Annotated in this window: 51 protein-coding genes (1 of these 51 running past the window's edge); 27 read left to right on the top strand and 24 right to left on the bottom strand. The window is 65.2% G+C overall.

Features of this window, described 5'->3' with window-relative positions; translation table 11 throughout:
* On the top strand, positions 1-817 hold an 817-nt coding region (locus FNJ47_RS01775), incomplete at its 5' end, for a diguanylate cyclase (RefSeq protein WP_163149888.1).
* Positions 818-954: 137 nt separating this feature from the next.
* Here FNJ47_RS01775 and FNJ47_RS01770 read toward each other — a convergent pair.
* Together FNJ47_RS01770 and FNJ47_RS01765 are read right to left on the bottom strand one after the other, a co-directional pair.
* The gene (locus tag FNJ47_RS01770; protein ID WP_235999289.1) at positions 955-2,160 is read right to left on the bottom strand and encodes a serine hydrolase domain-containing protein; all 1,206 of its coding nucleotides are present in this window, start codon (positions 2,158-2,160) and stop codon (positions 955-957) included.
* Between the two features lie 135 nt (positions 2,161-2,295).
* A complete protein-coding gene (locus tag FNJ47_RS01765) occupies positions 2,296-2,892 on the bottom strand; it encodes a TetR/AcrR family transcriptional regulator (RefSeq protein WP_163149886.1) in 597 nt (198 codons plus the stop codon).
* A gap of 133 nt (positions 2,893-3,025) precedes the next feature.
* Here FNJ47_RS01765 and FNJ47_RS01760 point away from each other — a divergent pair, with 133 nt between their 5' ends.
* The 3 genes from FNJ47_RS01760 to FNJ47_RS52755 all read left to right on the top strand — a co-directional run bounded on the left by FNJ47_RS01760 (position 3,026) and on the right by FNJ47_RS52755 (position 6,311).
* The gene (locus tag FNJ47_RS01760) at positions 3,026-4,258 is read left to right on the top strand and encodes an MFS transporter (protein WP_163149884.1); all 1,233 of its coding nucleotides are present in this window, start codon (positions 3,026-3,028) and stop codon (positions 4,256-4,258) included.
* Between the two features lie 452 nt (positions 4,259-4,710).
* Positions 4,711-6,108 carry an ammonium transporter gene (locus FNJ47_RS01755; protein WP_163149882.1) on the top strand — a complete coding sequence of 466 codons (1,398 nt, stop codon included), beginning with the start codon at positions 4,711-4,713 and terminating at the stop codon, positions 6,106-6,108.
* Positions 6,109-6,179: 71 nt separating this feature from the next.
* A complete protein-coding gene (locus FNJ47_RS52755) occupies positions 6,180-6,311 on the top strand; it encodes an inositol phosphorylceramide synthase regulatory subunit KEI1 (RefSeq protein WP_244485707.1) in 132 nt (43 codons plus the stop codon).
* Here FNJ47_RS52755 and FNJ47_RS01745 read toward each other — a convergent pair.
* The 7 genes from FNJ47_RS01745 to topA all read right to left on the bottom strand — a co-directional run bounded on the left by FNJ47_RS01745 (position 6,308) and on the right by topA (position 15,184).
* Positions 6,308-6,838 (bottom strand): hypothetical protein, encoded by a 531-nt coding sequence (locus FNJ47_RS01745; protein ID WP_163149876.1) that lies wholly within the window; start codon positions 6,836-6,838, stop codon positions 6,308-6,310. The genes FNJ47_RS52755 and FNJ47_RS01745 overlap by 4 nt on opposite strands.
* 108 nt (positions 6,839-6,946) lie before the next feature.
* Positions 6,947-7,114, bottom strand: a complete 168-nt coding sequence (gene rpmG, locus FNJ47_RS01740; RefSeq protein WP_027537094.1) for a 50S ribosomal protein L33 — start codon at positions 7,112-7,114, stop codon at positions 6,947-6,949.
* A 128-nt stretch (positions 7,115-7,242) separates the two neighbouring features.
* Positions 7,243-8,568 carry an LLM class flavin-dependent oxidoreductase gene (locus FNJ47_RS01735; protein ID WP_163149873.1) on the bottom strand — a complete coding sequence of 442 codons (1,326 nt, stop codon included), beginning with the start codon at positions 8,566-8,568 and terminating at the stop codon, positions 7,243-7,245.
* A 258-nt stretch (positions 8,569-8,826) separates the two neighbouring features.
* Entirely contained in the window at positions 8,827-9,576 is a 750-nt protein-coding gene (locus tag FNJ47_RS01730) for an NUDIX hydrolase (protein ID WP_163149870.1), read from the bottom strand.
* A 36-nt stretch (positions 9,577-9,612) separates the two neighbouring features.
* Positions 9,613-10,050 (bottom strand): DUF983 domain-containing protein, encoded by a 438-nt coding sequence (locus tag FNJ47_RS01725; RefSeq protein ID WP_163149867.1) that lies wholly within the window; start codon positions 10,048-10,050, stop codon positions 9,613-9,615.
* 4 nt (positions 10,051-10,054) lie between these two features.
* Positions 10,055-12,418 carry a ribonuclease R gene (gene rnr, locus FNJ47_RS01720; protein WP_163149864.1) on the bottom strand — a complete coding sequence of 788 codons (2,364 nt, stop codon included), beginning with the start codon at positions 12,416-12,418 and terminating at the stop codon, positions 10,055-10,057.
* A complete protein-coding gene (gene topA / locus FNJ47_RS01715) occupies positions 12,419-15,184 on the bottom strand; it encodes a type I DNA topoisomerase (RefSeq protein WP_163149861.1) in 2,766 nt (921 codons plus the stop codon).
* A gap of 283 nt (positions 15,185-15,467) precedes the next feature.
* Here topA and FNJ47_RS01710 point away from each other — a divergent pair, with 283 nt between their 5' ends.
* Positions 15,468-15,653 carry a hypothetical protein gene (locus tag FNJ47_RS01710; RefSeq protein ID WP_163149660.1) on the top strand — a complete coding sequence of 62 codons (186 nt, stop codon included), beginning with the start codon at positions 15,468-15,470 and terminating at the stop codon, positions 15,651-15,653.
* A gap of 207 nt (positions 15,654-15,860) precedes the next feature.
* Here the strand turns inward: FNJ47_RS01710 and FNJ47_RS01705 are convergent, their stop codons facing one another.
* Positions 15,861-16,340: a winged helix-turn-helix transcriptional regulator gene (locus FNJ47_RS01705; RefSeq protein WP_163149859.1), complete on the bottom strand. Its 480-nt coding sequence runs from the start codon at positions 16,338-16,340 to the stop codon at positions 15,861-15,863.
* 106 nt (positions 16,341-16,446) lie between these two features.
* On the opposite strand from FNJ47_RS01705, the gene FNJ47_RS01700 reads away from it, so the two are divergent.
* Entirely contained in the window at positions 16,447-17,220 is a 774-nt protein-coding gene (locus tag FNJ47_RS01700; protein WP_163149855.1) for a glucose 1-dehydrogenase, read from the top strand.
* A gap of 212 nt (positions 17,221-17,432) precedes the next feature.
* Complete coding sequence (locus tag FNJ47_RS49750; protein ID WP_165445481.1) at positions 17,433-17,591, top strand: hypothetical protein; 159 nt, start codon at positions 17,433-17,435, stop codon at positions 17,589-17,591.
* 204 nt (positions 17,592-17,795) lie between these two features.
* On the opposite strand, the gene FNJ47_RS01695 is transcribed toward FNJ47_RS49750, so the two are convergent.
* Complete coding sequence (locus FNJ47_RS01695) at positions 17,796-18,404, bottom strand: FMN-dependent NADH-azoreductase (protein ID WP_163149852.1); 609 nt, start codon at positions 18,402-18,404, stop codon at positions 17,796-17,798.
* A 99-nt stretch (positions 18,405-18,503) separates the two neighbouring features.
* Between FNJ47_RS01695 and FNJ47_RS01690 the strand changes: the two genes are divergently transcribed.
* Positions 18,504-18,905, top strand: coding sequence for a winged helix-turn-helix transcriptional regulator (locus FNJ47_RS01690; RefSeq protein WP_163149849.1), 402 nt, complete (start codon positions 18,504-18,506; stop codon positions 18,903-18,905).
* A gap of 216 nt (positions 18,906-19,121) precedes the next feature.
* Here the strand turns inward: FNJ47_RS01690 and dprA are convergent, their stop codons facing one another.
* Entirely contained in the window at positions 19,122-20,237 is a 1,116-nt protein-coding gene (gene dprA, locus FNJ47_RS01685) for a DNA-processing protein DprA (protein ID WP_163149846.1), read from the bottom strand.
* A gap of 127 nt (positions 20,238-20,364) precedes the next feature.
* Between dprA and FNJ47_RS01680 the strand changes: the two genes are divergently transcribed.
* Complete coding sequence (locus FNJ47_RS01680) at positions 20,365-21,603, top strand: amidase (RefSeq protein WP_163149844.1); 1,239 nt, start codon at positions 20,365-20,367, stop codon at positions 21,601-21,603.
* 159 nt (positions 21,604-21,762) lie between these two features.
* Here FNJ47_RS01680 and plsY read toward each other — a convergent pair whose 3' ends face one another.
* The 3 genes from plsY to FNJ47_RS01665 all read right to left on the bottom strand — a co-directional run bounded on the left by plsY (position 21,763) and on the right by FNJ47_RS01665 (position 24,844).
* Positions 21,763-22,359: a glycerol-3-phosphate 1-O-acyltransferase PlsY gene (gene plsY / locus FNJ47_RS01675; RefSeq protein WP_163149841.1), complete on the bottom strand. Its 597-nt coding sequence runs from the start codon at positions 22,357-22,359 to the stop codon at positions 21,763-21,765.
* Positions 22,360-22,584: 225 nt separating this feature from the next.
* Positions 22,585-23,886 (bottom strand): dihydroorotase, encoded by a 1,302-nt coding sequence (locus tag FNJ47_RS01670; protein ID WP_163149838.1) that lies wholly within the window; start codon positions 23,884-23,886, stop codon positions 22,585-22,587.
* A 4-nt stretch (positions 23,887-23,890) separates the two neighbouring features.
* A complete protein-coding gene (locus FNJ47_RS01665; protein ID WP_163149835.1) occupies positions 23,891-24,844 on the bottom strand; it encodes an aspartate carbamoyltransferase catalytic subunit in 954 nt (317 codons plus the stop codon).
* 195 nt (positions 24,845-25,039) lie between these two features.
* On the opposite strand from FNJ47_RS01665, the gene FNJ47_RS01660 reads away from it, so the two are divergent.
* The 5 genes from FNJ47_RS01660 (at position 25,040) to FNJ47_RS01640 (ending at position 30,430) form a co-directional block, all read left to right on the top strand.
* The gene (locus FNJ47_RS01660; protein WP_163149832.1) at positions 25,040-25,789 is read left to right on the top strand and encodes a M15 family metallopeptidase; all 750 of its coding nucleotides are present in this window, start codon (positions 25,040-25,042) and stop codon (positions 25,787-25,789) included.
* A gap of 36 nt (positions 25,790-25,825) precedes the next feature.
* Positions 25,826-27,469: an acyl-CoA dehydrogenase family protein gene (locus FNJ47_RS01655; RefSeq protein WP_163149829.1), complete on the top strand. Its 1,644-nt coding sequence runs from the start codon at positions 25,826-25,828 to the stop codon at positions 27,467-27,469.
* Between the two features lie 10 nt (positions 27,470-27,479).
* On the top strand, positions 27,480-28,253 hold the full coding sequence (locus FNJ47_RS01650) for a CPBP family intramembrane glutamic endopeptidase (RefSeq protein WP_163149826.1): 774 nt from the start codon (positions 27,480-27,482) through the stop codon (positions 28,251-28,253).
* Between the two features lie 62 nt (positions 28,254-28,315).
* On the top strand, positions 28,316-29,059 hold the full coding sequence (locus FNJ47_RS01645; RefSeq protein ID WP_163149823.1) for a CPBP family intramembrane glutamic endopeptidase: 744 nt from the start codon (positions 28,316-28,318) through the stop codon (positions 29,057-29,059).
* A gap of 159 nt (positions 29,060-29,218) precedes the next feature.
* Positions 29,219-30,430, top strand: a complete 1,212-nt coding sequence (locus FNJ47_RS01640) for an ABC transporter substrate-binding protein (RefSeq protein ID WP_163149820.1) — start codon at positions 29,219-29,221, stop codon at positions 30,428-30,430.
* Positions 30,431-30,456: 26 nt separating this feature from the next.
* Here the strand turns inward: FNJ47_RS01640 and FNJ47_RS01635 are convergent, their stop codons facing one another.
* The 3 genes from FNJ47_RS01635 to FNJ47_RS01625 form a co-directional block, all read right to left on the bottom strand.
* Positions 30,457-31,392, bottom strand: a complete 936-nt coding sequence (locus FNJ47_RS01635; protein WP_163149817.1) for an AEC family transporter — start codon at positions 31,390-31,392, stop codon at positions 30,457-30,459.
* Between the two features lie 2 nt (positions 31,393-31,394).
* Positions 31,395-31,877 (bottom strand): Holliday junction resolvase RuvX, encoded by a 483-nt coding sequence (ruvX, locus tag FNJ47_RS01630; RefSeq protein ID WP_163149815.1) that lies wholly within the window; start codon positions 31,875-31,877, stop codon positions 31,395-31,397.
* A gap of 75 nt (positions 31,878-31,952) precedes the next feature.
* Positions 31,953-32,843 carry a LysR family transcriptional regulator gene (locus FNJ47_RS01625; RefSeq protein ID WP_163149813.1) on the bottom strand — a complete coding sequence of 297 codons (891 nt, stop codon included), beginning with the start codon at positions 32,841-32,843 and terminating at the stop codon, positions 31,953-31,955.
* Positions 32,844-32,960: 117 nt separating this feature from the next.
* Between FNJ47_RS01625 and FNJ47_RS01620 the strand changes: the two genes are divergently transcribed.
* The 10 genes from FNJ47_RS01620 to FNJ47_RS01575 all read left to right on the top strand — a co-directional run bounded on the left by FNJ47_RS01620 (position 32,961) and on the right by FNJ47_RS01575 (position 43,011).
* On the top strand, positions 32,961-33,941 hold the full coding sequence (locus FNJ47_RS01620) for an NAD(P)H-dependent flavin oxidoreductase (protein ID WP_163149810.1): 981 nt from the start codon (positions 32,961-32,963) through the stop codon (positions 33,939-33,941).
* A gap of 19 nt (positions 33,942-33,960) precedes the next feature.
* Entirely contained in the window at positions 33,961-35,037 is a 1,077-nt protein-coding gene (locus FNJ47_RS01615; protein ID WP_163149807.1) for an NAD(P)H-dependent flavin oxidoreductase, read from the top strand.
* Between the two features lie 99 nt (positions 35,038-35,136).
* Complete coding sequence (locus tag FNJ47_RS01610) at positions 35,137-35,451, top strand: NIPSNAP family protein (RefSeq protein ID WP_163149804.1); 315 nt, start codon at positions 35,137-35,139, stop codon at positions 35,449-35,451.
* 354 nt (positions 35,452-35,805) lie between these two features.
* Positions 35,806-36,093 carry an Asp-tRNA(Asn)/Glu-tRNA(Gln) amidotransferase subunit GatC gene (gene gatC / locus FNJ47_RS01605; protein WP_163149801.1) on the top strand — a complete coding sequence of 96 codons (288 nt, stop codon included), beginning with the start codon at positions 35,806-35,808 and terminating at the stop codon, positions 36,091-36,093.
* 20 nt (positions 36,094-36,113) lie between these two features.
* Positions 36,114-36,341 carry a hypothetical protein gene (locus FNJ47_RS01600; RefSeq protein WP_163149798.1) on the top strand — a complete coding sequence of 76 codons (228 nt, stop codon included), beginning with the start codon at positions 36,114-36,116 and terminating at the stop codon, positions 36,339-36,341.
* Positions 36,338-37,813, top strand: a complete 1,476-nt coding sequence (gene gatA / locus FNJ47_RS01595; protein ID WP_163149795.1) for an Asp-tRNA(Asn)/Glu-tRNA(Gln) amidotransferase subunit GatA — start codon at positions 36,338-36,340, stop codon at positions 37,811-37,813. The genes FNJ47_RS01600 and gatA overlap by 4 nt, the downstream gene beginning before the upstream one ends.
* Before the next feature lie 3 nt (positions 37,814-37,816).
* On the top strand, positions 37,817-38,107 hold the full coding sequence (locus FNJ47_RS01590; protein WP_163149792.1) for a hypothetical protein: 291 nt from the start codon (positions 37,817-37,819) through the stop codon (positions 38,105-38,107).
* Positions 38,108-38,261: 154 nt separating this feature from the next.
* Positions 38,262-39,623 carry a patatin-like phospholipase family protein gene (locus FNJ47_RS01585; protein WP_163149907.1) on the top strand — a complete coding sequence of 454 codons (1,362 nt, stop codon included), beginning with the start codon at positions 38,262-38,264 and terminating at the stop codon, positions 39,621-39,623.
* 118 nt (positions 39,624-39,741) lie between these two features.
* Positions 39,742-41,229 (top strand): Asp-tRNA(Asn)/Glu-tRNA(Gln) amidotransferase subunit GatB, encoded by a 1,488-nt coding sequence (gatB, locus tag FNJ47_RS01580; RefSeq protein ID WP_163149789.1) that lies wholly within the window; start codon positions 39,742-39,744, stop codon positions 41,227-41,229.
* A 1,515-nt stretch (positions 41,230-42,744) separates the two neighbouring features.
* Entirely contained in the window at positions 42,745-43,011 is a 267-nt protein-coding gene (locus FNJ47_RS01575; RefSeq protein WP_163149904.1) for a hypothetical protein, read from the top strand.
* A 99-nt stretch (positions 43,012-43,110) separates the two neighbouring features.
* Here FNJ47_RS01575 and FNJ47_RS01570 read toward each other — a convergent pair whose 3' ends face one another.
* The 4 genes from FNJ47_RS01570 to FNJ47_RS01555 all read right to left on the bottom strand — a co-directional run bounded on the left by FNJ47_RS01570 (position 43,111) and on the right by FNJ47_RS01555 (position 46,521).
* On the bottom strand, positions 43,111-43,875 hold the full coding sequence (locus FNJ47_RS01570) for a sulfite exporter TauE/SafE family protein (protein ID WP_163149786.1): 765 nt from the start codon (positions 43,873-43,875) through the stop codon (positions 43,111-43,113).
* 73 nt (positions 43,876-43,948) lie between these two features.
* Complete coding sequence (locus FNJ47_RS01565) at positions 43,949-44,716, bottom strand: helix-turn-helix domain-containing protein (protein ID WP_163149783.1); 768 nt, start codon at positions 44,714-44,716, stop codon at positions 43,949-43,951.
* A gap of 27 nt (positions 44,717-44,743) precedes the next feature.
* Positions 44,744-45,991, bottom strand: a complete 1,248-nt coding sequence (locus FNJ47_RS01560) for an MFS transporter (protein WP_163149901.1) — start codon at positions 45,989-45,991, stop codon at positions 44,744-44,746.
* Between the two features lie 11 nt (positions 45,992-46,002).
* Positions 46,003-46,521, bottom strand: coding sequence for a PaaI family thioesterase (locus tag FNJ47_RS01555; RefSeq protein ID WP_163149780.1), 519 nt, complete (start codon positions 46,519-46,521; stop codon positions 46,003-46,005).
* Between the two features lie 192 nt (positions 46,522-46,713).
* Between FNJ47_RS01555 and gcvA the strand changes: the two genes are divergently transcribed.
* Positions 46,714-47,616 carry a transcriptional regulator GcvA gene (gcvA, locus tag FNJ47_RS01550; protein WP_165445480.1) on the top strand — a complete coding sequence of 301 codons (903 nt, stop codon included), beginning with the start codon at positions 46,714-46,716 and terminating at the stop codon, positions 47,614-47,616.
* A gap of 15 nt (positions 47,617-47,631) precedes the next feature.
* Here the strand turns inward: gcvA and FNJ47_RS01545 are convergent, their stop codons facing one another.
* Positions 47,632-48,420 (bottom strand): AraC family transcriptional regulator, encoded by a 789-nt coding sequence (locus tag FNJ47_RS01545; RefSeq protein ID WP_163149778.1) that lies wholly within the window; start codon positions 48,418-48,420, stop codon positions 47,632-47,634.
* 96 nt (positions 48,421-48,516) lie between these two features.
* Here FNJ47_RS01545 and FNJ47_RS01540 point away from each other — a divergent pair, with 96 nt between their 5' ends.
* Together FNJ47_RS01540 and FNJ47_RS01535 are read left to right on the top strand one after the other, a co-directional pair.
* Positions 48,517-49,425, top strand: a complete 909-nt coding sequence (locus tag FNJ47_RS01540; RefSeq protein ID WP_163149776.1) for a DMT family transporter — start codon at positions 48,517-48,519, stop codon at positions 49,423-49,425.
* A gap of 505 nt (positions 49,426-49,930) precedes the next feature.
* Positions 49,931-50,155 carry a hypothetical protein gene (locus FNJ47_RS01535; protein ID WP_163149774.1) on the top strand — a complete coding sequence of 75 codons (225 nt, stop codon included), beginning with the start codon at positions 49,931-49,933 and terminating at the stop codon, positions 50,153-50,155.
* Between the two features lie 57 nt (positions 50,156-50,212).
* On the opposite strand, the gene FNJ47_RS01530 is transcribed toward FNJ47_RS01535, so the two are convergent.
* Positions 50,213-50,265: the 3' end of a hypothetical protein gene (locus FNJ47_RS01530; RefSeq protein WP_163149772.1), read on the bottom strand. 229 nt of this gene lie beyond the right edge of the window; 53 of the gene's 282 nt are visible here — the last part of the coding sequence; its start codon lies beyond the right edge, outside the window — the gene reads right to left on this strand; it ends in the stop codon at positions 50,213-50,215.

Here is a 50,265-nt window from a genome sequence, read left to right as displayed (position 1 = left end):
TCCGTCGGAAGCCCTGTTCCACGCCGCCGAGGGCAATTACGACCTGCTGATCGTGTCGCTCAGCCTCGACAATTTCGACGGCCTGCGCCTGTGCAGCCAGGCCCGCTCGCTCGAGCGCACGCGCCAGGTGCCGATCCTCGCGATTTCGGATGCCGACAACAACGCGCGGCTGATGCGCGGGCTCGAGATCGGCGTCAACGACTACCTGCTGCGTCCGGTCGACAAGAACGAATTGCTGGCGCGTGCGCGCACCCAGATCCGCCGTCGCCGCTACACCGATCATCTGCGTGACAATGTGCAGAACTCGATCGAGATGGCGATCACGGATGCGCTGACCGGCCTCAACAACCGGCGCTACATGGAGAGCCACCTCGCGACGCTGGCGGAGCAGGCCTCGATCCGCGGCAAGCCGCTGGCGCTGATGATCCTCGACATCGACTACTTCAAGGCGATCAACGACACCTACGGCCACGATGCCGGCGACGATGTGCTGCGCGAATTCGCCGTCCGCATCCGCAAGTCGATCCGCGGCATCGATCTCGCCTGCCGCTATGGCGGCGAGGAGTTCGTGATCGTGATGCCGGAGACCGATCTGCATGTCGCCGGCATGGTCGCCGAACGGCTGCGCCGCTCGATCGCGGGCGAGCCGTTCACCGTCGACAAGGGCGGCAAACGGATCACGGTCACGATCTCGATCGGGCTCACCACGCTGGAACGCAAGGGCGAGCAGGTCTCCGACGTGCTCAAGCGCGCCGACACCGCGCTCTATCGCGCCAAGCACGACGGCCGCAACCGCGTGGTTTCGGCGGCGGCGTAGCACGCGTCACACTCTCCGTACCAACAGTCGTCATACCCCGCGAAAGCGGGTTATCCAGTACGCTGCGGCCTCTCGCTTCAAGCGTCACCGCCTCTGGAATACTGGGTCGCCCGCCTCCGCGGGCGACGACAGGAACGCTAACGTCCGCGTTTCACTGCGTCATACGCCATCCGCTTGAACTCGAACGAGAACGGATGGACGAACGCCATCTGGCGCTGCGCCATCATCACGCCGGCGATGCCCTTTTTGGGAGAAATCCACCACTGCGTGCCTGCGACGCCGCCCCAGTAGAATTCGCCGGCCGCATCGGGATGATCGATCGGCGAGGGGTTGAGGATCAGACCACCGGCAAGTCCGTGCGCCTTGCCGGGCTGTTCGCCCATCATCGCGAAGCGGATCCACTGTCCTTCGGGCAACTGGTTGGACGTCATCGCGGCGATCGTGTCCGGCTTCAGCAGCGTCGGTCCTCCCGGCAGCAGGCTGCGGATCAGTGCAACCATGTCGGGCAGCGTCGAGACCAGGCCACCGCCGCCATTGAGCCTCGCGATCGGGCGCAGATAGGCGCCGGGGAAGGGCGCATTGTCGGTGCGGGTGAGGCCGGGTTTCATCGGCTCCATGAGGTCCGCCCCTGCGTAGTACGCGACGAGGCGACCCTGGTCCTGTTCGGGGACGACGAAGCCGGTATCGACCATGCCGAGCGGATCGAGAATGCGCGCCTTGATGAAATTGTCGAAGCGCTGGCCGCTGACGACTTCCACGAGGCGTGCGATTACGTCGATCGCGAGCGAGTATTCCCACGACGTGCCCGGCTGATAGATCAGCGGCAGATCGGCCAGTACATCCACCATCTGAGCCAAGGTCGTATTGGGATTGTGCACGCCGCGCTCGTTGAGCGCCTTGAAGATGACGGTGCCGGGATCGAAGAAGCCGTAGCTCAAGCCGGCGCCGTGGCTCAGCAACTGGCGGATGGTGATCGAACTTTGCGCCGGCTCGGTGTCATCGATCGACGTCGCCCCCGGGCGCAACACCCTGCGGTTTCCGAGTTGCGGAATGAAGGTCTCGATCGGGTCGTCGAGCCGGAAGCGGCCGTCCTCAAACAGCAACAGCGCCGCGCAGGAGGTGATCAGTTTGGTGTTCGAGAAGACCCGGAAGATGTGGTCGGTGCGCAGCGGCGTTTGCGCTTCCTTGTCGGCCCATCCGACGCAGCCCGTGTCGGCGACGTCGCGCCCGACCAGAACTGTCCAGGAGATGCCGGACAGAAGATCGCTGTCGATATAGCGCTGCATCGCGGCGCGCGCCGGCGCGAAATCGTAGCCGGTGGCCGTCACCTTCAGATCTTCCATGATCGTTCCCCAGTTGTGCCGCAGTTTGTCGTGCGGTCGCTGTCAATCTCGCCGGACGGAATATGCAGATGGGAATGCCGTCGCATGCCGCCGCCAACGCTAACAACCAAACCGGACTTGCGTACGCAACCGGATTTATCCGCTGCGCTTCTTGTCCGCGGAGCCGGCAACCTTGACCCCCGCGTTCGCCAGCAGCACGCGTGCAGCTTCTCTGGCTGCGCGCGCCATTGCCGGATCGTCGCGCACCAGGTCCTGCGCGATCGAGCCGTCGACCAGCAGCGTGAGCTGGGTCGCAAGTCCCTCGGCATCGGCGACGCCGAGCTGCTGCAGCAGATCGCGAAACCAGACCCGGCGGCTTTCCTTGAAGGCAATTGCGATATTCCGGAACGTGCGGTCCTCGTCCTCCGGCCCGAGTTCGGCCACCGCGTTGACGAACGGGCAGCCGCGAAAGTCCTTTGCCGAGAAGCGCCGCTCCAGCGAATCGAAGGTCGCGAGAATCTGCTCGGCCGGCGGCTTGTCCGAGGGACGGGGCTGCACGAAGCGGTGCTGCAGATAGGCCTCGATCAGCGCGTCCTTCGACGGGAAGTGATTGTAGAGCGTGCGCTTGCTGATACCGATCTCGGCCGCGATGGTGTCGACGCCGATGGCGCGAATGCCCTGCAGGTAGAACAGTTTGTCGGCGGTCTCGAGGATCCGCTCTTTCATGGTCTGTTTGGGAGGCGGGGAAGCCATGCGCCGGCCGTGATCCTCTTCGCTTGACAGTTGGTCCCCTGTATAGCCTAAGTACACAGGTCTGTGTAACCAAAACATGCGTGAATCGCAGGCCGTGGCACTCGTGCCGCGCCGTCATGGGAGAACAAGAACAATGCCCCTGCTGCAGGTCCTGCGTCCCACGCTTCCCATTCTGATCGGTGCCTCCATCATGCTCACGCTGAGCATGGGGCTGCGGCAGAGCCTCGGCATCTTCATGCAGCCGCTGACGCACGACATCGGTATTTCGGTGTCGCATTTCACGCTGGCGCTCGCGGTGCAGAACCTCGCCTGGGGCTTCCTGCAGCCGCTGGCAGGCGCGATGACGGTGCGCTACGGCTTCCGCCCGATCATGGTGGTCGGTGCGCTGGCCTATATCGCTGGCCTCGTGCTGATGACGACGGCGCATAGCCTCGTCGCCATCATGATCGGCGCCGGTGTGCTGATCGGCCTTTCGCTCGCCTGCACCGCGAATGCGATCGCCATGTCGGTCGCGGCGCGCGCGGTGTCGGAGACGATACGCTCGACCGTGCTCGGCATGGTCTCCGCCGCGGGCTCGCTCGGCGCGCTGCTGTCGGCGCCGATCGGCCAGATGCTCAATGAAGGTTTCGGCTGGCGCGTCGGGCTTGCCGGGTTCGTGATCCTGTCGATCGGGATGATTCCCGCCGCGTTGTATGCCGGTCGCGTCGACAAGATTCCGCTGCCGAAGCCGGCGGCCGATGATATCGGCAACGCCACCGCGGCGACCGCGGCCAAGACCGCGTTCGGCAACGCATCCTTCGTGGTCATGACCTGCGCCTACATGGTTTGCGGAATGCAGCTCGTCTTCCTCACCACGCATTTGCCGTCGTATCTGGCGATCTGCGGGCTCGACCCGATGCTGAGCGCGCAGACGCTCGGCATGATCGGCGGCTTCAACGTGCTGGGCTCGCTGTTCTTCGGCTGGGCCGGCCAGCGCTGGAACAAGCTGGCGCTGCTGGGTGGGATCTACATCCTGCGTTCGCTCGCGCTCGCCTGGTACTTCATGCTGCCGGCGACGCCGGGCTCGACGCTGCTGTTCGGCGCCATCATGGGCTTCCTCTGGATGGGCGTCGGTCCGCTGGTCGCGGGCGCGGTGGCCGAGATGTTCGGGCTGCGTTGGCAGGCGATGATCCAGGGCCTTGCCTTCATGAGCCACCAGGTCGGCAGCTTCCTCGGCGCTTACGGAGGAGGGGTGATCTACGACTCGCTCGGCTCCTACACGATGGCCTGGCGGATCGGCGTCGCGCTCGGCCTCGCCGGCGGCATCATTCAGCTTGCCTTCGCACTGATCCGGCCGGCGCAACCGCCGGTCCTCAAGGCCGCATAGCTTCCGATCCCGGCAAACCGGCAACTGCCCAACTCGTGGGCAGTCGCCGGCTGCTGCCTATTTTTTCATCGAAGACTTGCTGCGAGAACGTACAGTGGAGCGTGAAGCCGTTCTGCGCCCGGATCGAATTTGTAGTGTGTTCAACGTGTTGATCGGCATGCACCGGTGGCACGAATCTTGATTGAATTGGCTACAAATCGTGCCGGAAGCCGTCGCTGCGGGTTCCGGCGTGGGGACCTATGGGAAGGGCTGGCCACGATGAGGCTAGTCGCCGTCATTCTCCCGCCATCCGCGCACCACGGCCTTCGCCGCGCCGCCGAGCAGTGGCCCGTTGTGCCTCGCATCCGGCCTGATGCCGCAGCGACTTCGCTGCTTCGCGCTTTCAGCGTCGCCGGCGCCGGAACGCGCTGCGCCCATTTCCGAACACCAGCATTTCTTGTGATGGGAGGACGATGATGGAGTCTGCGACATACACGCGCCCGAAGCTCGTGAGAATCGTGGTTGCGCTGCTGGGAGTGGCGTTTCTTTGCCTGTTGTTCAGCAACCTTGCGCTGGCTGAGGATGCGGCGGCGCCGCCGGCCTGCGGCGGCAAGATTCTCGAGAAATGCACGCCGAATTCCGGCGACACCGCCTGGATGCTTACGTCAGTCGCGCTCGTCCTGATGATGACGATCCCGGGCCTCGGCCTGTTCTACGGCGGCATGGTGCGCAAGAAGAATGTCGGCGATACCGTGATGACCAGCTTCGCCGTCACCTGCCTGGTCACAATCCTGTTTGCGGTCCTGACCTACAGTCTGGCGTTCCGCGCCGGCACGCCGTTTATCGGCGGCCTGGATCGCATGTTCCTCAAGGACATCCTGAGCGACATCGGCAAGGGTGGCATCGGCAATCCCAATCCACTTGCCGCGACCATCCCCGAGTCCGTCTACATCTGCTTCCAGATGACGTTCGCCATCATCACGCCGGCGCTGATCGCCGGCGCGTTCGCCGAGCGAATGAAGTTCTCCGCGATGCTCTGGTTCATCGGGCTGTGGGCGATCTTCGTCTACGCGCCGATCGCGCATTGGGTCTGGGGGCCCGACGGCATCTTCTCCGCGGGTAACGACGCTGCGTATGTCAAAGTTCTCGATTTCGCCGGCGGCACCGTCGTCCACATTAATGCCGGCGTCGCCGGCCTGATGTGCGCCATCATGCTCGGCAAGCGCGTCGAGACGGGGCCGGCGCACAACATGGTGCTGACCTTCATCGGCGCGTCGCTGCTGTGGGTCGGCTGGTTCGGCTTCAATGCCGGCTCCGCTGTCACGGCTGGAATGCAGGCGGGCATGGCCATGCTGGTGACCCAGATCGCCACGGCGGTGGCGGGCTTCACCTGGATGCTGGTGGAATGGGCATTGAAGGGCAAGCCGACCGTCGTCGGCATCTGCTCGGGGGCCGTTGCGGGCCTCGTCGCGATCACGCCGGCCTCCGGATTCGTCGGGCCGGTCGGCGCCTTCGCCATCGGCATCGCCGCCGGCGTCTGCTGCTACTGGGGATGCACCGGCCTGAAGCGCATGTTCAGCTACGATGATGCGCTGGACTGCTTCGGCGTCCATGCCCTCGGCGGCATCGTCGGGGCGCTGCTGACCGGGGTTTTCGCGGTCGAGCAGTATGGCGGTACGGCCGGGGTTCTGGAGGGAAATGCCGGACAGTTTCTCAATCAGTGCATCGGCGTCGCGACGGTTTTCGTGTATGATGCCGTCGTGAGCCTGATCATCCTGTTCGTGATCAATCTCTTCGTCGGGCTTCGCGTCACACGGGATATCGAGCGCGAAGGGTTGGATCTGGCACTGCACGGCGAGGTCGTGCAGTAGACTTGGCGGCATTCCGCACGGTCGGCGATCTTCGCCGGCCGGCGCGGATCAAAGCTGTTCGAGGTGATCCGATGAACTGGTTCTATTGGAACACAGCGTGGTCGCTGTTCTTCAGCCTCGTTTGGTTCATGACCATCACGCACAATCCAGATGCACGCATCGCGGACGCGCATCTGCCCGATGAGGCGTTCGGCGGCCGCTAGCTGCGGTAGTAGCGCCACATTCTGAGGAACGTCCGGTGGATCTCGTCGGGCGTCCGGTCGAATGGCTCGAGATCGACGCGGACCACGCCACGATGGTCCATGCGCCACGGCAGGCGCATCAGGAGCCGATAGGCCGGCCGCTTGCGCCAATCGGCCACCAGCGCGCTGCCGAGCGGCCCGCTGAGTGCGATCTGCAACTCGTGAACGGTCATCGCGCGCTCGGCGATCTCGACGAGGTCGATGCGCGTGATGGCGCGCCAGCGGATCAGCCCGAAGGCCTGGATGAAGATGCCGTACTGGTTGGCCCCGATGGTCGGACGACCGGCCTCCAGCAGAGGAATGTTGTAATAGGTGAAGCCGCCAGCTGCCGCTGCCGGCGCCAGCCAATAGATCGCGCCGGTGATCCAGGTCGCGGTCAGAAAGATGGCGGCCAGGGCGGCCGTGGCATAGACCGGAAAGTAGATGTCCTCGCGGCCGTACGCGACCGAGTAGCCGCCGACGTTTCCCTCGTCCAAGCTTGCGATCATGTGAGCCCTGCGCCCGAGGCTTGCCCGGGAAGCATGCGGGATGACGCTTGGCTACAAAGCAAAAACGGGGCCGCGAGGGCCCCGTTCGAACACCGAAAGCAAGCGATCTTACTTGATCTTGGATTCCTTGAACTCGACGTGCTTGCGCGCGACCGGGTCGTACTTCTTCTTGACCAGCTTGTCGGTCATGGTGCGCGAGTTCTTCTTGGCAACGTAATAGAAGCCGGTGTCGGCCGTCGATACGAGCTTGACCTTGATGGTGACCGCCTTGGCCATGTGCAAAACCTCGAAAATCGGGGGATATCGGGAGCCGGCCAAATCGGCCCGCGTTTGGGCGGGAAACTAGCTGCAAACCGCTCAAAGTCAAGGATTTCCGAGCCAAAACCACCCCGATTCCGGGCTAATTACCCCTCGAAGAACCGATTTTTCGGCCTTGGCAGGCCCAAATTCTCCCGCAGCGTCCGTCCTTCGTATTCCTTACGGAAAATCCCGCGCTTCTGCAGTTCCGGGACCACCTTGTCGACGAACTCGAACAGCCCCTGCGGCAGATAGGGGAACATGATGTTGAAGCCGTCACTGCCGCGCCCCTCCAGCCATTCCTCCATCTGGTCGGCGATGGTCTGCGGCGTGCCGACGAAGGCAAGCCCGCCATAGCCGCCGACGCGCTGGGCGAGCTGGCGCACGGTGAGCTTGTCGCGCGCCGCGACATCGACGAGGCGCTGCCGGCCGCTCTTGCTGGCATTGGTTTCCGGGATCGGCGGCAATTGCCCGTCGGGATCGAAGCCGGACGCGTCGGTGCCGAGGATCACCGAAAGCGAGGCGATCGCGCTGTCGTAGTGCACGCGGCTGTCGAGCAGTGCGCGCTTCTCCCTGGCTTCCTCGACGCTGTCGCCGACCACCACGAAGGCGCCGGGCAGGATCTTCAGATGCTCGGGATCGCGGCCGATCGTCTCCATGCGGCCCTTGATGTCGGCATAGAGCTTCTGTCCGTCCGCCAGGCTGCCGCCGCCGGTGAACACGGCTTCCGCCGTCTCGGCCGCAAGCTGCCTGCCGTCGTCGGAGGCGCCGGCCTGCACGATCACGGGCCAGCCCTGCACCGGGCGGGCGATGTTCAGCGGGCCGCGGACCGAGAGATATTTGCCCTTGTGATTGAGCACATGCATCTTGTCGGGATCGACGAACAGCCCGGACTCGACATCGCGCACGAAGGCATCGTCGGCGAAGGAATCCCACAGGCCGGTGACGACGTCGTAGAACTCGCGGGCGCGCTTGTAGCGCTCGGCATGCTCCATGTGATCGTCGAGGCCGAAATTCAGCGCCGCGTCCGGATTGGACGTGGTGACGATATTCCAGCCGGCGCGGCCGCCGGAGATGTGGTCGAGCGAGGCGAAGCGCCGGGCGACGTGATAGGGCTCGTCGAAGGTGGTCGAGCCGGTTGCGATCAGGCCGATATTTTCGGTGACGGCGGCCAGCGCCGAGAGCAGCGTGAACGGCTCGAACGAGGTCACGGTGTGGCTGCGCTTCAGCGCATTGATCGGCATGTTCAGCACGGCCAGATGGTCGGCCATGAAGAAGGCGTCGAACTTGCCGGCCTCGAGCTTCCGGATCAGCTGCTTGATATGGTCGAAGTTGAAATTGGCGTCGGGCCAGGCCCCGGGATAGCGCCAGGCGCCGGTGTGAATGCTGATCGGCCGCATGAATGCGCCGAGCTTGAGTTGACGCTTCGCCATTGCCCCGTTCCGTTCTTGATGTCGTTAGCCGAACAGATAGGGAGGCGTTTCGCGGCGCGCCATGCCAACGGCGCCAGAAGATTTTTGCAATTTGTGGCGCTCACGGAGGATAAGTCCGCGGCCTCTCCACGGTCGTCATTGCGAGGAGCTCGCGACAAAATTGCAAAGCAATTTTGCGCTGAAGCGACGAAGCAATCCATGGTTCGGCAAGCGGTGAGATGGATTGCTTCGCTTCGCTCGCAATGACGCCGGGCAGGCCTACGCCCCCAACACGTCCTTGTGCATCTTGCCGCCGTAGAAATGGAAGAACGGCACGGCTGCGTCGTGGCGGAGCGGGCCGGTGGCGAGGCGGCGGTCGAGCTCGGCGAGCACGTTTTTGGTCATGGCATGCGCGTCGGCGAGCGGCTCGGAGCCGATCTCGACCCAGACCAGCTCGACCAGTTCGGCATCGGCATGCACCACGCCTTCAACGCGATGCGCGATGGTCGAGGCATCTGCAGTGAAGAAGCGGGTGTCGAAGCGGCGGACGCGGCCGGGCGGGGTGATCGCACGCGCGATCAGGAACAGGCCGGACGGATCGGGCAACAGACCGGCGTCGGCGAACGGCGCCCAGGGACCATCGAGCTTCTGCGACTTCTCGACCTTGCGGCCGAGGCAGAGCCCGGTCTCTTCGCAGGCTTCGCGGATCGCCGCATTGGCGAGCGCGCGTGCGCGGCCGGGCGTGATCTTCGGGCTGCCCTTCAGGAGATTGGCTTCGAGCTCCGGCGTGATTGGGGCTGCGACCGGCACGCGGTTGTCGGCCTTGTCGACGCGGCCGCCGGGAAAGACGAATTTGCCGGGCATGAACACCACCTTGTCGTGGCGCTTGCCGACCAGCACCTTCGGCTTGGCGCCGGAGCGATCGATCAGGATCAGCGTCGCGGCATCCTTCGGCCGGAAATACGCGTGATGATCGGCTTCTTTTTCGCCCTGGTGGACGACGGCGGCGGGTGCGGCGGCTTCAGTCATTTCATCCTTTTCATTTCTTCTTGTGGTCCGGTTTAGCTAGACCGGCGGGATGTCGCTAGGGGGATTCTCGTCAAAGCCATGCATGCGCAGGGCCCATTGCAAGCCGATCACGGCTCCCTTCACCGGCTGCAACAATGCGAGCGATGCGAACAGCGTGAACGGCAGATAGATCGCCAATTGCAGCCACACCGGCGGCGAATAGTTGGTCTCGATCCACAGCGCGGTCGGTACCACGATATGGCCGACGATGACGATGACGAGATAGGCGGGCAGATCGTCGGCGCGATGCGGCGTGAAATCAAGATCGCAGACAGGACAGTGGCCGTCGCATTTGAGAAACTTGCGGAACAGTCTGCCTTTTCCGCAACGCGGACAACGGCCGCGGAACCCGCGCCTCATCGCGCTCCACACGTCGCGCTTCTCGGGCTCGGCCGCGTCGCGAGTCCAGACCACCGTCGGCGGTGTCACGTCCATGACTTCACATCCATGACTTGCCTCGCTTCGATTTGCCGGATTTCTGCTTCGCCGGCTTGCGGTCCTTCTTGTTGCGCACCTTCCGTTCCTTGTGCGCCTTCTTGCCGGATCCCTTGCTGTGTCCCTTGCCAAATCCCGCGGCGCGACGCTCGTCCCGTCCGCCGTCGCGTTTTCTGCCGCGCGGAATTGTCTGACCATCGGATAATAGCTCAAAACGCAGGGCGCCCGCCACAGGAGCTGCCTCGACCAGCCGCACGTCGACGACGTCGCCGAGCCGATACATGGTGCCGCTGCGCGTCCCGATCAGCGCGTGGCGGGTTTCGTCGTAGTTGAAATATTCGCTGCCGATGGTGCGGATCGGGATCAGGCCGTCGGCGCCGGTGTCGTCGAGCTTCACGAACAGGCCGGCGCGCGTCACGCCGGAAATGCGGCCCTGGAACGAGGCGCCGACCTTGTCGGCGAGGAAATGCGCGATCAGCCGGTCGGTGGTCTCGCGCTCCGCCTTCATCGCGCGGCGTTCGGTGACGGATATCTGCGCGGCGACCTCGGCCAGCGTCTCCACACTCTCATCCGTCGGCAAGGCGCCTTCGCCGAGGCCGAGCGCGCGGATCAGCGCGCGATGCACGATCAGATCGGCGTAGCGGCGGATCGGCGAGGTGAAGTGCGCGTAGCGGCGCAGGTTGAGGCCGAAATGGCCGTAGTTCTCGGCGGAGTATTCGGCCTGCGCCTGCGAACGCAGCACCACCTCGTTGACCAGCGGCTCGTAATCCTCGCCCGAGACTTGCGCCAGCACGCGGTTGAATTGCGCAGGCCGCAGCGCGCCCTGCTTGGTGAAGGGCAGGTCGAGCGTCTTCAAAAATTCCTGGAGGTTGTGGACCTTCTCCTGGCTCGGCTCGTCGTGTACGCGGTAGATCAGCGGGAGGTTCTTCTTCTCCAGCATCTCGGCCGCGGCGACGTTGGCGAGGATCATGAATTCCTCGATCAGCCGGTGCGCATCGAGCCGCTGCGGCACGATTACCCGATCGACAGTGCCGTCGCCCTTCAATAGGATCTTGCGCTCCGGCAGATCGAGATCAAGCGGGTCGCGCTCGTTGCGTGCGAGCTTGACCAGCTCATAGGCCGACCACAGCGGCTTCAGAATCGGATCGAGCAGGGGGCCGGTGATGTCGTCGGGCCTGCCGTCGATCGCGGCCTGCGCCTGCGCGTAAGCGAGTTTTGCAGCCGAGCGCATCAGCATGCGGTGGAACGTGTGCGAGCGCTTGCGGCCGTCGGCGCCGATCACCATGCGCACCGCGAGCGCGCCGCGCGGCTCGCCCGGCACCAGCGAGCAGAGATTGTTGGAGATGCGCTCGGGCAGCATCGGCACAACGCGATCGGGGAAATACACCGAGTTGCCGCGCTGGAGCGCGTCGCGGTCGAGCGCCGAGCCGGGCCGCACATAGAAGGCGACGTCGGCGATCGCGACATGGACGATGAAGCCGCCCTTGTTGTTCGGATCAGGATCGACTTCCGCATGCACGGCGTCGTCGTGGTCCTTGGCGTCAGGCGGATCGATGGTGACGAGCGGCACGTCGCGCCAGTCCTCGCGGCCCTGCAAGGTCGCAGGCTTGGCGTCTTCGGCTTCGCGCAGCGCGGAGGACGAGAACACCTGCGGAATGTCGTGGGTGTTGATCGCGATCAGGCTGATCGCCTTTTCGCTCGCGATCGAGCCGAGCCGCTCCTTGACGCGGGCGGAGGCGAGGCCAAAGCTGCGGGTGCGGATCAGGTCGACGCTGATCAGATCGCCGTCCTCGGCGCCGCCGGTATCTGGCTTGGCGATATTGAGCTCGCGGCCGGCCTGCTTCTTGTCGACCGGGATCAGGCGCCCGCCGCCGTCAGGATTGCGGCGAAAGATGCCGAGGATGCGCGTGCGCCCGTGATCGATCACCTTGATGACGCGGCCGCGATAGGGCGTGCCGGCGTGCTCGTCGGTTACTTCCACGCCCCGCAGCGCGCGGTCGCCGACGCCCGCCGTGGTGCCGGGCTTCGGCCGCCGCGGCGTCTCGATGCGGATTTTGGGAGCGGTGCCGTTCTCTTCGGTGTCCCACTCGGCGGGCGTTGCGATCAACTCGCCGTCGCTATCGCGGCCGGTGATGTCGGCGAGCACGGTCGGCGGCAGCGCCGCCGGCTCGTGGATCTTGCGGCCGCGTTTTGCAACTGTGCCGTCGTCGGCGAGCTCGCGGAGGATCCGCTTCAGCTCGATGCGGTCGTCGTTCTTCAGGCCGAACTGGCGCGCGATCTCGCGGGTGCCGACCTTGCCTGGATTGGCGCGGATGAAGGCGACGATGGCGTCCCGGCCCGGAAAGCCATGGTCGGGTTTTCGTTTCACTTATCCTCGTGCCTTGCCGGCGCTTTTCTTCGCGGGCGCTTTCCCTGGTGCCGGCGACTTTGCCGCAGTGGTCTTGGCGCCAGAGGCGACCGGCGCGCGCGCCTTGCTGGTCGCATCCGATTTCGGCTTCGCCGCGGCCTTCTTGGACGCAGCCTTCTTGGCCGGCTTGGCCTCGGCGTCAGCCTCGGTCTTCTCGGCCTTGGCTTTCGCGGCCTTGGCGGGCTTCTCCGCCTTCGCCTTCTTGGCCTTCTTGCCGCCGCCCTTGGCCGCGCGCTCGTCGATCAGCGCGATCGCTTCCGCGAGCGTGACCTCGTCGGGCGTGCGGTCGCTCGGGATCGTCGCGTTGACGCCACCCGCCGCGACATAGGCACCGTAGCGGCCGTTCTTCAGCGCGACCGCGCCGAGCGTCGGGTGATCGCCGAGCGGCTTGCCGGGATCGGCGCCGAAGCGGCGGCCACTCGGACCCTTCGCGATCTTCTCCGCGATCAGCGTGACGGCGCGGTTCAGCCCGATGTCGAAGACCTCGTCGCCGGCCTCGAGGCTGGCATAGGTCTTCTCGTGCTTCACGAACGGCCCGAACCGGCCGAGACCGGCGACGATCGGTTCTCCCGTCTCCGGGTGCTTGCCGATCTCGCGCGGCAGCGACAACAGCTTCAGCGCCAATTCGAGGTCGACAGTGGCGGGCGAGGTGCCCTTCGGAATGCCCGCACGCTTCGGCTTTTCGCCTTCGGCGTAGTTCTTCTGCTCGCCGAGCTGGATATAGGGGCCGAAGCGGCCGGCCTTCACCGCGACCTCGAACCCGGTGTCGGGATCGGTGCCGAGGATGCGGTCGGCGCTCTCGGCGCTGTCGGCCGCCAGCGGCCTGGTGTAGCGGCATTCCGGATAGTTCGAGCAGCCGACGAAGGCGCCGTGCTTGCCGGCCTTCAGATTGAGCCGGCCGGTGCCGCAGGTCGGGCACTGCCTGACGTCGCCGCCATCGGCGCGCGGCGGATAGATGTGCGGACCGAGCATCGCGTCGAGCGCATCGAGCACCTCGGCGACGCGCACGTCCTTGATGTCGTTCACCGCGCCGATGAAGCCGCGCCAGAAATCCTTCAACACCTGTTGCCAGGAGATCTCGTTGTTGGAGACGCGATCGAGCTGTTCCTCGAGATCGGCCGTGAAGTCGTATTCGACGTACCGCGAGAAGTAATTTTCGAGGAACGCGACCACGACGCGGCCCTTGTCCTCGCCGTGCAGCCGCTTCTTCTCCAGCTTGACGTAGCCGCGGTCCTTCAAGACCTGCAGGATCGAGGCGTAGGTCGAGGGACGGCCGATGCCGAGCTCTTCCATCCGCTTCACCAATGATGCTTCCGAGAAGCGCGGCGGCGGCTCGGTGAAATGCTGGTTGACGGCAAGGCTCTGGCGCTTCACGGCCTCGCCTTCGCTCATCGCGGGCAGGCGGCGCGAATCCTCGTCCTCCTCGTCGTCACGGCTTTCCTGGTAGAGCGCGAGGAAGCCGTCGAACTTGACGACCTGTCCGGAGGCGCGCAGCTCCAGCACGCGGGTGCCGGCCTTGGCCTCGATGTCGACGGTGGTGCGTTCGAGTTCAGCGGATTCCATCTGGCTCGCAATGGTGCGCTTCCAGATCAGCTCGTAGAGCCGCGCCTGATCGGCATCGAGCCGGCGGCCGATGGTGGCCGGACGGCGCGACAGATCGGTCGGGCGGATCGCTTCGTGGGCTTCCTGCGCGTTCTTGGCCTTGGCCTGGTACTGGCGCGGCGCATCCGGCACATAGGCGTTGCCGTAATCCTCGCCGATCACCTTGCGCGCCTGCGTGATCGCCGACGGATCGATCTGCACGCCGTCGGTTCGCATATAGGTGATCAGACCGGTGGTCTCGCCGCCGATGTCGATGCCCTCGTAGAGCCGCTGCGCGATGCGCATGGTATGCGCCGGCGCAAAGCCCAGCTTGCGGCTCGCTTCCTGCTGCAAGGTCGAGGTGGTGAAGGGCGCCTGCGGATTGCGCCGCGCCGGCTTGGCCTCGACGGTCGCAACCTTGAAGAGGGCGGCCTCGATCGCCTTCTTGAAATCCTCGGCTTCCGCACCGGAGCCGATGTCGAGCCGCGCGATCTTCTTGCCGTCGGCGCCGACCAGCCGCGCTTCGAAGGCCTCGCCGCGCGGCGTCAGCAGCGTCGCAACCAGCGACCAGTACTCCCGCGGCACGAACTTCTCGATCTCGAGCTCGCGGTCGCAGACCAGCCGCAGCGCGACCGACTGCACGCGGCCGGCGGAGCGGGCGCCGGGCAGCTTGCGCCACAGCACCGGCGAGAGGGTGAAGCCGACCAGATAATCCAGCGCGCGGCGCGCCATATAGGCGTCGACCAGCGCGCCGTCGATCTGGCGCGGCGCCCTCATGGCGTCGGTGACGGCCTGCTTGGTGATGGCGTTGAACACCACGCGCTCGACCTTCTGGTCCTTCAGCGCGCGCTTTTCCTTCATCACCTCCAGCACGTGCCAGGAGATCGCTTCGCCCTCGCGATCAGGGTCGGTTGCGAGAATCAGGCGGTCGGCACCCTTGAGCGCCTTGGCGATGTCGTTCAGCCGGCTCGCCGCCTTGGCATCGACCTCCCAGATCATCTGGAAATTGGCGTCCGGATCGACGGAACCGTTCTTGGCCGGGAGATCGCGAACATGGCCGAACGACGCCAGGACCTCGTACGAGGACCCCAGATATTTGTTGATCGTCTTGGCCTTGGCCGGCGACTCCACAATGACGATATTCATGTCATTCCAATAGCTTACGGGAAAACCTGAAGGCGGGTTCCGCTAGACTCGCGACCTGCCGTGTCGGGGCGAACATGGGTGCTGGGGCGGTCGGTGTCAAATCGCCAGATATTGAAGGGAGGGCCCAAGCTGTGGAGTTCCTATCCCAAGGGTTGAAAAATACGTCCTAGAGTTGCGGCCGGAAACGGCGTATCTCTTTATGTATAGCGTGGGAATCGGATTAGGCCTTTTGAGCAGTACAGGGGGCGGCCGGAAGCGTAAGCCGTCCGACCGGCGGCGGCCGGTGGGCGATGAGGCAGGTGGGGAGGGCGGCCCGGATGACGCCCTGGTCCTGATCGCAGCGGCCGCGACCGAACTCGCCAAACTCGCCCAGCGCCACAAATTCGAGGTACTCGACCATCTGCTCGCGATGGCCACCCTGGAGGCCGACGAACAGTTGCGCGCGCGCAACCGGCGGAAGCTGTCGTGAACGAACCAAGCTCACGGTGTCATCACCCGCGCATGCGGGTGATCCAGTATTCCAGAGGCGGCGGTGCTTGAGCCGAAAGGCCGCGGCGTACTGGATCGCCCGGTCGAGCCGGGCGATGACAGCTTGGGTGGGGCGCAGCTTCGCGTTCTCGCGGCATGATGTGCCTGTGCTTTGCTGGGACGGCCGACGACGCTTTGCTGATCCGCCCTAGGCAGTCACGCGATGCCGCGCCGTCTTCCGCCCAGGCCGCGGCTTCAATGTCGTGTCGGCTGCGTCAAGCACGCGTCCGTCCTGCGACAACAGCGCGAGCTTCTTCACCGGCTTGCCCTTGTCGCGGTCGACCATGATGGTCGCGATCTCGTCCGGGTGCTCGTCGAACTCCTCGGTCCATTGCCGCAGCGCGACCAGGATCGGAAAGATGCCGTGGCCCTTCGGCGTCAGCACATATTCCTGATAGGCGCTGCCGTCGGAGGCGGGGACCGTCTTCAGAATGCCGCGCTCGACCAGCGCGCGCAGCCGCGTGGTCAGGATGTTCTTGGCAAGCCCGAGGCTTGTCTGGAATTCGCCGAAGCGGCGCCGGCCGAGGCTGGCGTCGCGGATGATCAGGAGCGACCACCAGTCGCCGAACACGTCGAGCGCGCGCGCCACCGGGCAGCTGTCGCCTGCAAGGCTGGTTCTCTTCACCACGCATCTCCAGGAATTTGGACCATCACGGCCTTGTGTGGTTGCAATATTAAACCTCATGCCCTAGGTAGGCAACGAAGTTTAATAATGCAACCAATTGGAGGCGGACATGAGACTGGCAAACAAGACAGCGTTGATCACCGGCGGCAACAGCGGCATCGGCCTTGCGACAGCAAAGCTGTTCGTGGCCGAGGGCGCCAAGGTCGTCATCACCGGACGCAACAAGGAGACGCTTGCGGCGGCGGCCAAGGAGCTCGGGCCGAACGCACTCGCCGTGGTGGCCGACGCCACCGACGTCGCGGCGCTGGAAGCCGCGGTGAAGCAGGGCGCGGAGAAGTTCGGCAAATACGACGTGCTGTTCGCCAATGCCGGCATTCCCGGCCAGACGCCGGTCGGCGGCACCACGCTCGCCGCATTCGAAAACGTGATCCGCACCAATCTCACCGGCGTATTCTTCACCGTGCAGGCGGTCGCGCCCTATCTCAACGACGGCGCTTCGATCATTCTCAATGGCTCGGTGATTTCGGTGCTCGGCAATCCCGGTTACTCGGCCTACGCCGCGAGCAAGGCCGGCGTGCGTGCGATGGCGCGCGTGATGGCATCAGAACTGTCGCCGCGCGGGATCCGCGTCAACGTGGTAGCGCCGGGCGCTGTGCGTACGCCGATCTGGGGCGCCGCGATCGCAACGCCCGAGGCCGAGAAAGCATTCGAGCAGCGGATCGGCAAGACCACGCCCCTCGGCCGCATCGGTGAACCCGATCATATCTCGAAGACCGTGTTGTTCCTGGCGTCCGATGATGCTGCGCATGTGCAGGGGCAGGAACTGTTCATCGACGGCGGTGCGACGGCGTCGCCCGCCGGCGCGCCGATCTATCGCGGCTAGAGCCTTTCTGCTCCAGATGAGCCGGAACGAGCTCTTCGCTCGAAGACGCGCTACGTTGTTTCTCATTGTAACGAACGGCCGGTGTGAAGCGGTTCACACCGGCCGATTTTGTCCGCGACTATCATCACGCGTATTGAACCTTTGGCGTACTCCCCGGACTCCCGAATGGGCGGGGAATGTTTTTCACCACGGAATCATTTTGGAGTTTCTTCATGCCGAAAGCAGCCCGCATTTCGACGCCGGTCCCGGTTTCGTCGTCATCCGAGAATTCAGACTCGGAACAATTTGTAGTAGTCGCGCTGTTTTCCGGAATCGGTTTGTTGATTTCGCTGGTTGCCGTCATCTGCGGCATTCAAGGCGCGTGGTTCTGAGTTCCATCGATGGATGATGCGCGGGGTAAGCCCGTGCATGATGCGCCCCGCCTGGTTCCAGAGATTGCTCCGCCTAACAACTGTCATACCCCGCGTATGTATGCGGGGTATGCGGTACGCCGCGGCGGGCGGGTCACTAACGCCGCGTTTGAAATACCGGGTCACCCGCTTTCGCTTTCGCGGGCGACGACAGCGGTTCTGGAACTAGGCCGCGTTCAGGCTGCCGGCGACCTGCAGCGCGCCCGCGACCGCTTTCTCGCGATGCTCAGGGCCGACCTGGACGCCGTCGGCCGGGATGAACTCGACATTCCTGACGCCGATGAAGCCGAACACCCCGCGCAGATAGGTCTCAAGATGCTCGAGCGCCGCCATCGGCGTGTCGGCGCCGTAATAGCCGCCGCGCGAGATCGCGATGATGACGCGCTTGTTGCCGGCCAGTCCTTCGACGCCGCCGGCGCCGTATTTGAAGGTCTTGCCTGCGACCATGATGCGATCGATCCAGGCCTTGAGCTGGGACGGGATGGTGAAATTGTACATGGGAGCGCCGATCACGACGATGTCGGCGGCGAGGAACTCGTCCAGCACGGCCTGGCCGGTCGCGATGTCATCACGCACCGACGGGTCCGGGGCCGCGCCCTGGCTGGCAGCAAGGTGCAGGCCGGAGAGGTGGGCAAGCGGGGTCTGGGTGAGGTCGCGGTAGCTCACGACGAGGCCGGGATTGGCCTCGCGCAGCCGCTCGACGGCGGCGGCCGAGACCTGGCGGCTGACGGAGTGGGGGCCGAGGACCGAGGAATCGATGTGCAGAAGTTTCATGGCTGGGGTCACCTTTGGTATAGGTTTGTAACTGGCGCTATATGAGTGACCGCCCTAAATCTCCGCAAGAACGCACATTTTTGAAACCCGAGCACACCAATGAGACCTGAGAACATTGATGTAACCGGCCCGCCGCCGCGGCCCAGTCCCGACCACAGCGATTGCCGCGCGGTCGCCTCCGTGCTGGCGCGGGTCGGCGACAAATGGAGCGTGTTCGTGATCATGATGCTGATCGATGGGCCGAAGCGCTTCAACGAATTGAAGCGAATGATCAACGGCATCTCGCAGCGGATGCTGACGCTCACGTTGCGCGGCCTGGAGCGTGACGGGCTGGTGACCCGCACGGTGTTCCCGACTATCCCGCCGCGGGTCGACTATGAGCTGACCGAACTTGGCCGCGGGCTGGCGGAGCCGGTGAAGGCGCTCGGCCAGTGGGCGTTCACGCATCTGCCGGAGATTGAGGGTGCGCGACAGGATTTTGATACGCGGAATGCGGAGTGATTGTCATCCGTCACCCGCGCTTTGTTGAACCGTCATCCTGAGGAGCCTGCGTAGCAGGCGTCTCGAAGGGTGCACGGCCACCAGCCGGGCCGTGCATCCTTCGAGGCTCGCCCAGCGGCGCAATTGCGCCGCAAGGCTCGCACCCCCAGCGACAAAGGCAAAGCCTTTGCGCGGGGATGACGGTGACAGAGCGGCGTGAGCCTTTTATTCGCGACGCTAAATCATCGACACCAGCCCGCCGCCGTGACGCTCGAGCTTGCCGGCGAGCTCGAGCTCCAGCAGCACGGCGCGGACAATCGCGGGCGAGACGTCGGCCATCCGGATCAGATCGTCGAGGCTGATCGGGCTCGGCCCAAGCAGATTGATGATGCGGGCGCGATCGCCGCCATCGGTGGCAAAATCCAGCGGCTCGTCGTCTTCGCGCGCGCCGAGCATGACCGGCCGCTCCATGATCGGCGTCACCGCGTTGATGACGTCGGCGGCTTCGGTGACCAGCGTAGCGCCTTGCTTGATCAAATCGTTGGCGCCGGCGGCGCGCGGATCGATCGGCGAGCCCGGCACCGCGAACACCTCGCGGCCCTGTTCGGCCGCCATCCGCGCCGTGATCAGCGAGCCGGAACGATGCGCCGCTTCGACGACCACGACGCCGAGCGATGCGCCCGAGATCAGCCGGTTGCGGCGGGGAAAGTCGCGCGCCCGCGGCACGTGGCCGAGCGGCATCTCCGAGATCGCCGCGCCATGCTCGAGCAAGGCGGCGAGCAGATCCTCGTGCTCCGGCGGGTAGATCCTGTCGTGGCCGCCGGCCAGTACGGCGACCGTGCCGTTGGCAAGGGTGGCGCGATGCGCGGCCTGATCGATGCCGCGGGCGAGGCCGGAGATCACGATGAAGCCGGCGTCGCCGAGATCGCGTGCCAGCTGTCCGGCAAATTTCAGTCCCGCGCCGGAAGCATTGCGGGAGCCGACGATCGCGATCATCGGCCGCATCAGGGCATCGCGCGCGCCGCGCACGCCGAGCAGCGGTGGCGCGTCGTCGATGGTGCCAAGCCGCGCCGGATAATGCGCTTCCTCCGGCGCGACGAGATCGATGCCGAACCTGCCACAGGTCGCGAGCTCCGCAGCTGCGTCGGCCTCGCTGCAGATGCGCCCAGGTCCCGATGCGCCGCCGCGGCGCGCGAGATCGGGCAAGCGCTCCAGCGCGTGCGCCGCATCGCCAAAATGGCGGAGCAGCGATGCAAAGGTGCGCGGACCGACATTGTCGGACCGGATCAGCCGCAGGCGATTGAGCCGTTCGGTGTCGGTGAGTTTTGTCGGGCTGGGCGAGCGGTCATGCATGGGGGGTACAGCTTCGCCCAACCTGAGATTGCGATCAACTGCGACATTGGCGCAGCCGTGCGCGACGCGCTACAAGCGCTTGGCTAGGAAGCCGCCAAGAAGCCTCGAAGAAACAGGAAGTCCGCCGATGATCTCACTTGCCGATCTGCAACGCCGCATCGAGTCCGGCGAATTGTCCGCCGACGCCGCCATCACGCAGACGCGGGACGCCATCGCGGCGCAGGAAAAAACCATCGGCGCCTTTGTCCGCCTCGACGAGAAGGCGCGTGCGCAGCAGGCCGGGCCGCTGCGCGGTATTGCGGTCGGGATCAAGGACATCATCGATACCGCCGATTTCCCGACCGAGATGGGGGCTGCGATCTATCGCGGGCATCAGCCGCGCGCCGATGCGCCTGTCGTGATGGCGCTGAAGCAGGCCGGCGCGACCATCATCGGCAAGACCACGACGACGGCGTTCGCGGCGAACGATCCGACGCCGACGCTCAATCCGCGCAATCACGCTCACACGCCGGGCGGATCGTCGTCCGGCTCGGCCGCCGCGGTCGCCGCCGGGCTGATCCCGTTGGCACTCGGCACGCAGACCGGCGGCTCGGTGATCCGGCCGGCCTCGTTCTGCGGCGTCGCCGCGATCAAGCCGAGCTACCGGCTGCTGCCGACCGTCGGCGTGAAGTGCTTCTCCTGGACGCTCGATACCGTGGGGTTGTTTGGCGCCGGCGTGCGCGATGTCGCGCTGGGGCTCGCTGCGATGACCAGGCGGCCCGAGCTGGTCGTGCCGTCGAAGACCGCTGCGCCGCGCATCGGCGTGGTGACGCAGGCCTTCGCCGGCGCGCCCGAGCCATCCGGCGCGGCGGCGTTGCAGGCAGCCGCGCGTGCGGCGGAGCGGGCGGGCGCAACCGTGCGCGAGATCGCGGTGCCCGAGATCGTCGCCGAAGCCTGGCGGATCCATCCGGTGGTGCAGGAGTTTGAGGCGCACCAGTCGTTCGCCTGGGAACTTGCCGAGCACTACGATGCGATGCCGCCGCTGCTGCGCGGTCGGCTCGACGAGAGCAAGGGCGGCACACCGGCCGAATATGATGCGGCGATGGATGTCACGCTGCGCGCGCGGCAGGCGCTCGCCGCTGTTCTCACCGAGGTCGATGTGCTGCTGACGCTGTCGGCGCCGGGTGCTGCGCCTGAAGGCTTGGCGTCGACCGGCGATCCCCGTTACAACCGGCTCTGGACCCTGATGGGCGTGCCCTGCGTCAATGTGCCGACGCTGGTTGCCGAGGGCGGTTTGCCGGTCGGCGTGACCGTGATCGCGGGCTTTGGCGATGATGCAAAGGCGCTTGCGGCGGCGAGTTTTGTCGAGGATGCATTGAAGGGCTAAGCCTCGTTATTCCCCGGTGCGCAATTGCGCACCTAAGGGCTCGCGAAGCGAGAACCCGGAATCCATTCTTCCACAAGTCGTGTGGCTCGACGGATTCCGGGCCCGCGCCAAGGCGCGTCCTCAGGTGCGCAATTGCGCACCGGGGAATGACCGAAAGACTTACTTCCTCTCGCCGATCTTGCCTTCGGTGCCGTCCTGCAGGCGCTTGATGTTCTCGCGATGCATGTAGAACAGCAGCAGCGTCAGCACGGCGAACAGCGAGGCGAGCGCGTTGTGGCCGAACCACCACAGGAACAGCGGCGTCACGAACGCGGCGATCAGCGCCGACAGCGACGAGTAGCGCGTCGTGTATGCGGTGCCGAGCCAGATCACGGCAAAGATCAGCGCCGCCGGCCAGAACAGGCCGAGCAGCACGCCGATATAGGTCGCGACGCCCTTGCCGCCGCGAAACTTGAGCCAGACCGGGAAGAGGTGGCCGAGGAACGCACCCAGCGCCGCCAGCATCGCGGCATTCGGGCCGTCGATGGTGCCTGCGATGATCACGGCGACCGTGCCCTTGAGCATGTCGCCGAGCAGCGTCGCCGCGGCGAGGCCCTTGTGGCCGGTGCGCAGGACGTTGGTGGCGCCGATATTGCCCGAGCCGACCGTGCGCAGATCCTGGGTGCCGGCGAGCCTCGTGAGGATCATGCCGAACGGGATCGAGCCCAGGAGATAGCCGACCAGGAAGGCGAGCAGCAGCAACGCGTCAGCGGACATCGCGGTGGCTCCCTGGATGGTCGGTTCGGTCCATTTTGGACAATTCCGTCAATGAAATATTAACCATCGATCCGCACCATGCGCTTGAAATGAGGGAGCTTATCATGGCTTCTGTTCGCAGGCGGCTGGAGCAGCTTTTCTTTGTGGTTTACGTCGCAGCCATCGTCGTCGGGACGACGATGGAAGCGATGTCGCAACTCGCGTCGCGCTAGGTTCCACCCCGATTTAGACGTGCTCGTACACGGTGCGTCCGCCGACGATGGTCCGCGTCACGCGACCCGAGAAGCGGGCGTCGTCGAACGGCGTATTCTTGCACAGTGATTTGAGCTCGTCGCGGTCGAGCACCCAGGGCGTGTCGGCGTCGATCACGATCACGTCGGCCGGCGCACCCGCACGCAGCGTGCCGCCGGGCAAGCCGAGCAGTTCCGCCGGCCGGGTCGACATCGCCCGGATCAGCGTCTTGAACTCCATCTCGCCATTATGGATCAGCCGGAGCGCCGCCGGCAGCATGGTCTGCAGGCCGACCGCGCCGCTCGCCGCTTCCGCGAACGGCAGCCGCTTGACCTCGACGTCCTGCGGATTGTGATCGCTCATCACGACGTCGATCAGCCCGGAGGCCAGCGCCGCGACCAGCGCCTTGCGGTCCTCCTCGGTGCGCAGCGGCGGCGCCAGCTTGAGGAAGGTGCGGTAGGGGCCGATGTCGTTCTCGTTCAGCGTCACGTGGTTGATCGAAACCGAGGCCGAGACATTGTAGCCGCTATCGCGGGCGCGCTTGAGGATCTCAAGCGACTCGGTCGAGGTCAGCGACGCCGCGTGATAGCGCCCGCCGGTCAGCCCCGCGAGCCGCATGTCGCGCTCGAGCATGATCGACTCCGCGGCGGTCGGAATGCCGGCAAGGCCGAGCCGGGTCGCGAACTCGCCTTCGTTCATGACGCCTTCACCCACAAGGTTCGGGTCCTCGGTGTGATGCACGATCAGCGCATCGAAATCGCGGGCGTAGGTCAGCGCGCGCCGCATCACCTGGGCGTTGGTGACGCTGCGGTCCCCGTCAGTGAATGCGACGGCGCCGGCGGCCTTCAACAGGCCGATCTCGGTCATCTCCTGGCCCTGCATGCCCTTGGTCAACGCCGCCATCGGATGGATGTTGACGATCGCGGTGTCGCGGGCGCGACGCAGCACGAAGTCGACGGTCGCGGAATTGTCGATCACCGGCGAGGTGTCGGGCTGACAGATGATGGTGGTGATGCCGCCGGCGGCAGCCGCCTGGCTGGCGGAGGCAAAGGTCTCGCGATGACTGGCGCCGGGTTCGCCGACGAAGGCGCGCATGTCGATCAGGCCGGGGGCCACGATCTTGCCGGCGCAGTTGACGATGTCGGTGCCTTCGGGAACGCCGGCGGCGCCGATGCCGCGCTTGGTGTCGCGGATCACGCCCTCGGCGATCAGGACATCGCCCGGACCATCAAAGTCGCGGGAGGGATCGATGACGCGGGCGTTGGCGAGCAGGATGGGGCGGCGGTCAATCAGCATGGCGTCACGCGTTCGGCAGGTTGCGGGCGAGCGCCTCGAGCACTGCCATGCGCACCGCCACACCCATTTCGACTTGTTCACGGATCAGCGATTGCGCGCCGTCGGCAACGAAGGTGTCGATCTCGACACCGCGGTTCATCGGGCCCGGATGCATCACCAGCGCGTCGGGCTTGGCGTAACCGAGCTTCTTCTGGTCCAGGCCGAAATAGTGGAAATATTCGCCCGACGACGGCACGAACGAGCCGTTCATGCGCTCGCGCTGCAACCGCAGCATCATCACGATGTCGGCGCCGTTCAGCCCCTCGCGCATGTCGCGCGCGACCTCGACGCCCATCCGCTCGATGCCCGGTGGCAGCAAGGTGGAGGGGGCCACGACGCGGACGCGGGCGCCCATGGTGTTGAGCAGGAGGATGTTGGAACGCGCGACCCGCGAATGCAGCACGTCGCCGCAGATCGCGATTGTCAGCCCCTCGATCCGGCCCTTGTTGCGCCGGATGGTCAGCGCATCGAGCAGCGCCTGGGTCGGGTGCTCGTGGGCGCCATCGCCGGCATTGATCACGGAACCGTCAACCTTGCGCGCCAAAAGCTCGACCGCGCCGGAGGCGTGGTGGCGTACCACCAGGATGTCCGGGTGCATCGCGTTCAGCGTCACCGCGGTGTCCATCAAGGTCTCGCCCTTGCGGGTCGACATCGATGACACCGACATGTTCATGACGTCGGCGCCCAGGCGTTTTCCGGCGATCTCGAACGAGGACTGGGTCCGGGTCGAGGCCTCGAAGAACAGGTTGACCTGGGTGCGGCCGCGCAGACTGGCGCGTTTCTTGTCGACCTGGCGGTTGAGCTCGACATACTCCTCGGAGAGGTCCAGCAGGCCCGTGATGTCGTCAGCGGAAAGGCCCTCGATGCCCAGCAGATGCCGGTGACCGAGGACGAAAGTCGATTTCAATGATGGGGTCATTAAAGCGAGAGCTATAGGCGCGGATGGCCGGTGGGGCAAGCGCGAAGAGGGCTCGGAGGAGTTTTCCCCGAGTAAGATATGCTCCGTCATGCCCGGGCTTGTCCCGGGCATCCACGCCTTGCTTTCGCGGACGTTTCCGGAACAAGACGTGGATGGCCGGGGATAAACCCGGCCATGACGCCGGGGCGAGAACCCATGAAAATTGTCGTGATCGGTGCCGCCGTCATTGGCCTGGTTTCGCCGGCCTTTGCTCAGAAGCTTCCCGGCGACTTCGCGTTCCTCCGCGACATCGACCCGACCATCATCCAGGACATCCGCTACGCTAGCTCGAACAATTTCATGGGCCGGCCGATCGCGGGCTATGGCGCGGCGGAATGCGTGGTGAAGCGGGACGTCGGGCTTCGACTCAAGGCCGTGCAGCAGGAACTGGCCCGGCAAAAGCTGTCGCTGAAGATGTTCGATTGCTATCGGCCGTCCCGCGCGGTCGCCGACATGGTGGCGTGGTCGAAGAACGGCGCCGAGACCGCCGCCGAGCGGCGCTACAATCCGGCCTTCTCGAAAGCGGACCTGTTCCGCCTCGGCTATATCGCGACGCATTCCGGCCATTCGACCGGCGCCGCGCTCGATCTCACGCTGGTTGATCTGACCGCCGATAACTCGGCCAAGTTCGATCCCGCCAAGGACTATGCCGACTGCACCGCGCCGGTTGCTGCGCGCGCGCCGGAGGGCAGCGTCGACATGGGCACCGGCTACGACTGTTCTGATGCCAAGGGCCATACCGCGGCAGGCTCCATCACCCCGGCGCAACGGCGCTGGCGGACGAGGCTGGTCGCGGCGATGGCCGGGCAGGGATTTGTGAACTATTCGAAGGAATGGTGGCACTTTTCGCTGCCGGGCGCCGGCGGGCGGGCCTATGATTTCCAGATAGTGTCGCGCCGCAATTGATTCCGGACAGATTCGAGACACGCCCGAGATTTACCTATGACGCAGGCTCCGTTTGCCACCCACGATGTGCTGAACCAGTCGCCGCCGTTCGAGAACGTCGATTTGTTCGCGGCGGACGCGCCGCTGGCAGCGGCGGTCGCCGCCAATGGCGGGGCGGCGGCGGCAGTCGATCTGTCGGATTTCGGTAAGCATTGGGGCTCGGCTGCCATGGCGGAGCGCGGCCGCGCCGCCAACGAGAACACGCCGAAGCTGCGATTGTTCGACGCCAGGGGCAATCGCCGCGACGAGGTCGAGTTTCATCCGGCCTACCATGAGCTGATGGCGCACTCCGCGCATGCCGGCGTGCATAATTCGACCTGGACCGCCGATGGCAAACCGACCGGCGGCGCGGCCGAGGTGGTGCGCGCGGCAAAGTTCTATATCGCCGCGCAGGTCGAGACCGGCCATCTCTGCCCGATCACGATGACGCGCGCGTCGGTCGCGGCGCTGGCCTCGCAGCCGGACATTCTGGCGAAGACGATGCCTGTGATCGGCACGCGCGCCTACGATCCGAGCTTCGCGCCGTGGTGGACCAAGCGCGGCATGACGCTCGGCATGGGCATGACGGAAAAGCAGGGCGGCACCGATGTGCGCGCCAACATGACGCGTGCCGAGCGCGACGGTGACGCCTGGCGCATCACCGGGCACAAATGGTTCATGTCGGCGCCGATGTGCGACGCGTTCCTGGTGCTGGCGCAGGCCAAGGTCGGCTTGAGCTGCTTCTTCATGCCGCGCTTCGCGCCCGACGGCACCGTCAACGCGATCCACTTCCAGCGCCTGAAGGACAAGCTCGGCAACCGCTCCAATGCTTCCTCGGAGGTCGAATTCCACGGCGCTTATGCCGAATTGATCGGCGAGGAGGGCAAGGGCATCCGCACCATCATCCAGATGGTGCAGCTGACGCGGCAGGATTGCGCGATCGCATCCGCAGGGCTGATGCGCTCCGGGCTGGCGCACGCGCTCAATCACGCGCGGCATCGCAGCGTGTTCCAGAAGCATCTCGCCGACCAGCCGCTGATGCAGGCGGTGCTCTCGGACATGGCGCTGCATGTCGAGGCGTCCATCGCGCTGGTGATGCGGCTCTGCCGCGCGTTCGACCGCGCGCCCACCGATGTGGGCGAGGCCGCGTATATGCGGCTGCTGACGCCGGCGATCAAATACTGGACCTGCAAGAGCGCGCCTGGCTTCCTTTACGAGGCGATGGAGTGCCTCGGCGGCAATGGCTATGTCGAGGAAGGCATTCTGGCGCGACACTACCGGGAGGCGCCGGTCAACGCGATCTGGGAAGGCTCCGGCAACGTGATGTGCCTTGACGTATTGCGCGCGCTCGGCCGCGAGGCCGATGCCGCGCTCGCCGTGCTGCGTGCGCTCGCCGACGAGACCAAGGGTCTGCCGGGGGCGGCCGACACCGTTGCCTCGATCGGACAATCGTTCCGCCGCCCGGACAGCGAGCGCGTTGCGCGGCTTGCGGTCGAGAAGCTGGCGCTGCTCGCGGCCGCCGCGGCGCTCAACCAGGTCTCGCCAGGGAGTGCCGAGTTGTTCGCGGCGACACGGCTTGCCGAACGCCACGCCGGCATGTACGGCGCGGTGGACCTCTCCGATGCTGATCAACGCGCGCTGCTTGCGCGGGCGCTGCCATGAAGGTTTGCTGATGGACGCACTCAATCCCGATACTCCGCCGTCGGCGGTCGAGCCGCCGCCACTCCCGACGCGGGTCTGGAAGTTCTGGGGCACCGCGCTGTGGGGCCTGGTCATCTTCATCGCGATGTTCCTCGGCCAGGTCGCGGTCATCGTCTGGCGCATCGTCGCGCAGGGCGGGGAGCTGTCGGCGGGGGGCATCACCCATGTGGTTGCCGACGGCCTGACGATCTCGCTCTCGGTGCTCGCCGGCCTGCCGATGGTGCTGCTGGCGCTGTGGTTCGCGATCCACCGCACCCGGATCTCGTTTGCCGACTATCTCGGGCTGCACTGGACGTCGTGGAGGAACGTCATCATCGGCGTCGTTTCGCTGATCGTGCTGGTCGGCGCCTGGGACATGGTGTCCCGCGCCGCCGGCCGCGAGGTGGCGCCGGGCTTCATGGGCGATGTGCTGAAATCGGCGCAGGAGCACAGCGCGCTGTGGCTTCTGGTGATCGCGTTCGCGGTCGCCGCGCCGCTCTGGGAGGAGCTGTTCGCGCGCGGCTGGCTCTATCGCGGCTGGTCGGAATCCCGGCTCGGGCCCTACGGCGCGATCCTGCTGTCGTCGATCGTCTGGACGGTGATGCACCTGCAGTACGACTGGTTCTTCCTCTGCCAGGTGCTGACGATCGGGCTGTTGTTCGGCTATCTGCGCTTCCGCACCGGTTCGACCTGGCTGACCATCCTGCTGCACGGGTTGAACAATTTTGCTGCGACGATCCAGACCTGGTGGCTGGCGGGATCGTAAGCTGACATGTTAGGTTGAGGTTCAGCCCACTTTCGCTGCAAAATTGTTGCAGAAAAATCCACATGTCGAACTTCGAAAATGCCGGCGCGCCGGTCCCGGTTTCGGCGAAATCGCCGCGGGCTTGGGATTTCCTGGAGACGACGCTTATTGGCCTTGTCGCTTACGGCGCGTTTCTTCTCGCGGCCGGGCTTGGTCTCTCTGTCCTTATATTCGCGCAGCATGGGACAATCCCGACTGCTCATGCTGAGTTCGGGGGGCGCTGGCAAGGCGCAGCTCTGGTGTTCGGAACTCCAGCTGCCGTTGCGGTGCTTTGGGCTGCTGTCCGCAAGCTCGATCGGGACTTTTCCGAATACCTTGCGCTCAATTGGCCCAGTTCAGGAGAGCTTTTTCTCGCATTCGCGATCGCGGCAGTTCTCCTGATTGTGGAGGGCTATTTTCGAGCTTTCGTAGGTGCAGACACGAGTTGGATCGCTCCTAGCTTGAACGTGCAAGGGCGAGTTGGCTTGCTAACCTTCCTGATCGGCGGCTGCCTCGCCGCGCCAATCATGGAAGAGTTTATTGTCCGCGGCTTTTTGTTTCGAGGATGGTCGCAGTCTTTCCTCGGGCCAGTCGGTGCCATTGTCTTGACGTCAGTGGTTTGGGCTCTCAACCACACTCAATACGATTGGTCTGATCGCTTCTGTATATTCGTTTTCGGCCTCGCCCTGGGCTACTTTCGTTGGCGGAGCAATTCGACTTGGCTGACAGTGATCGTTCACTCGGCCTTGAACATCATCAGCTCCTTCATGATCGGGCCTTATGTCTAAGGCCCGACCGCCGCAATCGTTATCAGCATTGTGATGACCGCCGAAAGCCGACGAAGGGGATGTCAGCGCCCCCCTCGGGTGCTATGATCTAGATCAATGAACGAGCGCGGGCCGGATCGAAACTAGGCAGCGGCGGCTGCCGTCGTGCGAGCTCTTCCCATGGCTACGTTGTTCCGAATTCTTCTGGCCGGCGTTTTCGCGCTGGCGTCCCTTGGCGCCATCACGCAGCAGGTGCGCGATGGGGGCGTGACCGATACCGAAATCCGGATCGGGAATTTCATGCCGTATAGCGGCGCGCTGGAGATATTCGGTCAGATCGGCAAGGCCGAAGCCGCCTATTTCGAAATGATCAACGAGCGCGGCGGCATCGGCGGCCGCAAGATCCGCTTCATGTCCTACGACGATCTGTCGGACGCATCCAACGCCATGGACCTGACGCGCATTCTCGTCGAGACCGACAATGTGCTGTTGATGTTCGGCTCGTTCGGCACGCCGGGGAATCTGGCAGTGCGGAAGTATCTCAACGAACGGCAGGTGCCCCAGCTTTTCGTCGCCTCCGGCGATCAGGAGCTCAGCGAGCCTTCGCTCTATCCGTGGACCATGGGCTGGCAGCCCTCATACCGCGAGGAGGGGCGCATCTACGCCAACTACATTCAGGCGTTCTATCCCGGAAAGAAGATCGTGGCGCTCTGGGAGAACGACCAGTTCGGGCGGGAATTGTTCAAGGGGCTGGTGCAGGGGTTGGGTGACGTCGCCCACAACATCAGGGTCGACATCGCCTATGACGTCGACGATCAGCATCTGGACGGCCACATCTCGATCCTGAAGCAATCGGGCGCCGAGGTCTTCGTGTTTGCCGGCGTGCCGGAAAATGCTTCGAAGGTGATCCGCGCTGCGGCCGATCACGGCTGGCGGCCGGTGTTTGTCGTGAACCAGATGGCGTCTTCAATCGAGACGGTGCTCAAGCCGGCCGGCACGGAGAATGCAACCGGCGTCATCACCGCCGCCTTCCTGAAGGATGCGAGCGATCCCGCCTGGAGCGAAGAGCAGGGCGCCTGGCGCAGCTTCCTCGAAAAGTATACCAAAGCCGGCGGCAAGGACGACGCTGCCGCGGTCTATGGCTACGCCGCCGCCGAGACGCTGGTCCAGGTGCTCAGGCAATGCGGCAACGACCTGTCGCGCGAGAACGTCATGAAGCAGGCCGCGGCGCTGAGGGACTATCAGGCCTCCGCCTTGCTCCCGGGCATCAAGATCAACAGCGGCGGCTTCCGCCCGGTCGAGCAATTGCGGTTGCTGCAATTCGATGGCCGGAGCTGGCAACCGATCGGCGACGTGCTCGATACGGCGTTCACCGGTTCGTCCGGAAAGTAGCGGCGAGCGGCGCAAGCCGCCGGCTGCTAAGGCCCGACCGGCCCGACCGCTGCAATCACGATCGGCATCGTGATCACGGCCAAAATCGTCTGTAGCGTGATGATCTGGGCGAGCAGCGGCGCGTCGCCGCCCATCTGGCGCGCCAGCACATAGGCTGACGGCGAGGTCGGCACCGCGGCGCAGGCGGCGACGATCGCGAGATTGGCGCCGGTGACGCCGAACCACACCGCGAGCGCAACGGTCAGCACGGGCATCAGGACGAGCTTCAGCACCAGGGCGATGCTGGCGGCGAGGCTGGGGCGGAAGATGCCTTCCAGATGCAGACCTGCGCCGGTGACCAGCAGACCGATCGCCAGCGAGGAGCTGCCCAGCGCATCGGCGACGTCGTGCCAGATTTTCGGCAGCGGGATGTGCGCGACATTGATGGCGAGCCCGATCACGCAGGCCCAGATCAGCGGGTTCTTCACGACCGTCATCACGACCGCGCCCGCCGATCGTTTCCCGGACGAGGCATACTTCGCGAGCACCGCAACGCTGAAGACGTTGACCAGCGGAATGATCGCAACCATCGCGACCGACGCGAGCGCAAGTCCGACCTTGCCGTACAGATTGCCCGACACCGACAGCGCAACATAGGTCTGCCAGCGCGTGGCGCCCTGGAAGATCGAGGTGAAGGCGGGACCGTCGACCCCGGTGCGGGCGAGCGGGCCGCGCAGCGCCAGACACAGCAGGCACATCACGAGCGCCGCGAGCAGCAGCGCACCGCCGGCGCCTGCGACCGGTACCGTGGACAGATCGGCCTTCACCAGCGTCTGCACCAGCAGCCCCGGGAACAGGACGTAGTAGGTCAGCTGCTCCAGCCCATGCCATTGGGTGTCGAGCCGCATCAGCGTGCGCTTCAGGACAACGCCCAGCACGATCAGGAGGAACACCGGCAGCAGCGCCGCGATCACCGCGGCCATCGTCAGCGCTCCCCGCGCAGCTTCGCCAGCCGGTCCAGCGCGCCCTGCAGGATGAAGATCGCGGCGTGCTCGTCGATCACCTCGGCGCGGCGGGCGCGGCTGACGTCCATCCCGATCAGCTCGCGCTCGACCGCCGCAGTCGACAGCCGCTCGTCCCACAGCCCGATCGCAAGGGGGGTGAGGCCGGCGAAGTTGCGGGCGAATGCCCGGGTCGACTGCGCGCGCGGCCCCTCGCTGCCGTCCATGTTGATCGGAAGCCCGAGCACGAAGCCTGCGGCGTTGCGCTCGGCCGCGATCGTGAGCAGCCGTGCCGCGTCGAGCTTGAACTGCTTGCGCTGGATGGTCTCGACGCCGGTCGCGAGCCGCCGGTCCGGATCGGAGACGGCAACGCCGATGGTCTTGGTCCCGAGGTCGAGGCCGACAAGCGCGCCGCGGTCGGGCCAATGCGGTGCGGCTTCGATCAGGGGAAGGATGAGGGCGGGCATGGCCTTGCGCTTAGCACGCAGCCGCGCGCCGAGGCAAAGCCCGGCGACGGGCGGGCGTCCATGCGAAAATGCCGATCAGGCGGCGATCACCCGATCGTCGCCGGGAAGGCACGCGGCCAGTCCCCGTAACGCGCTGTACTGGTGCGAGGTGCGGCGCTGGATGAACAGCGTCTCGACACGCGCGTGCTGTGGATCGAGCTTGTGGATATGGATGTCGCGCTGGACGTGGTCGCGCGCGACGACGGCGCGCGGCAACAGCGTCACGCCCATATCGGCGGCGACGCAGCCGACCATGCCGTCGAGCGTGCCCAGCTCGAAGCGCGCGGCCGACGGCCAGCCGAATTCGGTGAACACCTGTTCCAGGCGTTGTCGGTAGGTGCAGCCGGTGCGAAACACCAGCGCGGTCGGGCCCGACTCCGGCGTGCCGGCGCGCAAGGCGGCAAGCGATTTCCAGTGCTGCGCGGTGACGAGCACCAGTTCCTCGGTGAAGGCTGCCGTCGCCATCAGTTCGGCATGCTCGATCGGGCCGGCGACGAATGCGCCATCGAGCGAGCCGTCGAGCACGGCGGCGACGAGATCGGTGGTCGGCGCGGTGCGCAAGGTCAGGCGCACCGCCGGATAGCGGCGATGAAACTCGGCGAGCAGCGTCGGCAGCCGCACCGCAGCGGTCGTCTCCATCGAGCCGATCGACAGCGGTCCCTTCGGCTCGCCATCGTCGCGCGCGGCGAGCACGGCTTCGCGCGACAGCGCCGCCATGCGTTGCGCATACGGCAACAGCCGGCGGCCGGCGCCGGTCAGCGACATGCCGCGGCTGTGACGTTCAAAGAGCGCAGTGCCGATCTCGGCCTCCAGCGCCTTGATGCGCTGGGTGACGTTGGACTGCACGGTATTGAGCTCGTCGGCGGCCTTGGTGATGCCGCCGAGGCGGGCGACCGTGGAAAAGGTGAGCAGGTCGGTCAATTCCATCTGGGCCACCGTTTCAAATTAGAGATGGGAGCGTTCTCTAGTATTCATTTTCACAGAATGTTATGCGCGCTTAGGCTGCGAGTCCAGAACAGCAAATTCAAAACAGGGAGCGAGCGCATGTCGATCAGCACCGAATTGACGGCGCGTCTGGGCATCAAGCATCCGATCCTGGCGGCGCCGATGGCGATGATCGCGGGGAGTCGGCTGGTCAGGGCGGTGGGTGACGCGGGCGGCTTCGGCATTTTGGGCGGCGGCTACGGGGACCGGGCCTGGCTCGAGGCCGAAACCGCAAAGCTGACGGGGTCCGTAAAGCCGTTCGGCATCGGCTTCATCACCTGGAGCCTCGCCAGGCAGCCCGAGCTGATCGATATCGCGCTCGAGGCGCGGCCACGTGCGGTGATGCTGTCGTTCGGCGATCCGGTGCCGTTCGCGCCAAAGATCAAGGCCGCAGGCGTGCTGCTGATCTGCCAGGTGCAGAGCGAGGAGATGGCGCTAACAGCGCTCGATTGCGGCGCCGACATCCTGATTGCGCAGGGCACCGAGGCCGGCGGTCACGGCGCCTCGCGCACCACGCTCGATATCATGCCGGCGATCATCGATTTCGCGGCAGGGCGCGTCCCGGTCGTCGCAGCCGGTGGCATCGCGGACGGGCGTGGCCTTGCGGCGATGATGATGCTTGGCGCATCCGGCGTGCTGATGGGAACGCGGTTCTATGCCAGCGTCGAGGCTGACGCGCCCGAGCAGGCGAAGCAGTTGATCCGTGCGGCGAAGAGTGGCGAGACGGTGCGTGGCGTGGTGATGGACTGGTCGCGCAAGCTGATCTGGCCAGCGCCGTTTACCGCGCGCTCGCTCTCCAATGATCATCTGCGGCGCTGGAGCGGCCGCGAGATCGAGCTGATGCAGTGCGCGGACGAGGTCGCGGTGGAATACGCCGCCGCGCGGGCGGAGGGCAATTTCGATATCGCCGCGGTGTTTGCCGGCGAGTCCGTCGGCTTGATCCATGATATCGTTCCGGCGGCCGAGATCATCGGCCGCATCGTCGCCGAGGCCGAGCAGTCATTGCAGGGCCGGCGCAACTCTCTTTCCTCTTTGACCTGAAACTAGCGCGAGACACACCATGTGGCCGGACCGTCGATTGATCGATCTCTTCAAGACCGAATTTCCGATCGTGTTGGCGCCGATGGCCGGCGTGATGGATGCGGAGCTGGTGATTGCGGTGGCGCAAGGCGGCGGCCTCGGCTCGCTGCCATGTGCGATGCTGTCGGCCGAGAAGGCGCGCGAGCAGGTCAACATCATCCGTCGGCGCGTGTCCTCGCCGGTCAATCTCAACTTCTTCTGCCACAAGGCGGTCGATGCCGATCCGGCGCGCGAGGCGACATGGCGGCAGCGATTGGCGCCTTACTATCGCGAGCACGGCCTCGATCCGGATGCGCCGATCAATGCCGCGAACCGTGCGCCGTTCGATGCGGCGTTCTGCGCCGTGGTCGAGGAACTGAAGCCCGAGGTGGTCAGCTTCCATTTCGGCCTGCCGGAGCCGAAGCTGTTGCAGCGGGTGAAGGCGGCCGGCGCGATCGTGATGTCGTCGGCGACCACGGTGAAGGAGGCGATCTGGCTGGAAGAGAACGGCGCCGATGTCGTCATCGCGCAGGGCGCCGACGCCGGCGGCCATCGCGCCATGTTCCTGACCGAGAATATTTCCGAGCAGCCCGGGACGTTCTCGCTGTTGCCGCAGGTGGTCGATGCGGTGAAGGCACCGGTGGTCGCGGCCGGCGGTATCGCTGACGGGCGCGGGATCGCGGCGGCATTCGCGCTCGGCGCCGCGGCCGTTCAGATCGGCTCGGCCTATCTGCGCTGCCCGGAATCCAGGGTAACCCCGCAGGGCCGTGTCGCGCTGGCGCAAGCGAGCGACGAATCGACCGTCATCACCAATGTGATGACCGGACGCCCGGCGCGCGGCGTCGCCAACCGCGTGATGCGCGAGGTCGGGCCGATCTCGCCGGATGCGCCGGCGTTTCCACACGCCGCGACCGCGCTCGGACCACTGAAGGCGGCTGCCGAGAAACAGGGCAAGGTCGATTTCACCAATCTATGGGCCGGGCAGGCAGTGCGGATGGGCAAGGAGATGCCGGCCGCCGAATTGACAAGAGCGCTGGCCGGGGCGGCGCTGGCGCGCATGGGCAAGCTGGCGGGTTGATTTCGCCTCCATCCGCGCAGTTTCGCTGTATGCCCAGCCTGCCGCCTCGCAATCGAGCTATGAAGGGCGGCAGTTCATTTGGCGCGGGAGCACCACGGCATGATCACCTGTTATCTGCGGTATGAAGTCCGTCCGGACAAGTTTGCCGACTTCGAGGCTTATGGTGCGATGTGGCTGGAATTGATGCCGCGGTTTGGCGGCATTCATCACGGCTATTTCTTGCCGTCCGAGGGCGCGAGCGACGTTGCCCTGGCGATGTTCAGCTTTCCGAGCCTTGCGGCCTACGAGCAGTACCGCAAGGACTCCGCGCTGGATCCGGACGTTCAAAAGGCGATCGCCTTCGCGAGGGATACGCGCTGCTTTGTCCGCTATGAACGGTCGTTCTTTCGACCATTGCTGCCGGAAGCTGCCTAGGCGCTCGAACGTCAGGCCAGGCAGGCCACATAGAGGATGGCAAAGCCGATCGCGGTCCCGATCGACCAGAGGGCAGGGTCCCAGCCTCCCGGCTTAGGGGTGGTTTCGAACGTGGACATAACGCACTCCCGTATTGTTCTCTTTATGGGGGAGTAGGCACCGCGACTGTTTCAGGACGACTGCGCCGGGCCCGCAAAGTGGTTTCTTCCCAGGATTTTGGGGCGGAAATTGCCGGCTGCTGGCGATCCGGCGGGCTCTGAGGCCTGCCGCGGGCTCGCTGCGGTTGCGGCGCAAAACCGGCCTCTGCTATACGGCAGGCTGACCTTTCAGCCCGACCACCCGAGGCCCTATATAATGTCCGTAGACGCCACGACCGTCCGCCGCATCGCGCATCTGGCGCGGATCGCGGTCAGCGACGCCGAAGTTCCCCATCTCCAGGGGGAGCTGAATGCGATGCTGGCCTTTGTCGAGCAGCTGTCGGAAGTGAATATCGACGGTGTCGAGCCGATGACCTCGGTGACGCCGATGGAGATGAAGAAGCGCGCGGACGTGGTCAATGACGGCGAAATCGCCGACGCCATCGTCCGCAATGCACCCGACACAGTGAACGACTTCTTCCTGGTGCCGAAGGTGGTCGAGTAAAGCGCGATCGGATAATTACAATGTGTCTGCTCTGCGACGACGAGAAGGCCTACAAGGCCTACATGGATTTCCTCGATGCGGTGGAGCGCAAGGGGAAGGTCGCCGATCCCAACGCGGCGATGGACGCCGTGCTCGACCATCTCGAGGCGCTCGACGCCGCCCGCGCCAAAGAGAATAAGGCGCGGCAAGACGACCCCGCCAACGACAAGACCCTGTCTCCGTTCTTCTGCAGCCCGATCAATAAATGACCGATTTGACATCGCTGACCATCGCCGAGGCCCGTGAGGGCCTGGCGAGCAAATCTTTCACCGCCCGCGAACTGACCGATGCGCATCTCGCCGCCATCGAAGCTGCGCGCGTGCTCAATGCCTATGTGCTCGAGACTCCCGACCGCGCCCGCGAGATGGCCAAGGCCGCCGACGAGAAGATTGCCAAAGGCGAGGGCGGACCACTCGCCGGCATTCCGCTCGGCATCAAGGATCTGTTCGCGACCCGCGATATCAGGACCACGGCGTGCTCGAAGATCCTCGGCAATTTCATTCCGCCCTACGAGTCGACGGTGACCTCACAGCTCTGGCGCGACGGCGCGGTGCTGCTCGGCAAGCTCAACAATGACGAGTTCGCGATGGGCTCGTCGAACGAGACTTCCTGCTTCGGCCCGGTCACCAACCCGTGGCGCCGCGAGGGCTCTAACACCACGCTGGTGCCGGGCGGCTCGTCCGGCGGCTCAGCCTCGGCGGTGGCGGCTTCTCTCTGCATGGGCGCGACCGCGACCGACACCGGCGGCTCGATCCGCCAGCCCGCCGCGTTCACCGCGACCGTCGGCATCAAGCCGACCTACGGCCGCTGCTCGCGCTGGGGCATCGTCGCGTTCGCATCCTCGCTCGACCAGGCCGGCCCGATCGCGCGCACGACGCGCGATGCTGCGATCCTGATGCGCTCGATGGCCGGGCACGATCCCAAGGACACCACGTCGGTCGACATCGCAGTGCCGGACTACGAGGCCGCGATCGGCAAGTCCGTGAAGGGCATGAAGATCGGAATCCCGAAGGAGTATCGGCTCGACGGCATGCCGGCCGAGATCGAGAAACTCTGGAGCGAGGGCGCGCAATGGCTGAAGGCCGCCGGCGCCGAACTCGTCGAGGTGTCGCTGCCGCACACCAAATACGCGCTGCCGGCCTATTACATCGTGGCGCCGGCGGAGGCTTCGTCGAACCTCGCGCGTTACGACGGCGTGCGCTACGGGCTGCGCGAGCCGGGAAAGAACGTCATCGAGATGTACGAGAACACCCGCGCCGACGGCTTTGGCGACGAGGTGCGCCGCCGCGTACTGATCGGCACCTATGTGCTCTCGGCCGGCTACTACGATGCCTATTATCTGCGTGCGCAGAAGGTGCGGACGCTGATCAAGAAGGATTTCGAGGACTGCTTCGCCAAGGGCGTAAGCGCGATCCTGACGCCGGCAACACCGTCGGCGGCGTTCGGCATCGGCGAGAAGGGCGGCGCCGATCCGGTCGAGATGTATCTCAACGACATCTTCACGGTGACCGTGAACATGGCGGGCCTGCCGGGCATTGCCGTGCCCGCGGGCAAGGACACGCAGGGCCTGCCGCTCGGCTTGCAACTGATCGGCCGTCCGTTCGACGAGGAGACGCTGTTCTCGCTCGGCGAGGTGATCGAGCAGGCGGCCGGCCGGTTCACGGCGCCAAAATGGTGGTGAACGATGGCGGATTTCCGCGCCAGTCTCGCTGACGCAGCACCCGACGGTGCGCTGTCGCCGCCGCTTGCCGCATTGTGGTGGGCTAGGAAGGGCGACTGGGACCAGGCGCACCGCATCGTGCAGGACGAAGGCGACGCCAATTCGGCGTGGGTGCATGCCTATCTGCATCGCGTCGAAGGCGATCTCGGCAATGCCGGCTACTGGTATCGCCGAGCCGGCCAGCCGGTCGCAAAGGACACGCTCGACGTCGAGTGGGAGCGGATCGTCTCCGCGCTTTTGGCCCCGTCAGTGTGAGGACGCCGGTGCCAAGGCACCGTGAGTATTAACCCTGTTTCGGCCGCCATGCCGCCGCCCACATTCGCCGTGATAGGCTAATGGAACCGGGCGGGGGCCAGCGGCAAAGAGAGTAATCGTGCGTGGGTCGGGCATAGGGGGATGGCTGTCAGCGCTGCTGGCGGCCGCGGTTGCGGCGGGCCTTGCCGGCTGCGCGTCCGTCTACAATCTTCCAGGCAATGTGCCGCTCGGTGCTGCGCTCGCCGACAACAACAGCGCCCGCGACTATCCGACTTATGAAGATGACCTGCTGCTCGCGCTCTCGTTCTCCGGCGGCGGCACGCGCGCGGCGGCATTTTCGTTCGGCGTGCTGGAAGAGCTCGACAGGGTGCACTCCAGCGCCGCCGGCAGCAAGACGCTGCTCGACCGCGTCGACTTCGTTTCCGGCGTCTCCGGCGGATCGGTCACTGCCGCTTATTTCGGATTGAAGCGGCGCGCGGCGCTCGCCGATTTCCGCGAACGCTTCCTGCTGCGCAATGCCGAGGAGGGACTGAAGACCCGGATCTCGCTCGGCAATATCGGGCGCGCGCTGGGCGGCGGCGTCAACGACAGCCAGTTCACCGACTGGCTCGATCAAAATCTGTTCGACGGCGCGCGGTTCGAGGCATTGCCCGACGAGCGCCGGCCGCGGGTGTGGATCAACGCCTCCGACATTTACAACCGCACACCGTTCGTGTTCGGCAAGACGTCGTTCGACGCGCTGTGCAGCGACATCCGCTCCTATCGCGTCGCCGAAGCGGTGGCGGCGTCAGCCGCGGTGCCGCTGGCGTTTGCCCCGATCGTGCTGCAAACCTATCCCGGCGGATGCGCCGCGCCGCTGCCGCCCTGGTACGATCGGGTGCGCAACGATCCGAACGCGCAGCCGCTGCTGCGCTCCTACGCCGAGGCGCAGGCGCGGTACCGCGACGGCTCGATGCGCTACGTCAAGCTGCTCGATGGCGGGCTGGTCGACAATTACGGGCTGTCGGGGCTCAGCATCGGCTTGCTCGCCGCGCAACGTCCCTACGAGCCGCTCGACGAGCGGCAGGCGGCCAAGCTGAAGCGCATCCTGTTCCTGGTGGTCGACGCCGGCCGCGGCGTCTCCGGCGACTTCGTGCAGACGCTCGAAGGACCAAGCGGCGTCGAGCTGGTGTCGGCGGCCGCCGACACCGCGATCGATGCCAGCGTGCGCTCGAGCTACGCGGCTTTCACGGCACTTGCCAACGATTGGGCGGGCAAGCTGAAGCGCTGGCGCTGCGGCCTGTCGGCGGCGGATCGCGTCCGGCTCGGCGTCGGCGCCGGCTGGAAATGCGGCGATGTCGCGATCTATGTCGAGCGGCTCGGCTTCGACCGGCTGGGACCGGAGCGCGCCGGCATCCTGAATGCGATCCCGACGCGGCTTTCGCTGCCGCCGGAGCAGGTCGACCAGCTGATCACAGGCGGCGCGGACGCACTGCGCACCAGCAAGGCGTATCAGCAGTTCCGGCGCGGGCTCTGATCGGCGCCTCCAGCCCGGGCGCCGGCTGCAAGGGGACAGCAAGGCGGCTTGACTGGCGCTGTCGGTTGCGCGAAGCCCAATCCATCCCAGATATCACTTTATCCGGAAACCGAGATCCATGACCGTATCTGCCGCCCCGCACAGACTGATCAAGAGCGCCACTGGCGATTGGGAGGTCGTGATCGGCATGGAAATCCATGCCCAGGTCACCTCGAACGCAAAGCTGTTCTCGGGCGCGTCGACCGCATTCGGCGGCGACCCCAACTCCCATGTCTCGCTGGTCGATGCCGCGATGCCGGGCATGCTGCCCGTGATCAACGAGGAGTGCGTCCGCCAGGCGGTGCGTACCGGCCTCGGGCTGAACGCGAAGATCAACCTGCGCTCGGTGTTCGACCGCAAGAACTATTTCTATCCGGACTCGCCGCAGGGCTACCAGATCAGCCAGTACAAGTCGCCGATCGTGGGCGAGGGCGAGGTGTCGCTCGAGCTCGACGGCGGCCGTAGCGTCACGATCGGGATCGAGCGGCTGCATCTGGAGCAGGACGCCGGCAAGTTGCTGCACGATCAGTCGCCGACGATGTCCTACGTCGACCTCAACCGGTGTGGCGTGGCGCTGATGGAGATCGTCTCCAAGCCCGACATCCGTGACGCCGAGCAGGCCAAGGCCTATGTCTCCAAGCTGCGCTCGATCCTGCGCTACCTCGGCACCTGCGACGGCGACATGGAGAAGGGCAATCTGCGCGCCGACGTCAACGTCTCGGTGCGCCGCCACGGCGAGACCGCGCTCGGCACCCGCTGTGAAATCAAGAACATGAACTCGGTCAACTTCATCGGCCAGGCGATCGAGTACGAGGCGCGGCGTCAGATCGAGATCATCGAGGACGGCGGCTCGATCGAGCAGGAAACCCGGCTGTTCGACCCGAACAAGGGCGAGACGCGTTCGATGCGCTCCAAGGAAGAGGCGCACGACTACCGTTACTTCCCGGATCCCGATCTCTTGCCGCTCGAATTCAGCCAGGCCTTCGTCGACGAACTCAAGGCGCAGCTGCCGGAACTGCCGGACGAGAAGAAGTCCCGTTTTATTACGGGCTTCGGCCTGTCGCCCTATGATGCGAGCGTGCTGGTCGCCGAGCGCGAGAGCGCCGAGTTCTACGAGACGGTGCTGTCAGGTCTCGCCGACAAGGCGCGCGACGGCAAGCTCGCCGCCAACTGGGTGATCAACGAACTGTTCGGTCGTCTCAACAAGGAAGGCGTGGAGATCGCAGCCTCGCCGGTGTCGGCAAAGCAACTCGGTGCGATCGTCGATCTGATCGGAGAGAAAACGATTTCCGGCAAGATCGCCAAGGACTTGTTCGAGATCGTCTGGCAGGAAGGCGGCGATCCGCGCACGCTCGTCGAGACGCGCGGCATGAAGCAGGTCACCGACCTCGGCGCGATCGAGAAGGTGGTCGACGACATCATCGCGGCCAATCCCGACAAGGTCGAGCAGGCGAAGGCGAAGCCGCAACTGGCGAGTTGGTTCGTCGGTCAGGTGATGAAGTCGTCGGGCGGCAAGGCGAACCCGCAGGCAGTCAACGACCTCTTGAAGTCGAAGCTCGGCATCTGACCGAACAGGACAATGATGTTGTCCTTGGCGCATGATCCAACCGGATCATGCTCTCGCGCGATCGCCTCTCGTGTCGTCGCGCGCGCGTGAACGCGACGTGATCCCGCCTCACACCCTCCCGCGACCGTCGCACTGACGCCCTCGGCGCCGAATCGCCGAAGCTGCGATTCGTTCGCGAATCCGGTCCGGGTGACCTCAAACGAGGCAAAAGTCGTCTTACCCACGAAAATTTTTTCGTTGCCAAAAATTACGACTCGGCGTCTATGCCGCGCCGCTTTTCGTCGTCACTCGCGACTCGGCGCAACGACGATCGCGCGTCGATCGCTTCAATTCGAATTCATGAAAAGCCTACAGTACAAGGTATTTCCTGCAACGTTGACAAATGCCGATGTCGGCCGCTGTTGCACTTCTCGCATCGTCGCGCGAAGCATTGTCGATTTGAACGGCGACGCGCGCTGTGCGCACTGCCGTCGCTGCGTCAACACTTCCTTAAGCGGGACACTGTTTTTTTCGGTCTGTTGGTGTATTCGGGAAGTAGTGCATATCGATTCCCGAGTGCACGCAGCGAACTAGAGAGCCATCTCACATACTGGAGGGCAACATGGCTAAGAAGGCAAAGAAGGCGAAGAAGGCGAAGAAGGCCAAGAGCGCAGTGAAGAAGACTGCGAAGAAGACCCGCAAGGTCGCCAAGAAGAAGTAAGCCTCTCGCCTTGAGAGGATTGCCGGCGGCTTGACGCCGGCACGTCGCAAGAGCCAGCGGACGGACTGCTGAGAGGCACATCCCACCCCAAGGCTCTGGCTGACGAAAGAGGGTGTCGGCGAGACATCAGGTCAAACGGCTGGATCGAATTTCGGAGAGGGCAACCTTCCCAAAACCGGTCCGGCAGAAGAAACAGAGATTTCTTCGTTCGGTGCGGAGCCCGCTTGGTTCCGCAATTTCACCGGCGAGAATGCCGAGCTGAAATCTGGTCCTGACGTGTTCGCCGACCCCCTCGTTCCGGCGGCCTGCGCAGCCCGCGCCCTGGCATCCATTTTCCCCATTCCAGTTCTGGACTGACGCTTGGCTTTGCGGCCTCGCGCTGCATTCGTCTGTGCAGCCGGCCGCGCGATGAGCCACCGGACGTGCCACCCATCCATCAGTTTCGAAGCTGACCGCCTGCCGAGACCAGCCGGCGCAAGCGGCCATTGTCCGCCATGGTTATCGTTGTCCGAAACACCAGGGTAAACCGGCGTTCACGAATGCATGGAAGTGCCTGCGGCACAGGCACTTCTACGATTCCTGGAAACGCCCCCGGCAACGCCGATTTACATCCCGTTCATCGCGATACTTAAACCGCTCTTCAAATTTGATGGGCCATGATCATCCCAACAAGCCGGCAAACGGCACGCGGTGATCCCCAAGGATCAACGCGGGGCATGATCAAGAGATCAGCCCGTGACGACAGGGTAGTTCAACAGTGGACGGGGGCCGCGCTCGGGGGAGGGCGGCCAACAACAAAAAGGGGAATGACGACAATGTTTCAGGGGGTCATCGATCAGGAAAGCGCTGTCCCGGTTGCTGCGACTGCGATCCAGGACGTGCTGTTCGAACGTGGCATGTATTGGGCGAGCGGCCGCTCCGGTGTGGTCAACCTCGTCGCGGCGCACAAATGGTTCAACCTGGCGGCGCTCAAGGGACGTACCGATGCGATCGCGCACCGTCGCGAAGTCGCCGAGCAGATGTCCGAGGTTGAGATCGCAGCCGCCCAGCGCGAAGCCCGCGCCTGGATGACGACGCACTAGGCTTTCGTTTCGACGCGTTTTCTTCATGCGAACCGGTATCCACGTCGCTCGAAAACGCTCTGGCCGAGACTGAAGGGAGCTTCGGCTCCCTCACTCCACCTAGAACCAGTATCGCGCCGCGTAGATCACGGTCATGACGGCTCCGGCCACGATCACGAACTGCCTGACGATGTGCGCGGGAAGGATCCGGATCAGGTAGCCTCCCGCATAGCCGCCGACCATGGCGCCGACCAGCATCACTGAAGTCTCCGGCCACCGCACCGCTCCCTGTACGATAAAGATCAATGTGGCGGCGAGCGACACGCAGGTCGCGAGCAGGTTCTTCAACGCCTTGACCGCCCTGATGTCGTTGGGCTCCGTGATCGACAGCACCGCGGTCAGGATGACGCCGAGCCCGGCGCCGAAGAAGCCTCCATAGACACACGCCAGTCCCAGCACAGCGCTGCTTGCAACGGTCGAGGGCAGCGCCGCGGCGTCCCGACGGGCGATGGTCCTGCTCTGGACCTGCGGCGCAAAGGCAAACAGCAGCGTTGCGAATGCGATCAGGCCCGGCACCGGCAGGACGAACAATCGTTCGGGAAGCAGCAGCAGGACGCCGGCGCCGACCGCGCCGCCGAGCGTGGCGACGGCGACGAAGCAGATCGTGCGCCGCGTCGGCGGCGGCAGCTTGCCGCGATCGGCGAGCGCTGCGATCAAATGTCCTGGTGAGATCGCCACCGCATTCGACGCATTGGCGATGACCGCCGGCAAGCCTGCCGCGAGCATCGCCGGAAACGTGATGAGCGTCGAGCCGCCAGCCAACGCGTTGATGATGCCGCCCGCGACACCAGCCGCGAGCAGCAGAAGACCTATCTGGGCATCCATGCTTCACCCTGTTGCAGGGTGAGCAGGCTAACCGGGGGAGCGTCGGCAGGTCTGGAACGTCTGTGACGTCGCTTCAATCGCGCCAATAGAGGCCCGGCGTCGTCCCAAAGGTACGGCGGAACAGGCGGGTGAGGTGGCTCTGGTCGGAAAAGCCCGCATCGGCCGCGACCGCCGCGATCGGCTCGCCATCGCGGAGCAGTTTTCGGGCAAGATTGAGCCGGGCCAGCAGCCGGAAGCCATGCGGCGCGACGCCGAGCTCGCGTTTCACCATGCGGCTGAACCCTTCGCGGCTGCGCCCGAAGCCTGCGGCGATCTCGCCGATCGGTTTCAGGCTGTCCGTCAGGGCGACGCCGAGCTTCGTCCTGTCGACGATGCCGACCGAGCTGGAGGACTCGTGCGACAGGGTGTCGTCGGCGATCTCGAGGATATGCTCGGGCATTATCTCGTCCACGCTCCGCCAGCGAGCCCCGATGCTGATGATCCGGAGCGAAGAGGGAGCGCGGCTCGCCGGAACATAGGCGTTCAGGCAGACCGTCTCCTGGTCCGGGGTCGGCATCGGTGCATGCAGCATTCCTGCCGGAATGAGCGCGGCATGGCCCGCGGGTACGGTGATGGTCGCGCCATCGATACGAAAGGCGCGCGACCCCGACAGCACCAGCACGATCTGGCTCTCATCATGGAAGTGCGGCCTAAGGCCGAGCGAGCCGGCACCGCGCCACGATGCCAGCTCGACGATATCGTCACGGTCTGCTCGCCGATAGTTCCAGGCATTGGTCATGGCGAAGCGAGTGAGCACTGGGGTTTCGAGCCGATAGAGCAGGGTGATCCGCCAGCCTAGCACGGCGGATCACCGGCCGTCAGAGGCACATCAACGCAGCGCCACCGATGCGATCGGCGAGGCCGTTCGCGTCGTCACCATCGCGATGAGGGCGGCGACGAGGTTGGCGGCAGCGCTGATCGCCACCGGAATGAAGTAGCTGTGGCTGATGTCGTAGGCGAAACCGGCGGCGCTTGGGCCCAGCAGCGTGCCAAAGGCGACGCTGGTGTAGAGGATGCCGATGATGCCGCCGACGTTGCGGCCGCCGAAATGGTCGGTGACCACGGCGGGCAGGATCGCAACCCACCCGCCGTAGAACACGCCGAACAGCAGCGCAAAGACCGTGAGTGACCAGAAGCTGCCGGCGATCGCCCAGATCGCCAGCGAGACGGCCATGCCGAGATACATCGCGACCAGAAATGCATCGCGGCCGACCCGGTCGGCGATGCCGCCGAGGAAGAAGCGGCCGGCGGTGCTGCCGACGCCGATCATCCCGAGCAGCAGCACGGCAAGCGTCGGCGCCACCTGATGATCGACGGCAAAGGGCACCAGATGCACGAAGGGCACGAACACCCCAAACGCGCTGATCAGGCAGGCCGCATAGAGCCCGGCAAAGCGGGCGGTCTTGACCGCGCCGCCGATCGAGACGCCGTGGCGCAGCGGCGCGCCCGAGACCGCTTCAAGCGGATCGCCGTCCGGTCCGGTGCCGTAGCGGCGCGGGTCGTCCGCGATCAGCAGCGATGCGCCGATGCCCGCGACGGCGGCGACGACGCCCAGCACGACATAGGCATCGCGCCAGCCGAGGCTCGTGATCAGCCAGGTCGCGAGCGGCGGCATCACCAGCGTGCCGACCCCGATCCCGCTGACGGCGAGGCCCGACGCAAAACCGCGCCGCCGGACGAACCAGCGCTGCACGGCGCCCAGTGTCGGGACATAGGCGCAACCGACGCCGGCGCCGATGCCGATGCTGTAGGCGGCATAGACCTGAAGGATGGTCTGTGCCTGTCCCGCCAGCATCATGCCGAGACCAACCAGCGCCATTCCAAGGCAGGCGAGCCTGCGTGCGCCCCAGCGATCGGCAAGCGGGCCGGAGACGATGCCGAGACCGAAATACAGGAAGCCGGCGAAGGAGAACACCAGCGACACCGAGCCGCGCGAGGCGCCGAACTCCCGCTGCAACGACTCGACAAAGGACGAGAACGTGTAGGCGCTGCCGAAGCCGATGAACGTCACGACGAAGGCTGCGGCAACGACATACCAGCCATAGAACGGCTTTGCTCTCTGATATCCGGCGTGCATGGCGGCGTTCCTCACGATCGTTCTCCTGTTCGTTCTGCTGGCGTGGTGCGATCGCCGGCCGTGGCCGGCGGATAGAGCAGCATCTGCGTGCAGCGAAACAGCGCGATGGTCTTGCCGGTCGTCTCGCTGCGGATCTCGGCATCCCACACCTGGGTCGTACGCCCGGCATGAACGAGGCGCGCCTCGCAACTGACGCTGCCTGCGCGCGCGGCGCCGATGAAATTCGTCTTCAACTCTCCGGTGGCGAAGCCGATCGCCCCGTCAGGCAAGGACGCGAGGCAACCGAACCCGCACGCGGTATCGGCCAACGCGACGATGCTTGCGCCGTGCAGCAGCCCGTGCGGCGAGAAGTGCTTTGCGGCAATCTCGAAGCGGCCGCTGATGTAGCCGCGTCCAGCCTCGAGCCATTGAAACTCCAGCAGGCCGGGCAGGCTGCCGGCTTGCGACGCGTTGATGCGGTCGGCGAGTTGGCCGGTATGGCCGCCTGCGCTGATCTCGCGCAGGGCGAGTTTGTCGGGGACCTCAGTCATGTCGTGGGCTCCGTCGGGGAACCGAAAGCTCGCCATCAGGAATCGCAATAAAGATTAGAAAATCTAACTTTATTGGCTCGGGATTCCCTGCGTTGACGCCGCTTCCAGCATTAACATAGGCTGATAGAGCGCGCAGAGCGTCCGGTTGGCAAATCAGATTTGCTGGGCATCTTGAATTAGAAAATCTACATCATGGAAAGCAAGCTTCCACCCCTGAACGCGCTCAAGGCATTCGAGTCCGCCGCCCGCCACCTCTCGGTGAAGCTCGCGGCCGAGGAGCTGTGCGTGACGCCGGGCGCGGTCAGCCAGATGCTCAAGACGCTGGAAGCCCATCTCGGCATCAAGCTGTTCGAGCGGGTGCCGCGCGGCATCTATCTCACCGACGCGGGCCGCGACTATCTGCCGTCGATCCGCAATGCGTTTCGCCAGATCGCCGATGCTTCGCGCCGCGTCGCTGCATCTGTTGACGTCGGCACGCTGACGGTGAGCGTCACGCCGTTCTTTGCGTCGGCCTGGCTGGTGCCGCGGATGGCGTCGTTTCAGAGCAGTCATCCCGAGATCGATCTGCAGATCGTGACCAGCAATACGGTGGTCGACTTCTCGCGCAGCGGCGTCGACGTCGCGGTGTGCCACGGGCTTGGCCGCTATCCGGGGCTGCGCAGCGACCGCGTCGTCACGGTCGAGATGGTGGTGGTCGCAGCGCCGTCGCTGGTGGCGCGTCTCGGGCGGCCGGCGTCGCCCGGCGAGCTCGCGGGCTGGCCGCAGGTGCATGATGCCGATCGCAAAGGCTGGAGCCTGTGGTTTCAGGCCAATGGCATCGCGGAAGTTCGCACGCCGCGGGGATCCTCGTTCGACGACAGTGGTCTGCTCTTGAAGGCCGTGCTGACCGGGCAGGGCGCAGGCCTCCTGCCGGCGGCGATGGTGGCGAACGAGATCGAAGCCGGCGAGCTGATCCAACTGCTGGAGACATCGCATCTGGAGGAGTTCGCGTACTATCTCGTCTGCCCCGACAACCGGCAGGGGCTTCCGAAGATCGCAGCGTTCAGGGAGTGGATCCTGGGGTCGGTGGCCCAGATGGTGCCTGCGGAGCGTTAGTTCGGCCGCGACGGCCTATCGATAGAACGCGTTGGGCGGCACGCCGAAATGCTTGCGGAACATCGCGGCGAAGGCGCTCTGGCTGGCATAGCCGGCATCGAGCGCGACATCGACCACGCGCGCGCCCTGCGCGAGCCGTTCGAGCGCGAACAGCAGACGGGCCTGCTGACGCCATTCGCCGAAGGTCATGCCGGTCTCCTTGGCGAACAGACGATGGATCGTCTTCGCCGTCAGCTTCAAGCGGTGCGCCCACTGCTCGGCGGTCGAGGCATCGTCCGGGCGGCTCACCAGCGCCGCGCAGATCCGAGCGAGCCTTTTGTCGCGCGGCATCGGCAGATGTAGCGGCAGCACGTCGACTTCGCGGAGCTGGTCGAGCAGCACGCGCATCAGGCGCTCGTCGCTGGTCGCGGGCGCATAGTCCAGCGGGACAGCCATCGCGGCGACGAACAATTCGCGCAGCAGCGGCGAGACCGTGAACACGCAGCTGGCCTGCGGCAGATTGGGCGCCGCGTCAGCATCCACGAACACCGTGCGGATCTTGACCGCGCCGCACATACGGACCTCGTGTTCGAGATCGGCCACCAGCCACACCGCGCGATTGGGCGGCACCACCCAGGTTCCCTCCGCGCAGCGCACGATCATCACGCCTTCGATGGCGTAGAGCAATTGCCCGCGCGGATGCGCGTGCCGGCCGGTCGACGCGCCGCTCGGATAGTCGATCTCCATCGCCGCCATCGGCCGCGCCGTGGCGTGATAATCGAGGTGCCGTGTGATCAACTCGTCCAACACGTCTTCATCTCGCATGTCCCAATCTCGCTAGGTGAGGTCATTCTAGCGTGAGACGGACTTCGGCGCGACAGGTAGTTGCTGGTGTGTCCTTCACCAATGCACTGCCGGATCATGCTCAAGAAGAATGCTGCACTTCTCTATCCCTTCGTTGCCATCGTACTGTGGGCCGGCAACGTCATCGTCTCCCGCCTCTCGGCGCACACGATCGGTCCGCAGGCGATCACCTTCTATCGCCTGCTGGTCGCAGTGCTCCTGATGTCGCCGTTCGTGGCGCTGGCCGCCTGGCGCAATCGCCGCGCGATCTGGCCGCATCTCGGTCCGCTCGCGATCCTCGGCTTCCTTGCGATGTGCCTGTTCCAGAGCCTGTCGTATCTCGCGGCCGAAACCACCACCGCGACCAACATGGCCGTTTTCACCGCGTTGACGCCGCTGTTGACGGTCGCGCTCAGCGCCGTACTGCTCGGCGAACGACCGACCCTCGGCATGATCTGCGGCGCGCCGCTGTCGTTTGCAGGCCTCGTCTATCTCGTCAGCGGCGGCGAGTTGTCGTCGCTGTCGCAAAACGGCGTGCATGCGGGCGACGCGCTGATGCTGCTCGCCGCGATCGTCTATGCGCTGTACGGTGTGCTCCTGAAGCGCTGGGCTCTGCCGATCAGCGGATGGCAGTCGACCTATATGCAGGCGCTGTGTGCGCTGGCGGTGATGTTTCCGGCGTTCCTCGCGACACCGGCGCCGCTGCGGCAGGTCAACGCCGCAACCTTGCCGCTGATCGTCTATGCGGGGGCACTGGCGTCGGTCGTGCTGCCGTTCCTCTGGATCCGCGGCGTCGCACAGCTTGGTCCGAACCGCTGCGCGATCTTCATGAACCTGCTGCCGGTGCTGACGGCCGCAGCCGCGATCGTGATGCTGGGCGAGCCGGTGAGGTCATTCCACGTCATCGGCGGCGGCCTCGCGCTGCTCGGCGTCGCCTGCGCGCAGGCCTTTCCGCGGCCGCTGAAGACCGCGTGCGACGCGCGATAGGGCGCAAGGCAAGGTTGGTGATCTCGCTGTTTTGATCGCATGTGAGAGGCCAGGGCGGAATAGGGGGCTACGGTCGGCGATCACTTGTTCGGCGAAACGGAGTGATCGCGATGTGTGCTGCCTTGCGTGTTTCTTTACCTATTTCCCTGGCCTTGGCGTTGTCTCTCGTGATCCTATCGAGTGCGGTTGCCGACGCCGCAACCGGGCATCACCGGCGCGTGCGGCAGCACCTCATCATCAGTCCGATCGAGCAGGTCGCCCCTCCAGGCTGGTACAGGTATCCAGGCTTCGGGCCGATCCCGCCGGGTGAGAATCGAAACCTGGATCCCTCCACCCGCGGCAGCGGCTGACAGCGGCGCGCCGACGCTCTATCACCTCGATCCCTCCAGGGCGGCGGCCGCGAGCCTGAGTGACCCGCCTCACATCACTTCCGGAACCGTTCGGCGAGAGTTCTGGCCAAGGCGATGCAATGGTGCGTCGGCCCAGATGCGGAGGAGGGTAAGTCATGCGTTCAATTACAGTGAGCTTCGCCGTTGCAACTGCGATTGCTTTGTTCACGTTCGGTCAGTCGGCGTCCGCCGCCCCCATTGGGGCAGTCGTCAAGGCGTGCGACCGAACCGCAGGCTGCAACTACACCCTGAACAAGGCCGGAGACCTGTCGGGGTGCTCCTCGAAAGCCTGCTTCTACTGCCCCAACGACGGCAAGCGGCAGTGCATCGGGATCCAGTAAGATGCCAGGGGCCTGCTTCCAGCGGGCCCCTTTGCTTCTGAGCGTGTGATTTCAAAGCTATGCCGCGTCGGTGATCAGCTTGTGCCGGGATACTTCGGTGACGCGCTTTT

It is taken from the genome of Bradyrhizobium uaiense (assembly GCF_010811875.1).
In the GTDB taxonomy this organism is placed as follows: Bacteria; Pseudomonadota; Alphaproteobacteria; order Rhizobiales; family Xanthobacteraceae; genus Bradyrhizobium; species Bradyrhizobium uaiense.
Note: the sequence above shows the minus strand (reverse complement) of the source record. Positions and strands in the feature narration are given on the sequence as shown.

Excerpts from the sequence above, each read along its gene's own strand:
- gatA (WP_163149795.1), top strand. The coding sequence starts at position 36,338 with ATGACCGATTTGACATCGCTGACCATCGCCGAGGCCCGTGAGGGCCTG.
- topA (WP_163149861.1), bottom strand. The coding sequence starts at position 15,184 with ATGAATATCGTCATTGTGGAGTCGCCGGCCAAGGCCAAGACGATCAAC.
- FNJ47_RS01625 (WP_163149813.1), bottom strand. The coding sequence starts at position 32,843 with ATGGAATTGACCGACCTGCTCACCTTTTCCACGGTCGCCCGCCTCGGC.
- FNJ47_RS01660 (WP_163149832.1), top strand. The coding sequence starts at position 25,040 with ATGAAAATTGTCGTGATCGGTGCCGCCGTCATTGGCCTGGTTTCGCCG.
- FNJ47_RS01610 (WP_163149804.1), top strand. The coding sequence starts at position 35,137 with ATGATCACCTGTTATCTGCGGTATGAAGTCCGTCCGGACAAGTTTGCC.
- gcvA (WP_165445480.1), top strand. The coding sequence starts at position 46,714 with ATGGAAAGCAAGCTTCCACCCCTGAACGCGCTCAAGGCATTCGAGTCC.
- FNJ47_RS01555 (WP_163149780.1), bottom strand. The coding sequence starts at position 46,521 with ATGACTGAGGTCCCCGACAAACTCGCCCTGCGCGAGATCAGCGCAGGC.
- gatC (WP_163149801.1), top strand. The coding sequence starts at position 35,806 with ATGTCCGTAGACGCCACGACCGTCCGCCGCATCGCGCATCTGGCGCGG.
- FNJ47_RS01665 (WP_163149835.1), bottom strand. The coding sequence starts at position 24,844 with ATGACCCCATCATTGAAATCGACTTTCGTCCTCGGTCACCGGCATCTG.
- FNJ47_RS01670 (WP_163149838.1), bottom strand. The coding sequence starts at position 23,886 with ATGCTGATTGACCGCCGCCCCATCCTGCTCGCCAACGCCCGCGTCATC.
- FNJ47_RS01690 (WP_163149849.1), top strand. The coding sequence starts at position 18,504 with ATGAGACCTGAGAACATTGATGTAACCGGCCCGCCGCCGCGGCCCAGT.
- FNJ47_RS01725 (WP_163149867.1), bottom strand. The coding sequence starts at position 10,050 with ATGGACGTGACACCGCCGACGGTGGTCTGGACTCGCGACGCGGCCGAG.
- FNJ47_RS01650 (WP_163149826.1), top strand. The coding sequence starts at position 27,480 with ATGGACGCACTCAATCCCGATACTCCGCCGTCGGCGGTCGAGCCGCCG.
- FNJ47_RS01700 (WP_163149855.1), top strand. The coding sequence starts at position 16,447 with ATGAGACTGGCAAACAAGACAGCGTTGATCACCGGCGGCAACAGCGGC.
- FNJ47_RS01765 (WP_163149886.1), bottom strand. The coding sequence starts at position 2,892 with ATGGCTTCCCCGCCTCCCAAACAGACCATGAAAGAGCGGATCCTCGAG.
- FNJ47_RS52755 (WP_244485707.1), top strand. The coding sequence starts at position 6,180 with ATGAACTGGTTCTATTGGAACACAGCGTGGTCGCTGTTCTTCAGCCTC.
- FNJ47_RS01540 (WP_163149776.1), top strand. The coding sequence starts at position 48,517 with ATGCTCAAGAAGAATGCTGCACTTCTCTATCCCTTCGTTGCCATCGTA.
- FNJ47_RS01655 (WP_163149829.1), top strand. The coding sequence starts at position 25,826 with ATGACGCAGGCTCCGTTTGCCACCCACGATGTGCTGAACCAGTCGCCG.
- FNJ47_RS01730 (WP_163149870.1), bottom strand. The coding sequence starts at position 9,576 with ATGACTGAAGCCGCCGCACCCGCCGCCGTCGTCCACCAGGGCGAAAAA.
- FNJ47_RS01695 (WP_163149852.1), bottom strand. The coding sequence starts at position 18,404 with ATGAAACTTCTGCACATCGATTCCTCGGTCCTCGGCCCCCACTCCGTC.
- FNJ47_RS01590 (WP_163149792.1), top strand. The coding sequence starts at position 37,817 with ATGGCGGATTTCCGCGCCAGTCTCGCTGACGCAGCACCCGACGGTGCG.
- FNJ47_RS01755 (WP_163149882.1), top strand. The coding sequence starts at position 4,711 with ATGATGGAGTCTGCGACATACACGCGCCCGAAGCTCGTGAGAATCGTG.
- FNJ47_RS01745 (WP_163149876.1), bottom strand. The coding sequence starts at position 6,838 with ATGATCGCAAGCTTGGACGAGGGAAACGTCGGCGGCTACTCGGTCGCG.
- FNJ47_RS01575 (WP_163149904.1), top strand. The coding sequence starts at position 42,745 with ATGTTTCAGGGGGTCATCGATCAGGAAAGCGCTGTCCCGGTTGCTGCG.
- FNJ47_RS49750 (WP_165445481.1), top strand. The coding sequence starts at position 17,433 with ATGCCGAAAGCAGCCCGCATTTCGACGCCGGTCCCGGTTTCGTCGTCA.
- FNJ47_RS01615 (WP_163149807.1), top strand. The coding sequence starts at position 33,961 with ATGTGGCCGGACCGTCGATTGATCGATCTCTTCAAGACCGAATTTCCG.
- FNJ47_RS01600 (WP_163149798.1), top strand. The coding sequence starts at position 36,114 with ATGTGTCTGCTCTGCGACGACGAGAAGGCCTACAAGGCCTACATGGAT.
- gatB (WP_163149789.1), top strand. The coding sequence starts at position 39,742 with ATGACCGTATCTGCCGCCCCGCACAGACTGATCAAGAGCGCCACTGGC.
- FNJ47_RS01560 (WP_163149901.1), bottom strand. The coding sequence starts at position 45,991 with ATGCACGCCGGATATCAGAGAGCAAAGCCGTTCTATGGCTGGTATGTC.
- FNJ47_RS01770 (WP_235999289.1), bottom strand. The coding sequence starts at position 2,160 with ATGGAAGATCTGAAGGTGACGGCCACCGGCTACGATTTCGCGCCGGCG.
- ruvX (WP_163149815.1), bottom strand. The coding sequence starts at position 31,877 with ATGCCCGCCCTCATCCTTCCCCTGATCGAAGCCGCACCGCATTGGCCC.
- FNJ47_RS01640 (WP_163149820.1), top strand. The coding sequence starts at position 29,219 with ATGGCTACGTTGTTCCGAATTCTTCTGGCCGGCGTTTTCGCGCTGGCG.
- FNJ47_RS01645 (WP_163149823.1), top strand. The coding sequence starts at position 28,316 with ATGTCGAACTTCGAAAATGCCGGCGCGCCGGTCCCGGTTTCGGCGAAA.
- FNJ47_RS01635 (WP_163149817.1), bottom strand. The coding sequence starts at position 31,392 with ATGGCCGCGGTGATCGCGGCGCTGCTGCCGGTGTTCCTCCTGATCGTG.
- FNJ47_RS01735 (WP_163149873.1), bottom strand. The coding sequence starts at position 8,568 with ATGGCGAAGCGTCAACTCAAGCTCGGCGCATTCATGCGGCCGATCAGC.
- dprA (WP_163149846.1), bottom strand. The coding sequence starts at position 20,237 with ATGCATGACCGCTCGCCCAGCCCGACAAAACTCACCGACACCGAACGG.
- FNJ47_RS01535 (WP_163149774.1), top strand. The coding sequence starts at position 49,931 with ATGCGTTCAATTACAGTGAGCTTCGCCGTTGCAACTGCGATTGCTTTG.
- FNJ47_RS01680 (WP_163149844.1), top strand. The coding sequence starts at position 20,365 with ATGATCTCACTTGCCGATCTGCAACGCCGCATCGAGTCCGGCGAATTG.
- rpmG (WP_027537094.1), bottom strand. The coding sequence starts at position 7,114 with ATGGCCAAGGCGGTCACCATCAAGGTCAAGCTCGTATCGACGGCCGAC.
- FNJ47_RS01545 (WP_163149778.1), bottom strand. The coding sequence starts at position 48,420 with ATGCGAGATGAAGACGTGTTGGACGAGTTGATCACACGGCACCTCGAT.
- plsY (WP_163149841.1), bottom strand. The coding sequence starts at position 22,359 with ATGTCCGCTGACGCGTTGCTGCTGCTCGCCTTCCTGGTCGGCTATCTC.
- FNJ47_RS01760 (WP_163149884.1), top strand. The coding sequence starts at position 3,026 with ATGCCCCTGCTGCAGGTCCTGCGTCCCACGCTTCCCATTCTGATCGGT.
- FNJ47_RS01620 (WP_163149810.1), top strand. The coding sequence starts at position 32,961 with ATGTCGATCAGCACCGAATTGACGGCGCGTCTGGGCATCAAGCATCCG.
- FNJ47_RS01570 (WP_163149786.1), bottom strand. The coding sequence starts at position 43,875 with ATGGATGCCCAGATAGGTCTTCTGCTGCTCGCGGCTGGTGTCGCGGGC.